Origin of the sequence: Streptomyces sp. NPDC059201 (genome assembly GCF_042754585.1) — a bacterium.
GTDB lineage: Bacteria > Actinomycetota > Actinomycetes > Streptomycetales > Streptomycetaceae > Streptomyces.
The window spans coordinates 1-54,550 of sequence record NZ_JBHZBB010000009.1; the positions used below are offsets into that span (position 1 = coordinate 1).

At 72.0% G+C, this 54,550-nt stretch carries 58 protein-coding genes (1 of these 58 cut by a window edge); 34 read left to right on the top strand and 24 right to left on the bottom strand.

Annotation, left to right across the window (positions count from 1 at the left end):
• Positions 1-115 precede the first annotated feature (115 nt).
• The 8 genes from ACFXMG_RS26330 to ACFXMG_RS26365 all read left to right on the top strand — a co-directional run bounded on the left by ACFXMG_RS26330 (position 116) and on the right by ACFXMG_RS26365 (position 6,951).
• Entirely contained in the window at positions 116-763 is a 648-nt protein-coding gene (locus ACFXMG_RS26330) for an HAD family hydrolase (RefSeq protein ID WP_383817060.1), read from the top strand.
• A 43-nt stretch (positions 764-806) separates the two neighbouring features.
• A complete protein-coding gene (locus ACFXMG_RS26335) occupies positions 807-2,015 on the top strand; it encodes an MFS transporter (protein ID WP_383817063.1) in 1,209 nt (402 codons plus the stop codon).
• Positions 1,984-3,159: an acetoin utilization protein AcuC gene (locus ACFXMG_RS26340; RefSeq protein ID WP_383817066.1), complete on the top strand. Its 1,176-nt coding sequence runs from the start codon at positions 1,984-1,986 to the stop codon at positions 3,157-3,159. Before ACFXMG_RS26335 ends, ACFXMG_RS26340 begins: the two co-directional genes overlap by 32 nt.
• Before the next feature lie 81 nt (positions 3,160-3,240).
• Complete coding sequence (locus ACFXMG_RS26345; RefSeq protein ID WP_383817069.1) at positions 3,241-4,056, top strand: phosphatase; 816 nt, start codon at positions 3,241-3,243, stop codon at positions 4,054-4,056.
• A gap of 127 nt (positions 4,057-4,183) precedes the next feature.
• On the top strand, positions 4,184-4,393 hold the full coding sequence (locus ACFXMG_RS26350; RefSeq protein ID WP_030495139.1) for a helix-turn-helix domain-containing protein: 210 nt from the start codon (positions 4,184-4,186) through the stop codon (positions 4,391-4,393).
• A 152-nt stretch (positions 4,394-4,545) separates the two neighbouring features.
• Entirely contained in the window at positions 4,546-4,644 is a 99-nt protein-coding gene (locus tag ACFXMG_RS26355; protein WP_003948845.1) for a 30S ribosomal protein bS22, read from the top strand.
• A gap of 153 nt (positions 4,645-4,797) precedes the next feature.
• Positions 4,798-5,859 carry an NAD-dependent epimerase/dehydratase family protein gene (locus ACFXMG_RS26360; protein ID WP_383817072.1) on the top strand — a complete coding sequence of 354 codons (1,062 nt, stop codon included), beginning with the start codon at positions 4,798-4,800 and terminating at the stop codon, positions 5,857-5,859.
• A 15-nt stretch (positions 5,860-5,874) separates the two neighbouring features.
• On the top strand, positions 5,875-6,951 hold the full coding sequence (locus ACFXMG_RS26365; RefSeq protein WP_383817074.1) for a lysophospholipid acyltransferase family protein: 1,077 nt from the start codon (positions 5,875-5,877) through the stop codon (positions 6,949-6,951).
• 57 nt (positions 6,952-7,008) lie between these two features.
• On the opposite strand, the gene ACFXMG_RS26370 is transcribed toward ACFXMG_RS26365, so the two are convergent.
• The 3 genes from ACFXMG_RS26370 to ACFXMG_RS26380 all read right to left on the bottom strand — a co-directional run bounded on the left by ACFXMG_RS26370 (position 7,009) and on the right by ACFXMG_RS26380 (position 10,880).
• Positions 7,009-8,280 (bottom strand): DUF5667 domain-containing protein, encoded by a 1,272-nt coding sequence (locus tag ACFXMG_RS26370; RefSeq protein WP_383817077.1) that lies wholly within the window; start codon positions 8,278-8,280, stop codon positions 7,009-7,011.
• Between the two features lie 342 nt (positions 8,281-8,622).
• A complete protein-coding gene (locus tag ACFXMG_RS26375) occupies positions 8,623-9,414 on the bottom strand; it encodes an ECF subfamily RNA polymerase sigma factor, BldN family (protein ID WP_383817080.1) in 792 nt (263 codons plus the stop codon).
• A gap of 497 nt (positions 9,415-9,911) precedes the next feature.
• On the bottom strand, positions 9,912-10,880 hold the full coding sequence (locus ACFXMG_RS26380; RefSeq protein ID WP_383817083.1) for an HAD family hydrolase: 969 nt from the start codon (positions 10,878-10,880) through the stop codon (positions 9,912-9,914).
• Positions 10,881-10,973: 93 nt separating this feature from the next.
• Here ACFXMG_RS26380 and ACFXMG_RS26385 point away from each other — a divergent pair, with 93 nt between their 5' ends.
• From ACFXMG_RS26385 to ACFXMG_RS26415, 7 genes are all read left to right on the top strand, one after another.
• Positions 10,974-11,264 carry a glutaredoxin family protein gene (locus tag ACFXMG_RS26385; RefSeq protein WP_383817086.1) on the top strand — a complete coding sequence of 97 codons (291 nt, stop codon included), beginning with the start codon at positions 10,974-10,976 and terminating at the stop codon, positions 11,262-11,264.
• A 272-nt stretch (positions 11,265-11,536) separates the two neighbouring features.
• Positions 11,537-12,313 carry a redox-sensing transcriptional repressor Rex gene (locus ACFXMG_RS26390; protein ID WP_383817088.1) on the top strand — a complete coding sequence of 259 codons (777 nt, stop codon included), beginning with the start codon at positions 11,537-11,539 and terminating at the stop codon, positions 12,311-12,313.
• Entirely contained in the window at positions 12,310-13,665 is a 1,356-nt protein-coding gene (locus ACFXMG_RS26395; RefSeq protein WP_383817089.1) for a glutamyl-tRNA reductase, read from the top strand. The genes ACFXMG_RS26390 and ACFXMG_RS26395 overlap by 4 nt, the downstream gene beginning before the upstream one ends.
• The gene (gene hemC / locus ACFXMG_RS26400; protein ID WP_383817092.1) at positions 13,662-14,648 is read left to right on the top strand and encodes a hydroxymethylbilane synthase; all 987 of its coding nucleotides are present in this window, start codon (positions 13,662-13,664) and stop codon (positions 14,646-14,648) included. Before ACFXMG_RS26395 ends, hemC begins: the two co-directional genes overlap by 4 nt.
• Positions 14,645-16,315: a uroporphyrinogen-III synthase gene (locus ACFXMG_RS26405; protein ID WP_383817095.1), complete on the top strand. Its 1,671-nt coding sequence runs from the start codon at positions 14,645-14,647 to the stop codon at positions 16,313-16,315. The genes hemC and ACFXMG_RS26405 overlap by 4 nt, the downstream gene beginning before the upstream one ends.
• Positions 16,316-16,476: 161 nt before the next feature.
• Positions 16,477-17,481, top strand: a complete 1,005-nt coding sequence (gene hemB, locus ACFXMG_RS26410) for a porphobilinogen synthase (protein ID WP_383817097.1) — start codon at positions 16,477-16,479, stop codon at positions 17,479-17,481.
• Positions 17,482-17,543: 62 nt separating this feature from the next.
• Positions 17,544-17,816: a DUF1876 domain-containing protein gene (locus tag ACFXMG_RS26415; protein WP_383817379.1), complete on the top strand. Its 273-nt coding sequence runs from the start codon at positions 17,544-17,546 to the stop codon at positions 17,814-17,816.
• A 32-nt stretch (positions 17,817-17,848) separates the two neighbouring features.
• On the opposite strand, the gene ACFXMG_RS26420 is transcribed toward ACFXMG_RS26415, so the two are convergent.
• A complete protein-coding gene (locus ACFXMG_RS26420) occupies positions 17,849-18,544 on the bottom strand; it encodes a DUF4232 domain-containing protein (RefSeq protein WP_383817100.1) in 696 nt (231 codons plus the stop codon).
• A gap of 272 nt (positions 18,545-18,816) precedes the next feature.
• On the opposite strand from ACFXMG_RS26420, the gene ACFXMG_RS26425 reads away from it, so the two are divergent.
• Positions 18,817-19,899 (top strand): helix-turn-helix domain-containing protein, encoded by a 1,083-nt coding sequence (locus tag ACFXMG_RS26425; protein ID WP_383817102.1) that lies wholly within the window; start codon positions 18,817-18,819, stop codon positions 19,897-19,899.
• 18 nt (positions 19,900-19,917) lie between these two features.
• Here the strand turns inward: ACFXMG_RS26425 and argS are convergent, their stop codons facing one another.
• Entirely contained in the window at positions 19,918-21,681 is a 1,764-nt protein-coding gene (gene argS / locus ACFXMG_RS26430) for an arginine--tRNA ligase (protein ID WP_383817104.1), read from the bottom strand.
• Between the two features lie 248 nt (positions 21,682-21,929).
• On the opposite strand from argS, the gene lysS reads away from it, so the two are divergent.
• The gene (gene lysS, locus ACFXMG_RS26435; RefSeq protein WP_383817107.1) at positions 21,930-23,651 is read left to right on the top strand and encodes a lysine--tRNA ligase; all 1,722 of its coding nucleotides are present in this window, start codon (positions 21,930-21,932) and stop codon (positions 23,649-23,651) included.
• Positions 23,652-23,728: 77 nt separating this feature from the next.
• Here lysS and ACFXMG_RS26440 read toward each other — a convergent pair whose 3' ends face one another.
• The 3 genes from ACFXMG_RS26440 to ACFXMG_RS26450 form a co-directional block, all read right to left on the bottom strand.
• The gene (locus ACFXMG_RS26440) at positions 23,729-25,150 is read right to left on the bottom strand and encodes a DUF2637 domain-containing protein (RefSeq protein WP_383817110.1); all 1,422 of its coding nucleotides are present in this window, start codon (positions 25,148-25,150) and stop codon (positions 23,729-23,731) included.
• Positions 25,151-25,336: 186 nt separating this feature from the next.
• Positions 25,337-26,074 (bottom strand): DUF3558 domain-containing protein, encoded by a 738-nt coding sequence (locus ACFXMG_RS26445; RefSeq protein ID WP_383817113.1) that lies wholly within the window; start codon positions 26,072-26,074, stop codon positions 25,337-25,339.
• Between the two features lie 122 nt (positions 26,075-26,196).
• Positions 26,197-27,216 carry a DUF3558 domain-containing protein gene (locus ACFXMG_RS26450; RefSeq protein WP_383817116.1) on the bottom strand — a complete coding sequence of 340 codons (1,020 nt, stop codon included), beginning with the start codon at positions 27,214-27,216 and terminating at the stop codon, positions 26,197-26,199.
• Between the two features lie 174 nt (positions 27,217-27,390).
• Between ACFXMG_RS26450 and ACFXMG_RS26455 the strand changes: the two genes are divergently transcribed.
• The gene (locus tag ACFXMG_RS26455; RefSeq protein WP_383817118.1) at positions 27,391-28,584 is read left to right on the top strand and encodes an RtcB family protein; all 1,194 of its coding nucleotides are present in this window, start codon (positions 27,391-27,393) and stop codon (positions 28,582-28,584) included.
• Between the two features lie 101 nt (positions 28,585-28,685).
• Here the strand turns inward: ACFXMG_RS26455 and ACFXMG_RS26460 are convergent, their stop codons facing one another.
• Complete coding sequence (locus ACFXMG_RS26460) at positions 28,686-29,441, bottom strand: SDR family NAD(P)-dependent oxidoreductase (protein WP_383817121.1); 756 nt, start codon at positions 29,439-29,441, stop codon at positions 28,686-28,688.
• A gap of 139 nt (positions 29,442-29,580) precedes the next feature.
• Between ACFXMG_RS26460 and ACFXMG_RS26465 the strand changes: the two genes are divergently transcribed.
• Positions 29,581-30,087: a hypothetical protein gene (locus ACFXMG_RS26465; RefSeq protein WP_383817124.1), complete on the top strand. Its 507-nt coding sequence runs from the start codon at positions 29,581-29,583 to the stop codon at positions 30,085-30,087.
• 98 nt (positions 30,088-30,185) lie between these two features.
• Here the strand turns inward: ACFXMG_RS26465 and ACFXMG_RS26470 are convergent, their stop codons facing one another.
• Positions 30,186-30,920: a Mut7-C RNAse domain-containing protein gene (locus tag ACFXMG_RS26470; protein WP_383817127.1), complete on the bottom strand. Its 735-nt coding sequence runs from the start codon at positions 30,918-30,920 to the stop codon at positions 30,186-30,188.
• 111 nt (positions 30,921-31,031) lie between these two features.
• On the opposite strand from ACFXMG_RS26470, the gene ACFXMG_RS26475 reads away from it, so the two are divergent.
• Positions 31,032-31,472, top strand: a complete 441-nt coding sequence (locus ACFXMG_RS26475) for a GNAT family N-acetyltransferase (RefSeq protein WP_383817130.1) — start codon at positions 31,032-31,034, stop codon at positions 31,470-31,472.
• Here the strand turns inward: ACFXMG_RS26475 and ACFXMG_RS26480 are convergent.
• Positions 31,456-32,103 (bottom strand): GNAT family N-acetyltransferase, encoded by a 648-nt coding sequence (locus tag ACFXMG_RS26480; RefSeq protein ID WP_383817133.1) that lies wholly within the window; start codon positions 32,101-32,103, stop codon positions 31,456-31,458. The two genes, ACFXMG_RS26475 and ACFXMG_RS26480, sit on opposite strands and share 17 nt — an antisense overlap.
• A gap of 14 nt (positions 32,104-32,117) precedes the next feature.
• On the bottom strand, positions 32,118-33,002 hold the full coding sequence (locus ACFXMG_RS26485; protein WP_383817136.1) for a DUF6597 domain-containing transcriptional factor: 885 nt from the start codon (positions 33,000-33,002) through the stop codon (positions 32,118-32,120).
• A gap of 147 nt (positions 33,003-33,149) precedes the next feature.
• On the opposite strand from ACFXMG_RS26485, the gene ACFXMG_RS26490 reads away from it, so the two are divergent.
• A complete protein-coding gene (locus ACFXMG_RS26490) occupies positions 33,150-33,806 on the top strand; it encodes a TIGR03086 family metal-binding protein (RefSeq protein WP_383817139.1) in 657 nt (218 codons plus the stop codon).
• Between the two features lie 55 nt (positions 33,807-33,861).
• On the opposite strand, the gene ACFXMG_RS26495 is transcribed toward ACFXMG_RS26490, so the two are convergent.
• Positions 33,862-34,104, bottom strand: coding sequence for a hypothetical protein (locus tag ACFXMG_RS26495; protein WP_383817142.1), 243 nt, complete (start codon positions 34,102-34,104; stop codon positions 33,862-33,864).
• 267 nt (positions 34,105-34,371) lie between these two features.
• Here ACFXMG_RS26495 and ACFXMG_RS26500 point away from each other — a divergent pair, with 267 nt between their 5' ends.
• Entirely contained in the window at positions 34,372-35,238 is an 867-nt protein-coding gene (locus ACFXMG_RS26500) for an ABC transporter substrate-binding protein (RefSeq protein WP_383817145.1), read from the top strand.
• Positions 35,239-35,304: 66 nt separating this feature from the next.
• On the opposite strand, the gene ACFXMG_RS26505 is transcribed toward ACFXMG_RS26500, so the two are convergent.
• Positions 35,305-35,730, bottom strand: coding sequence for a MerR family transcriptional regulator (locus ACFXMG_RS26505; protein ID WP_383817382.1), 426 nt, complete (start codon positions 35,728-35,730; stop codon positions 35,305-35,307).
• 140 nt (positions 35,731-35,870) lie between these two features.
• Complete coding sequence (locus ACFXMG_RS26510; protein WP_383817147.1) at positions 35,871-36,470, bottom strand: hypothetical protein; 600 nt, start codon at positions 36,468-36,470, stop codon at positions 35,871-35,873.
• A 159-nt stretch (positions 36,471-36,629) separates the two neighbouring features.
• Between ACFXMG_RS26510 and hemL the strand changes: the two genes are divergently transcribed.
• The 8 genes from hemL to ACFXMG_RS26550 all read left to right on the top strand — a co-directional run bounded on the left by hemL (position 36,630) and on the right by ACFXMG_RS26550 (position 44,983).
• On the top strand, positions 36,630-38,045 hold the full coding sequence (hemL, locus tag ACFXMG_RS26515) for a glutamate-1-semialdehyde 2,1-aminomutase (protein ID WP_383817385.1): 1,416 nt from the start codon (positions 36,630-36,632) through the stop codon (positions 38,043-38,045).
• Positions 38,042-38,737: a histidine phosphatase family protein gene (locus ACFXMG_RS26520; protein ID WP_383817150.1), complete on the top strand. Its 696-nt coding sequence runs from the start codon at positions 38,042-38,044 to the stop codon at positions 38,735-38,737. The genes hemL and ACFXMG_RS26520 overlap by 4 nt, the downstream gene beginning before the upstream one ends.
• Positions 38,738-38,951: 214 nt before the next feature.
• Positions 38,952-40,208 carry a hypothetical protein gene (locus tag ACFXMG_RS26525; protein WP_383817153.1) on the top strand — a complete coding sequence of 419 codons (1,257 nt, stop codon included), beginning with the start codon at positions 38,952-38,954 and terminating at the stop codon, positions 40,206-40,208.
• Between the two features lie 77 nt (positions 40,209-40,285).
• Positions 40,286-40,900 (top strand): TlpA family protein disulfide reductase, encoded by a 615-nt coding sequence (locus ACFXMG_RS26530; protein WP_383817156.1) that lies wholly within the window; start codon positions 40,286-40,288, stop codon positions 40,898-40,900.
• A gap of 4 nt (positions 40,901-40,904) precedes the next feature.
• Positions 40,905-41,642 (top strand): cytochrome c biogenesis CcdA family protein, encoded by a 738-nt coding sequence (locus ACFXMG_RS26535; RefSeq protein ID WP_383817159.1) that lies wholly within the window; start codon positions 40,905-40,907, stop codon positions 41,640-41,642.
• Positions 41,642-43,336 carry a cytochrome c biogenesis protein ResB gene (locus ACFXMG_RS26540; protein WP_383817161.1) on the top strand — a complete coding sequence of 565 codons (1,695 nt, stop codon included), beginning with the start codon at positions 41,642-41,644 and terminating at the stop codon, positions 43,334-43,336. Before ACFXMG_RS26535 ends, ACFXMG_RS26540 begins: the two co-directional genes overlap by 1 nt.
• The gene (gene ccsB, locus ACFXMG_RS26545) at positions 43,333-44,418 is read left to right on the top strand and encodes a c-type cytochrome biogenesis protein CcsB (protein WP_383817164.1); all 1,086 of its coding nucleotides are present in this window, start codon (positions 43,333-43,335) and stop codon (positions 44,416-44,418) included. The genes ACFXMG_RS26540 and ccsB overlap by 4 nt, the downstream gene beginning before the upstream one ends.
• 37 nt (positions 44,419-44,455) lie before the next feature.
• Positions 44,456-44,983 (top strand): SRPBCC family protein, encoded by a 528-nt coding sequence (locus ACFXMG_RS26550; RefSeq protein WP_383817166.1) that lies wholly within the window; start codon positions 44,456-44,458, stop codon positions 44,981-44,983.
• Between the two features lie 25 nt (positions 44,984-45,008).
• On the opposite strand, the gene ACFXMG_RS26555 is transcribed toward ACFXMG_RS26550, so the two are convergent.
• The 5 genes from ACFXMG_RS26555 to ACFXMG_RS26575 all read right to left on the bottom strand — a co-directional run bounded on the left by ACFXMG_RS26555 (position 45,009) and on the right by ACFXMG_RS26575 (position 50,445).
• On the bottom strand, positions 45,009-46,541 hold the full coding sequence (locus tag ACFXMG_RS26555; protein ID WP_383817169.1) for an ABC transporter substrate-binding protein: 1,533 nt from the start codon (positions 46,539-46,541) through the stop codon (positions 45,009-45,011).
• 4 nt (positions 46,542-46,545) lie between these two features.
• The gene (locus ACFXMG_RS26560) at positions 46,546-48,603 is read right to left on the bottom strand and encodes a hypothetical protein (RefSeq protein WP_383817172.1); all 2,058 of its coding nucleotides are present in this window, start codon (positions 48,601-48,603) and stop codon (positions 46,546-46,548) included.
• Positions 48,604-48,751: 148 nt separating this feature from the next.
• Positions 48,752-49,678: an isopenicillin N synthase family dioxygenase gene (locus tag ACFXMG_RS26565; RefSeq protein WP_383817174.1), complete on the bottom strand. Its 927-nt coding sequence runs from the start codon at positions 49,676-49,678 to the stop codon at positions 48,752-48,754.
• Complete coding sequence (locus ACFXMG_RS26570; RefSeq protein ID WP_383817176.1) at positions 49,671-50,123, bottom strand: nucleoside deaminase; 453 nt, start codon at positions 50,121-50,123, stop codon at positions 49,671-49,673. Before ACFXMG_RS26570 ends, ACFXMG_RS26565 begins: the two co-directional genes overlap by 8 nt.
• 31 nt (positions 50,124-50,154) lie before the next feature.
• The gene (locus ACFXMG_RS26575; RefSeq protein ID WP_383817179.1) at positions 50,155-50,445 is read right to left on the bottom strand and encodes a GntR family transcriptional regulator; all 291 of its coding nucleotides are present in this window, start codon (positions 50,443-50,445) and stop codon (positions 50,155-50,157) included.
• A 174-nt stretch (positions 50,446-50,619) separates the two neighbouring features.
• Between ACFXMG_RS26575 and ACFXMG_RS26580 the strand changes: the two genes are divergently transcribed.
• The gene (locus ACFXMG_RS26580) at positions 50,620-50,763 is read left to right on the top strand and encodes a hypothetical protein (protein ID WP_383817182.1); all 144 of its coding nucleotides are present in this window, start codon (positions 50,620-50,622) and stop codon (positions 50,761-50,763) included.
• Positions 50,760-51,110: a hypothetical protein gene (locus tag ACFXMG_RS26585; protein WP_383817185.1), complete on the top strand. Its 351-nt coding sequence runs from the start codon at positions 50,760-50,762 to the stop codon at positions 51,108-51,110. Before ACFXMG_RS26580 ends, ACFXMG_RS26585 begins: the two co-directional genes overlap by 4 nt.
• A gap of 9 nt (positions 51,111-51,119) precedes the next feature.
• On the opposite strand, the gene ACFXMG_RS26590 is transcribed toward ACFXMG_RS26585, so the two are convergent.
• Complete coding sequence (locus ACFXMG_RS26590; protein WP_383817188.1) at positions 51,120-51,791, bottom strand: class I SAM-dependent methyltransferase; 672 nt, start codon at positions 51,789-51,791, stop codon at positions 51,120-51,122.
• A 70-nt stretch (positions 51,792-51,861) separates the two neighbouring features.
• Positions 51,862-52,320: a glycine-rich domain-containing protein gene (locus ACFXMG_RS26595; protein ID WP_383817191.1), complete on the bottom strand. Its 459-nt coding sequence runs from the start codon at positions 52,318-52,320 to the stop codon at positions 51,862-51,864.
• A gap of 185 nt (positions 52,321-52,505) precedes the next feature.
• Between ACFXMG_RS26595 and ACFXMG_RS26600 the strand changes: the two genes are divergently transcribed.
• Positions 52,506-53,270 carry an XRE family transcriptional regulator gene (locus tag ACFXMG_RS26600; RefSeq protein ID WP_383817194.1) on the top strand — a complete coding sequence of 255 codons (765 nt, stop codon included), beginning with the start codon at positions 52,506-52,508 and terminating at the stop codon, positions 53,268-53,270.
• 20 nt (positions 53,271-53,290) lie between these two features.
• Here the strand turns inward: ACFXMG_RS26600 and ACFXMG_RS26605 are convergent, their stop codons facing one another.
• On the bottom strand, positions 53,291-53,644 hold the full coding sequence (locus ACFXMG_RS26605; protein ID WP_383817196.1) for a hypothetical protein: 354 nt from the start codon (positions 53,642-53,644) through the stop codon (positions 53,291-53,293).
• A gap of 66 nt (positions 53,645-53,710) precedes the next feature.
• A complete protein-coding gene (locus tag ACFXMG_RS26610; RefSeq protein ID WP_383817198.1) occupies positions 53,711-54,337 on the bottom strand; it encodes a flavodoxin family protein in 627 nt (208 codons plus the stop codon).
• Between the two features lie 157 nt (positions 54,338-54,494).
• Between ACFXMG_RS26610 and ACFXMG_RS26615 the strand changes: the two genes are divergently transcribed.
• Positions 54,495-54,550, top strand: the 5' end (the start) of a protein-coding gene (locus ACFXMG_RS26615; RefSeq protein WP_383817200.1) for a DMT family transporter. Its footprint extends 877 nt past the window's final position; the window shows 56 of its 933 coding nt (coding positions 1-56); it begins with the start codon at positions 54,495-54,497; the stop codon falls past the right edge of the window.

Here is a 54,550-nt window from a genome sequence, read left to right on the forward strand (position 1 = left end):
GATGGTACTGCAGGGGGGACCCTGTGGGAGAGTAGGACGCCGCCGAACAATCTTTAGCCTCAACCCCCGGACTCTGTCCGGGGGTTGAGGCATTTTTGCGTTCTAGGCTGGGTGCATGCGCTATGACCTGGTCATCTTCGACAACGACGGCGTGCTCGTCGACAGTGAGCCGCTCTCCAACCGGTTGCTCGCCGGCTACCTCACCGAGCTCGGACACCCCACCACATACGAGGACTCCCTCCGCGACTACATGGGAGCCGCCATCCACCGGGTGCACGACCTCGTGGGCGAAAGGACCGGGCAGCGGCTGCCCGAGGACTTCGACGACGTCTTCCACTCGCGGGTCTTCGCCGCCTTCCAGGAGGAACTGGAGCCGGTGGAAGGGGCGGTGGAGGTGCTGAAGCGGCTGGTGGCCGAGCGGACTCCGTACTGCGTGGCCTCTTCCGGGAGCCACGAGCGGATCAGGGTCGGGCACCGGAAGACCGGGCTCGACGCCTGGTTCCCCGAGGAGCTCGTCTACAGCGCCGAGGACGTCGGCCGGGGCAAGCCTGCGCCGGACCTCTTCCTTCACGCGGCCGCGCGGATGGGGGTGGAGCCCGCGCGGTGCGTCGTCGTCGAGGACAGCCGGCTCGGCGTCCAGGCGGCCGTGGCCGCCGGAATGGACGTGTACGGGTTCACCGCGATGACGCCCGAGTCCCGGCTGACCGGGGCGAAGGGCTTCTTCTCGCGGATGGAGGAACTGCCCGGCATTTTGGGTCTGTGATCCATCTACCCATCGGTAGGTGGCGGGCCTACGCTGTGCCGCCATGACCGATGTGCGGCTGCGGCGGGGGCGGGGCTCCCTGGCCCTCAGTTTCCTCGTCCAGGGCGTGGCCTTCGCCCTGCTCGTGACCCGGATACCCGGGATCCAGGACCGGTACGGGATCTCCGACGGGCTGCTGCCCCTCTTCCTGGCCGCCGTGCCGATCCTCGCCGGTGTGGCGAGCGTGGCGACGGAGAAGCTGGTCGCCCGGGTGGCGCCCTCGGTGGTGCTGCGGTGGTCGCAGCCCGTCGTCCTGCTGGCCCTGCTGGGTGTGGGGGCGGGGGACGCGCTGTGGATGGCGGCCGTGGCGCTCGGCGCGTTCGGGCTCGCGGTCGGCGCGCTCGACGCGTCCATGAACATGCTGGGGGTGAGCCTCCAGCGGACGTACGGGCGGAGCATCATGCTCGGCTTCCACGCCGCGTACAGCCTCGGCGGGATCGCCGGCGCCTCGCTGGCCTGGGTGGGGGCGCACTGGCACCTGTCGCTGTTCTGGTCGTACCTGCCGGTGGTCGTCGTCCTTGCGCCGGCCGCCTTCCTCGGCAGCCGGTGGTATGTGGACGCGAAGGCGGACGCCGAGGCGGCGCCGGACGGCGGGGCGGCGGAGAAGGGCGGGGTGCTGTCGTTCCGGCTGCTGCTGCCGCTGTGCCTGGTGATGACGTTCGCGTACATCGGGGACTCGACGGTCTCCAACTGGTCGGCGAAGTACCTCCAGGACGTGCTCGGCAGCTCCGAGGCGGCGGCGACCGTCCCCTACAACGCGTACATGGTGACGACGCTGCTCGGGCGGGCCGTGGGCGACCTCGGGGTGCGGTACTTCGGGGCGGCGGTGGTCGTGCGGGCCGGGGCGGTGCTCGCGGCCTGCGGGTTCGCGCTGGTGGCGGTGGCGCCCTCGGCCTGGGTGGGCATCGCGGCCTTCACCCTGCTGGGGCTCGGGCTGAGCGTGATCGTGCCGCAGACCTTCGCGGCGGCCGGGCGGCTCTTCCCGGAGAACAGCGACGCGGCCGTCGCCCGGCTCAACGTCTTCAACTACGTCGGCTTCCTCGTCGGCTCCCCGCTCGTCGGGGCGCTCGGGGACGCGTGGAGCTACCGGGGGGCCATGGTGGTGCCGATGGTGCTCGTGCTGGTGACGGTGGTGTATGCCACGTCGTTCGGCGCGCGGGAGGCCCGATACGGTGGCGGGCATGAGCGGCCGCGCACTGTTGATGTGGGATGAAGCTGTCACGGGGTACGACTTCGGGCCCCAGCACCCGATGGACCCGGTGCGGCTCGCGCTGACCATGGGGCTGGTCCGGGCCTTCGGGCTCGACCGGGCGGTGGACGTGGTCGCCGCCAAGCCTGCCGGGGAGTCGACGCTGCGGCTCGTGCACCGCGAGGACTACGTGGACGCGGTGAAGGCGGCCTCGGCCGACCCGCGCCACGCCGACCAGGCGTACGGGCTCGGGACGGTCGACGATCCGGCGTTCGAGGGGATGCACGAGGCGTCCGCGCTGATCGCCGGGCAGTCGGTCGCGGCGGCGGAGGCCGTGTGGCGGGGCGAGGCCGAGCACGCCGTGAACTTCGCCGGCGGGCTGCACCACGCCATGCCGGGCGGGGCGGCCGGGTTCTGCATCTACAACGACGCCTCGCTGGCGATCGCCCGGCTCCTCGAACTGGGCGTCGAGCGGGTCGCGTACGTGGACGTCGACGTCCACCACGGGGACGGGGTGCAGGCCGCGTTCTGGGAGGACCCGCGCGTCCTGACCGTCTCGCTGCACGAGCACCCGCGGACGCTGTTCCCGCAGACCGGCTGGCCGGAGGAGACCGGGGCGTCCGGGCCCGGCGAGGGCGGCGCGGTGAACGTGGCGCTGCCGGCCGGGACCGGGGACGCCGGATGGGTGCGGGCCTTCCACGCGGTGGTGCCGGAGCTCCTCGCCGACTTCCGGCCGCAGGTCCTCGTGACCCAGCACGGGGCCGACACGCACTTCGACGATCCGCTCGCGCACCTGGCGGTCTCGCTGGACGCGCAGCGGGCGGTGCAGGAGGCGTGCCACGAGCTGGCGCACACGTACGCGGACGGCCGGTGGGTGGCGCTCGGCGGCGGCGGATACGCGGTCGTCGACGTCGTACCGAGGTCGTGGACGCATCTCGTGGGAATCGCGGCGCACGCGCCCGTGGCGCCGGAGACCGTGATCCCGTCCTCCTGGCGGGACGAGGTGTACGCGCGGACGCGGCAGCTCGGGCCGGGGCGGATGACCGACGGGCGGTGGCCGGTCGACTTCCGTGAGTGGGCGGCGGGATACGACCCCGCGGACCGGCTGGACCAGGCGGTGCTCGCGACCCGGAAGGCGGCCTTCCCGCTGCGGGGACTGCTCGCCTGAGTATCCGCCCTGTTACGCCAACTGTGCGGTGTACAGGGGATTTTGACGTTCCGGCAGGATGGATCCGGCAGCATCGGAAGGGTGTTGAGTACCGGGGCGCTGCGGGCGCATCTGTTGGCGGCGGGGTTGGCGGGGACCGTGGCGACCTCGCGGGAGGAGAGCCTGCGGAGCTATCGGCTCTTCGCGGCGCGGGACCCCCGGGTGACGCTGGGGCTGGTGCCCGCCGGGGGCTGGGGCGAGGCCGAGCTGCTGGGACTGATGGCGGAGAAGTGCGGGGTGTCGGGGGACCCCGCGCACCGCTCGGGGCAGGACGTGATCGATCCGGAGCGGACGCTGCGGGGCCTCGACGCCTTCGCGGGACGGCTCGCGGAGGTGGCGGCGCGGCGGGCCCCGGTGCTCTTCGGGACGGGGCATCCGCACCGGCTGCTCGGTTTCTACGTCGCCCTCGCAGACGCTTTGTCGGCGGCGGGATGTGACGTACTCACCCCGGCGCAGGGGAGATGTGTCGACATAACGACCCGGTTCGGTCTACGCACGTACGCCCTCGACCACGTACGCGGCGTCGCGTTCGTACGGGAGGCGGGGCCGTCGGAGGGCGGGCGCGAGCCGGGGGCGCACTCCCACTCGGCGCTGCCGGTACGGGCCGCGCTGGAGAGCGCGGCGGAGGCCGGCGGGCCGCTTCCCGAGCTGGTCGTGGGGGACCACGGCTGGGTCTGCGGTGCTGGTCAGCTGGGTATCGAGGCGATCGGGCTGGCCGACACGGACGACCCGGCGCTCTTCGTGGGGGAGGCCGAGGGGCAGGTCTCGGTGGCCGTTCCGCTCGATGACGGAGTGCGCTCGGTGTACTACCGTCCCCTCACGCGCTATGTACTCAATCGAGCGTGTCTGTCACGGTAAACGGGCGATAGGGGCTCCTCTTCCCCACTCGTACCACCCGCCCCTACTCTGATTCGTGAGCGTTCGACGACGAAGAGTCACCGGAGGGGAAGCCGGTGGGCGTCGCGGCGGAAGGTACAGGTGGGTCATGGCTGCTGGCGATCGGCCTCTCAACGAGGTCAAGTTCCTGACCGTGGCGGAAGTCGCCGCGGTGATGCGCGTGTCGAAGATGACCGTGTACCGCTTGGTGCACAGCGGTCATCTGCCGGCGATCCGGGTGGGCAGGTCCTTCCGGGTCCCGGAACAGGCGGTTCACGCGTACCTGAGGGAGTCGTACGTGGGGGTGGGGACCGCGTAGCGGGCGCGCGGTCGACCTGCGGCCGAACGGCCGGTGAGCCGGGCACGGCCCTCGGATTACTCGTGCGGTGCCAGGGGCGGTAGGCTAACCCCTCGTAGGTCGTGTGGGCCCAGACGCCCCGCACCAGTGAGAAGAAGTGAGCGAGGGTAGTCGTGGGCTCTGTTATCAAGAAGCGGCGCAAGCGGATGGCCAAGAAGAAGCACCGCAAGCTGCTCAAGCGCACGCGCGTTCAGCGTCGCAACAAGAAGTAAGCGGCGCCGCGCGAGCGGTTTTCCCGTGTGTGAAAAGACGTGGCCCTTCACCGGCATCGGTGAGGGGCCACGTTTTCATTGCGTCGAAATGCTCAGGCGCTACGGTGGCGGCTACGGATAGACGGACGGAAGTTCGGACGGAAGGCGCTGATCTTGGGCAAGGTCGTGCTCGTGACCGGTGCCGCCCGGCATCTGGGGGGCCGCTTCGTGCGGCGGATCCAGCGGGACCCGGAGGTGGAGCGGGTGGTGGCCGTGGACGCGGTCGAGCCCGGGCATCCACTGGGGGCCGCCGAGTTCGTCCGGGCCGACATCCGCCGGCCGGCCATCGCCAAGGTGCTCGCGGAGCACGAGGTGGACACGGTGGTGCACCTCGACGTCACGGGGACGGCGCTGGGCGCGGGCGGCCGGACGTCGGTCAAGGAGACCAACGTCATCGGCACCATGCAGCTGCTGGGAGCCTGCCAGAAGTCGCCGCGGGTCGGACGGCTCGTGGTGAAGTCCAGTACGACCGTGTACGGCTCCGCGCCCCGCGATCCGGCGGTCTTCACCGAGACGACGCCGGCGAAGTCGCTGCCGAGCGGCGGTTTCGCGAAGGACGCGGTCGAGGTCGAGGGGTATGTACGGGGCTTCGCCCGGCGGCGGCCGGACGTGGCGGTGTGCGTGCTGCGGTTCGCGAACATCCTGGGGCCCCGGGTGCAGTCGCCGCTGACCGAGTACCTGTCGCTGCCGGTGATGCCGACGGTCCTGGGCTACGACCCGCGGTTGCAGTTCGTCCACGAGGACGACGTGATCGACGTGCTGCGGCTCGTGGCGCAGGAGCCGCGCCGGGCGTCGCTGAACAGCGGGACCTTCAACGTGGCGGGCGACGGGGTGCTGCTGCTCTCGCAGTGCGCGCGGCGGCTCGGGCGCCCGACGGTGCCGGTGCTGCTGCCGGCGGTGACCTGGGTGGGTTCGGCGCTGCGGACGGTGGGGCTGACCGACTTCGCGCCCGAGCAGATCCGGCTCCTCACGCACGGGCGGGTCGTCTCGACCGCGCAGCTGCGGGAGGTCCTGGGCTTCCGGCCGCGGTATTCGACGGCGGAGACGTTCGCGGACTTCGCGGCGAGCCGGGGGCCCGGCCTCCTGCCGCCGGAGACGCTCGCGGGGGCGGTGGACCGGCTGGCCGTCCGGGTCGCCCCGGACGCGTACCCGATCCCTTCTCACGACGGTGCCTGAGGAGCAGCGACAGCGATGGCGGACGCCCAGGTGATTCCTTTCGACGACGACCGTTCGCGGGCCCGGCGGCGGCCGCCGCGGCCCGGGGAGCCGTCCGGTGCCGAGACCGCCCCGGCGGCGGTACGGGCGCTGCCGGGCGCGCGGGAGGTGCCCGAGGAGCCGCGCGAGGCGGCGTCGGCGGAGGCGCCTGCCCCGGAGGCCGTAACGGAGGCTGTTACGGACGTGACGGAGGGGGCTGGTGGGGCCGGTCGGGCGGGGTGGGAGCGGAGGCTCGCGGGGGGCCTCGCGTTTCTGCGGCGACGGGTCACGGGGGAGTACGAGGTCGACGAGTTCGGGTACGACGCCGAGCTGACCGACCAGGTGCTGATGTCGCTGCTGCGCCCGCTGTACGAGAAGTACTTCCGGGTGGAGGTGAAGGGCGTCGAGAACATCCCGGAGAAGGGCGGGGCGCTGATCGTCGCGAACCATTCCGGGACGCTGCCGCTGGACGGGCTGATGATGCAGGTCGCGGTGCACGACCACCATCCGGCGGGCCGGCATCTGCGGCTGCTCGCCGCGGACCTGGTCTTCGTGCTGCCGGTGGTCAACGAGCTGGCCCGGAAGGCGGGGCACACCCTGGCGTGCGCGGAGGACGCGGAGCGGCTGCTGCGGGCCGGTGAGGTCGTCGGGGTGATGCCGGAGGGCTTCAAGGGGATCGGGAAGCCGTTCTCGGAGCGGTACAAGCTCCAGCGGTTCGGGCGGGGCGGTTTCGTCTCGACGGCGCTGCGGGCGGGGGTGCCGATCGTGCCCTGCTCGATCGTGGGCGCCGAGGAGATCTACCCGATGATCGGGAACGCGAAGACGCTGGCGCGGCTGCTGGGTCTGCCGTACGTGCCGGTCACGCCGACCTTTCCGTGGCTGGGGCCGCTGGGGATGCTGCCGCTGCCGACGAAGTGGACGATCCAGTTCGGGGAGCCGATCCCGACGGACTCGTATCCGCCGGAGGCGGCGGAGGATCCGATGCTGATGTTCAACCTGACGGACCAGGTGCGGGAGCAGATCCAGCACACCCTCTACAAGCTGCTGGTGCAGCGGCGGTCGGTCTTCTTCTAGCCGCTCGGGCATGGAAGAAGGGGCGCCCCCCGTCCGTGGGGGCGCCCCTTCTCCTTGTCAGCGAGCGTCCTCGCTGTCGATGCCGAGGCCCGGAAGGAGGCCCGGCAGGAGTGGCGGGATGGTGACGTCCGGGGGTGTGGGGGTCGCCACCTGGCTCTCCTCGGGGGTGGTGGGGGTGCCCGTGCCCGTCGGGGACGGCAGGAGGCCGCCGGTGTTGCCGCCGAGGAGGCCGTCCTCCTCGGGGGAGGTGGTGCTGGGGTCGGCGCCCGGGCTCGGGGTGGTGCCGGTGCCGGTGTTGCCTCCGGTGCCCGCTCCCTGGGTGGTGCCGGAGGGGTGGGGCGTGGTGACGGTGTGGCTGCCCTGGGTGGGGGTGTCCTGGGCGGCCGGGGGCTGCTGCGGTTCGGTGCCCTGCCCGGTCTGCCGGGTGGTGGGGCTGCTGCTGGAGCCGCCGGGTGCGACCGCGCCCTTCTCGAGGGTGCGGGGCAGCATCGACTGGAGCGGCTCGACCTCCTGGTCTATGGCGTCGAAGACGCCGCTGACCTCTTCGCCGACGTCCGTGAGCTGGACGGGGAGGCGGTCGCGCAGCCCCTTCCAGGTGTCGCGGTGGGCCTGCGCGAAGGAGTTCAGCCGGGCCATGGGACCGATCTCGCCGTCCCGGTCGTACGCCTGGCGGAGCAGCCGGTGGCCTTCCTCGGCGTCGTGCTTCATGCCGCCGAGGGCGCGGCGGATCTCGCTGAGGGACTCGTGGTCGAGGTCGCCGGAGCGGGCGCGCTCCATGAGCCGGCGGGCCTCGCTGAGCCGGGTGGACGCCTGGTCGAGGTAGATGCCCCCGCGGTCGGCGTCGTCGTCGGCCATGCCCAGCTTGAGGTCTTCCATGCCCCGCTTGAGCCCGTAGAGCGAGTCGCCGGGGAGGGCGTCGGAGCTGGCGGCGGCGACGCCGCCGAAGGCTCCGGCGGCCACACCGACCGTGAGGCCGCCGGCGGCGAGCCCCTTGGTCCAGCGGGAGCGTGGGCGGAGCTTGCGCAGAGGGGAGGCCCGATGGGCGCCCCGGGTGCTCCGCTGCTCCGGGACGGTGGGGCCTGCGGCGGCCGTCCCCTGGGCGAACATCGCCTCCATGGCGGCGACGAGCTGGGCTCGCTGCACCACCTTGACCTCGGGATCGAGCTTCGGCTTCGGCAGGTCGCCGAGTCCGCTCGCCAAGGCCAACTGCCGTCCCTGGTCGCCGGTGTCGGCCGGGGTGTCGGGCCGGTCGGCCGCCTCACCCTCGGGCGTCCGGTCCTCCAGGGCCTGGGCGAAGGCGTTCGCCCGCCGGTGCACGTTCGCGATCACTGGCGGCACCTCCTCTCGTCATGACGGTCGACTCCCCGGGGGATCCGGAAGGTTGCCCGCCTTGAGCAGATCCACACGAACGAGTGAGGATCTGTGGGCAGGGCGGGACCACAGGGAGCCTGCATTTCGCACAACGAGCGGCGCGGCACTTGGGTTACGCGCGAAAGATGATCGGACCAGTGCGTCATCGATGCGTCACCAACTGTGATGTGGGACGGGCAGTGGTGGCGTGGGGGGAGATGTATGGATGAGGGGGACAAGTGACTTCACGGGGGGAGGGGACAGGGGGGTAGGGGATGAGGGGGTTCGGGGAGGGAGGGTGGCGGCGGTCGGCGGCCCGCGCTAGCGGGCGTCCTCGGGCAGCAGGCGGGCCAGGGTGCGGACGGCCCGGTACTGGAGCGTCTTGATGGCGCCCTCGTTCTTCCCCATGACCCGCGCGGTCTCGGCGACCGAGAGGCCCTGGAGGAAGCGGAGGGTGACGCACTCCTGCTGCTGGGGATTGAGGCGGCGGACGGCGTCGAGCAGCGCGGCGTTGGAGAGGGACTCGAGGACGGAGTCCTCCGGGCTGCGCTCGACCTCGTTGGCGTCGAGCATCTCGCCGGTGGTGACCTCCAGCCGGAAGCGGCTGGACTTGAAGTGGTCGGCGACCAGGTTGCGGGCGATGGTGACGAGCCAGGCGCCGAAGTCGCGGCCCTGCCAGGTGAAGGTGGAGATGCGGCGGAGGGCGCGGAGGAAGGTCTCGCTGGTGAGGTCCTCCGCCGTGGCCTTCCCGCCGACGCGGTAGTAGATGTAGCGGTAGACGGTGTCGCTGTACTGGTCGTACAGCCGGCCGAATGCCTCGGCCTCACCGGCCTGGGCGCGCTCGACCAGATCCATCATGCGGGCGCTGTCGCTGTCGGCGGTGGGGCGTCGGGCGGCGGTCGGGCTTCCGGCGCCGCCGCGCGCGCCCCGTCTGCCGACGGCGGCACCGCCGTCGGCCAGGGCATAGCAAGGACCGGCCGGTGCCGGTGCGGCGAAGGCGAAGGCGGGCGCAGGACCGACGTACGCGGTGGGGACGAAGCCACGCAAGTGGTCGAGGACCGTTGCGCGCAGCGTAGCCAGGCCCGAGGCGTCAACCCCGACGTGTGGGTACACGGGACTCCCAGAGGCAGAGCTTCCATCACGTGCAGTGCGGATCCGTTCACTCGTGGTAGCGATGTGAGGGTTCCGCTGTGCGTCTGAGGAGAATAACGCTTCGTACAGGCAGCGCTACACCCAGTTGCTCAAATCATCGATTACGTCGCTTCTGTTACCGCTTGCGGGCGGATCAAGTCGCAGTTCGTGACCGGTTATTGATCGAGTGGCTTCCGAGTGTGATTGCGTCGGCGTTGCGTTGTGCTCATGTGCGGTAGAGGGGAGTGATCGGGGCCGCTCCTGGGTAAGGGCGCGGGAATGCCCGGGAGTCGAGGTGTGCGGGGCTGTTCGACCACGGACGGGTGAGTCGCTTTGGTCCGCGGTTGTCGCAGATGATCGCAGCCGAAACGTATCGGCACGGGCGTGGCGCGCCGGAAACGTCCGGGAGTTCGGGTACGGGAGCGGTGATCCGCCGTGCCGCGGGCCGGGGTTCGGGGCGGGCCGGGGTTCCGGGTGGGTCAGCGGCGGCGGCGGTGCAGGGCGACCGCGGCGGCGGTGCCGCCGGCGACGGCGCCGAGGCCCGCGGCGGCCGGGATGCCGATCTTGGCGGCCTTGCGGCCGGTCCGGTAGTCGCGCAGCCGCCACTCGCGGTCCCGGGCGTGCCTGCGCAGCTTGGTGTCGGGGTTGATCGCGTACGGGTGGCCGACGAGCGAGAGCATCGGGATGTCGTTGTGCGAGTCGCTGTACGCGGCGCAGCGGGCGAGGTCCAGGCCCTCGGCGGCGGCCAGGGCCCGTACCGCCTCCGCCTTGGCCGGGCCGTGCAGCAGCTCGCCGACCAGCCGGCCCGTATAGACGCCGTCGACGGACTCGGCGACCGTGCCGAGGGCGCCGGTGAGGCCGAGGCGGCGGGCGATGATCGTGGCCGTCTCGACCGGGGCGGCCGTGACCAGCCAGACCTTCTGGCCCGCGTCGAGGTGGGCCTGGGCCAGGGCGCGGGTGCCCGGCCAGATCCGGTCGGCCATGTACTCGTCGTAGATCTCCTCGCCGATCGACATCAGTTCGGAGACGCGGTGGCCCTGCACGATGGAGAGCGCGCTGTCGCGGGCCTCCTGCATGTGGGCCGGGTCCTCGACGCCGGCCAGCCGGAACCAGATCTGGGCCCAGGCGAAGCGGGCGAGTTCGCGGCGCTGGAAGAACTTCCGCTTGTACAGGCCGCGGCCGAAGTGGAAGATCGCGGCGCCCTGCATCACGGTGTTGTCGAGATCGAAGAAGGCGGCGGCCCGCACGTCCCCGGCGACCGGGAACTCGGGCTCCTCGGGGGCGGTTTCGGAGGCCCGGGCCGCCTCGATGGCGGCGGCCTCCTCCTCCCTCTCCAGCTCCAGCTGGAGCGAGGTCTTGCGGGCCGCCTCCGCGGCGGCCTCGCCTGCGAGGACGCTGCGCGCGGTGGCGGAGCGCCTACGGGGGGTGAGCCATCCCAGAGCGGCCATGTCTGGAGCATAGCCAGTCTGTTCGGTACTTCCCGACTTGTGGGGATGCCGTCGTGTGAACAGTGCGGGTCCCCGCTGTGGCCGGGCGGGACAATGGACGGCATGTTCGGACGTACGAAGAAGAAGGACGCGGCGAAGGACCCGGCCGCGCGGACCGTGACGCTCATCGGGAAGCCGGGGTGCCACCTCTGCGACGATGCCCGGGCGGTGATCGAGGCCGTCTGCGCCGAGACGGGTGCACGCTGGGAGGAGAAGGACATCCTCCAGGACGAGGCGCTGTACAAGGAGTACTGGGAGCAGATTCCGGTCGTCCTGGTCGACGGCGAGCAGCACACCTTCTGGCGGGTGGACGCCGGGCGGCTCCGGCGCGAACTGGGTGCGTGACCGAAAGCCGGTTACCATCATGGACGTTTTGTTGGCATTCGGGGGCCACGTCGTGAGGAGTGTGTGCGGCTTTGCCCCCTTCGGGATCTCAACGCGTCGCACCGTGCGACGGTTCCACGGCGGCGAGAACCGGTCGCGTGACCCCGGTCACTTTGGCCGGACAAAACGGACACCATCTTTGTGCACGCGTTCACAAAGACATAGCCTGCATTCGACGGGGCGGTCCTGGGACATATGGCCGCCTGCAGCCCCGCTCATCCCGCAGGAGCACCGTGGCAACTGGCCGAACTCACCGACCGGCGACCCGTAGCCGAGGAATTCCCGAGGCCACCGTCGCCCGCCTTCCGCTGTATCTGCGCGCCCTGACCGCGCTGTCGGAGCGCTCCGTACCCACGGTCTCCTCGGAGGAGCTCGCGGCCGCGGCCGGCGTCAACTCCGCGAAGCTGCGCAAGGACTTCAGCTACCTCGGCTCGTACGGCACCCGCGGTGTCGGCTACGACGTCGAGTACCTCGTCTACCAGATCTCCCGCGAGCTCGGCCTGACGCAGGACTGGCCCGTCGTGATCGTCGGCATCGGTAACCTCGGCGCCGCGCTCGCCGGCTACGGCGGCTTCGCCTCCCGCGGCTTCCGCGTCGCCGCGCTGATCGACGCCGACCCCGCCATGACCGGCAAGCCGGTCGCCGGGATCCCCGTCCAGCACAGCGACGACCTGGAGAAGATCATCGCCGAGGACGGCGTCTCCATCGGCGTCATCGCGACCCCGGCGGGCGTCGCCCAGGCGGTCTGCGACCGCCTCGTCGCCGCCGGTGTCACCTCCATCCTCAACTTCGCCCCGACCGTGCTCTCCGTGCCCGACGGCGTCGACGTGCGCAAGGTGGACCTCTCCATCGAGTTGCAGATCCTCGCCTTCCACGAGCAGCGGAAGGCGGGCGAGGACACCGGCGAGGAGACCGCCGCGCCCGCCGCGCCGCCGGCCGCCACCCGTACCACCGCCGCGAGCGGCCGCAAGGGACCCGACGGGGGCGCCCCCGCGGTGATGCCGGCATGAGCCTCCTCGTCGTCGGTCTGAGCCACCGCAGCGCTCCCGTCTCCATCCTGGAGCGGGCCTCGCTGCCCTCGGACACCCAGGCCAAGCTCCTCCAGGACACCCTCGCCGCCGAACCGGCCGCCGAGGCCACCGTCCTCGCCACCTGCAACCGCATCGAGCTCTACGCCGACGTGGACAAGTTCCACGCGGGCGTCGCCGAGCTCTCCACGCTGCTCGCCCAGCACAGCGGCGTCGGCCTGGAGGAACTCACCCCCTACCTCTACGTGCACTACGAGGACCGGGCCGTCCACCACCTCTTCTCGGTGGCCTGCGGCCTGGACTCCATGGTCGTCGGCGAGGGCCAGATCCTCGGCCAGATCAAGGACGCCCTCGCCCTCGGCCAGGACCTGCACACCGCGGGCCGGCTCCTGAACGACCTCTTCCAGCAGGCCCTGCGGGTCGGCAAGCGCGCCCACAGCGAGACCGGCATCGACCGGGCCGGGCAGTCGCTCGTCACCTTCGGCCTGGAGCAGCTGGCCCAGGGCACCGACGTCGCCACCTGGGCGCGGGGCAAGCGCGCCCTCGTCATCGGCGCCGGATCCATGTCGTCGCTGGCCGCCGCGACCCTCGCCCGCGTGGGCGTCGCCGAGGTCGTCATCGCCAACCGCACCCTCGCCCGCGCCGAGCGGCTCGCCGAGATCCTCGCCGAGTCCGGTGGTACGGGCGTGGCCGCGCGCGCGGCCACGATGGTTGCCGTCGGCGACGAACTCGGCCGGGCCGACGTCGTCGTCTCCTGCACCGGCGCCACCGGACTCGTCCTCGGCGGCGACGCCGTCGAGGCCGCCGCCGCGGGCCGCGACGAGCCCCTGTACCTGCTCGACCTCGCCATGCCCCGCGACATCGACGCCGCCGCCCACCGGATCCCCGGTGTCCGGCTCGTCGACATCGAGTCGCTGGCCGACGCCTCCGCCGACGCCCCCATGGCCGCCGACGTCGACCAGGTCCGCGGTCTCGTCTCCGACGAGGTCGCCGCCTTCGGCGCCGCCCAGCGCGCCGCCCACATCACCCCCACCGTGGTCGCCCTGCGCACCATGGCCGCCGACGTGGTGGCCAGCGAGGTCGCCCGCCTCGAAGGCCGCCTCCCCGGCCTCGACGACAAGCAGCGCGCCGAGATCACCCAGACCGTGCGCCGCGTCGTCGACAAGCTCCTGCACGCGCCGACCGTGCGGGTCAAGCAGCTCGCCAGCGAGCCCGGCGGCGCCGGGTACGCGGACGCGCTGCGGACACTCTTCGACCTCGACCCGGAGACGGTGGCTTCCGTCTCCCGGGCCGACCTGAATGACGCCGACGTCAAGAACCGAGGGCGAGTATGACCGAGAGGGCACTGAGGCTCGGGACCAGGCGCAGCAAGCTCGCCATGGCCCAGTCCGGCCACGTGGCCGACGCGGTCCGGCAGCTGACCGGCCGGTCCGTCGAGCTCGTGGAGATCACCACGTACGGGGACACCTCCCGTGAGCACCTCGCGCAGATCGGCGGCACCGGCGTCTTCGTCGCCGCCCTCCGCGACGCGCTGCTCGACGGCGAGGTCGACTTCGCCGTCCACTCCCTGAAGGACCTGCCGACCGCCCAGCACCCCGGGCTGACGCTGGCCGCGATCCCGAAGCGCGAGGACCCGCGCGACGTCCTCATCGCGGGCGAGGGCCTCTCCCTCGACCGCCTCCCCAAGGGCGCCCGCGTCGGCACCGGCTCGCCGCGCCGCATGGCCCAGCTGAACGCGTACGCCCGCAGCCACGGCCTCGACCTGACCTGCGTCCCGATCCGCGGCAACGTCGACACCCGCGTCGGCTACGTCCGCAAGGGCGAGCTCGACGCCGTCGTCCTCGCCGCGGCCGGACTCAACCGCATCGGCGGCACCGAGGAACTCCTCGGCGGCCTGTCGGCCCAGCACCTGCCGGTCGACTCCGTCCTGCCCGCCCCCGGCCAGGGTGCCCTGGCCGTCGAATGCCTGGCGTCGAACACCGACCTCGTCGCCACGCTCTCCGCTCTCGACGACCCGCGGACGCGGGCCGCCGTGACCGCTGAGCGATCCCTGCTCGCCGCCCTTGAGGCCGGCTGTAGCGCACCCGTGGGCGCGCTCGCCGACATCCTCGCCGACGGTCCCGGTCACGGGCAGGTTGTCACCGAAATGCGCCTGCGCGGCGTCGTCGGCACCACCGACGGCTCGACGCTGGTGCAGCTGTCCACCACCGGTTCCGTCCCCACCTCGCACGACGAGGCGGCGGCGCTCGGACGCGAACTCGCGGCCGAGATGCTCGCCAAGGGTGCGGCCGGTCTTATGGGGGAGCGAGCACTTTGAACCCCACCCGCCCGACCACCAGCCCCGTGTCCCCCGTCTTCGCGGGCCACGGCCACGTCACCTTCCTCGGCGCAGGACCAGGCGACCCCGGACTCCTGACCCTCCGGGCCGTCGAGGCCCTGGCGGGAGCGGACGTCCTGATCGCCGAGCCGGAGGTCCTCGACGTCGTCCGCGGCCATGCGCGCGCGGGCGTGAGCACGCCTGAGCTGACGGTTGTTGACGAAGCGTCAACAGCCGCCGGTGTCCCCGTGTTGAGGGATGCGGCCAATCTTGTCATGGAGGCGGCACGCGGCGGCAGGCGGGTCGTCCGTGCGGTGACCGGCGACCCCGGCCTCGACGGCAACGCGGGCGCCGAGATGCTCGCCTGCGCCGCCGAGGGCATCCCCTTCGAGGTCGTCCCCGGCGTCGCGAACGTGGTCGGCGTTCCCGCGTACGCCGGTGTGCCGCTCCGCGACGAGCAGGGCACCGACGTCCGCTTCGTCGACGCCCGGACCGCCGACGACCGCTGCTGGGCCGAGGTCGGCGCCTCCGACGGCACCGTCGTCGTGTCGACCTCGCTCGACTCGGTGGCCGCGGCCGCCGGTGAGCTGGTGGCGGCCGGCCGCAAGCCGGACACCCCGCTCACCGTCACCGTCGGCGGCACGACCACGCGCCAGCGGACCTGGACCGCGACCCTCGGGACGATCGCCCAGGTCTTCAAGCAGGGCAAGGTGCTCCCCTCCCCCGAGGGCCACCGGCCGGTGATAGCCGTGGTCGGCGAGCGCAGCGCCCCGGCGCAGCGCGACCAGCTCTCGTGGTTCGAGTCCAAGCCGCTCTTCGGCTGGCGGGTGCTCGTGCCGCGCACCAAGGAGCAGGCCGCGTCGCTCTCCGACCAGCTGCGCTCGTACGGAGCCGTGCCGCACGAGGTGCCGACCATCGCGGTCGAGCCGCCCCGGACCCCGCAGCAGATGGAGCGGGCCGTCAAGGGACTCGTGACCGGACGGTACGAGTGGATCGCCTTCACGTCGGTCAACGCGGTCAAGGCCGTACGCGAGAAGTTCGAGGAGTACGGGCTCGACGCCCGCGCCTTCGCCGGGATCAAGGTCGCGGCGGTGGGCGAGCAGACGGCCGCCGCGCTGGTCGACTTCGGCGTGAAGCCGGATCTGGTGCCGAGCGGTGAGCAGAGCGCCGCCGGGCTGCTTGAGGACTGGCCGCCGTACGACCCGGTCTTCGACCCGATCGACCGCGTCTTCCTGCCGCGCGCCGACATCGCGACCGAGACGCTGGTCGCCGGGCTCATCGAGCTGGGCTGGGAGGTCGACGACGTCACGGCCTACCGGACCGTGCGCGCGTCGCCGCCGCCGGCGGACACGCGCGAGGCGATCAAGGGCGGCGGTTTCGACGCCGTGCTCTTCACCTCCTCGTCGACCGTGCGGAACCTGGTCGGCATCGCCGGCAAGCCGCACAACGTGACCGTCATCGCCTGTATCGGGCCGGCGACGGCCAAGACGGCGGAGGAGCACGGGCTGCGGGTGGACGTGCTGTCGCCCGAGCCGTCCGTGCACAAGCTGGCCGAGGCGCTGGCGGAGTTCGGCATGCGGCGTCGCGAGGCGGCGCTGGAGGCGGGCGACCCCGTCACGCGGCCGAGCGAGCGGCGGCCGGGGGCGCGGAGGCGGCGGACCACGTAGTAGGGCGGCCTTCGAGGCGTTCTTGTGGTGTGTTCTGGCGCGGGTCCTCTTCGAGGGCCCGCGCCTTCTTGGTGGGCTTGGTTGCTGTGCTTGGTTGCTGTGACCGGGCGGCAACAGGGTGTCGGTAAGTGGGGGTGCGGGGCGGGCGTAGCCTCGCACGTATGAACTCGTATGGAAGCTTTCCGGGGGCGCGGCCGCGGCGGCTGCGGACGACGCCTGCCATGCGGCGGATGGTGGCCGAGACCCGCCTGGACCCTGCCGACCTGATCCTGCCCGCGTTCGTACGCGAGGGTGTGAGCGAGCCCGTGCCGATCGGGGCGATGCCCGGTGTCGTCCAGCACACGCGCGACACCCTGCGGAAGGCCGCGGTGGAGGCGGTGGAGGCCGGAGTCTCCGGGATCATGCTCTTCGGCGTGCCCGAGGAGGCCAAGAAGGACGGGCTCGGCACGGCCGGGACCGACCCGGACGGGATCCTCCAGGTCGCCATCCGCGACGTGCGGGCCGAGGTCGGCGACGAGCTCGTGATCATGTCGGACCTCTGCCTCGACGAGTACACCGATCACGGTCACTGCGGTGTCCTCGCCGAGGACGGGCGCGTCGACAACGACGCCACCCTGGAGCGGTACGCCGAGATGGCGCAGGTCCAGGCCGACGCCGGCGTCCACGTCGTCGGGCCCTCCGGGATGATGGACGGCCAGGTCGGGGTGATCCGCGACGCGCTGGACACCATCGGCAAGGAGGACGTGGCGATCCTCGCGTACACCGCGAAGTACTCCTCCGCCTTCTACGGCCCCTTCCGCGAGGCCGTCGGCTCGTCCCTCCAGGGCGACCGCAAGACCTACCAGCAGGACCCGGCCAACCTCCGCGAGTCGATGCGCGAGCTGGCGCTGGACCTGGAGGAGGGCGCGGACATGGTGATGGTGAAGCCCGCCGGGCCCTACCTGGACGTGCTCGCGAAGGTCGCCGAGTCCGTGGACGTGCCCGTCGCCGCGTACCAGATCAGCGGCGAGTACGCGATGGTCGAGGCCGCCGCCGAGAAGGGCTGGATCGACCGCGACAAGGCGATCATGGAGACCCTCACCGGCATCCGCCGCGCCGGCGCGCAGATGATCCTCACCTACTGGGCCACCGAGGTCGCGCAGAAGCTCGGGTCGGCTCGCCGCTGACCGCCGGGCGGCGCACTCTGGAGAGGTACCCGACAGGTACCTCCCCGGAGGTGGTCCTCATGATGAACACGCTCGTCGGATGGCACGTCGACATGGAGTTCCAGGAGGAGGGCGACCGGACGAGGGCGGCGGCCATGGTCCGGCTCTCGGACGGCTCCGAGTTCCGGGCCCACGGCTCCGCCCACCGTCACCCCTCCGATCCGGAACAGCTGCGGGTCGGCGAGGAGATCGCCGGGGCCCGCGCCCTGATGGACCTGGCCTCGCAGCTCCTCCAGAAGGCGCACGCGGAGATCGACGAGGCGTCGGGGCGGACGTCGTATCCGATCAACCGCTAGCGGCTGGCAGACAGGCTGGGCCGCCGGCCGGGCTAGTACTGGAGGGCGTCCTCCAGTTCGCGCTGCCAGTACGAGACGGCGGCGCCGTCGTCCACGTACGTACCCTCCGGCGCCGCCAGCTTCACCATGCTGTCCACGGTCAGGTTGACCTTGATCGTGCGGATCGTCATGCCGTGGGTGTCCCCGCCCGGCTCTCCCGTGAGGATCAGGGACGCGTAGGCCGACTCGCCGGGCGCCAGCGTCACCACGGCCTGCGGCTTGCTCTCCTCCACGACCCTGATCGGCGCCTGGCTGTCGTCGAACCCGACGAGGGGCGCGCCCACGGCGTCGCAGGGGCGGCCGCCGATGTTCGTGACGGTCAGCGCCAGGTGGTTGATCGGGCGGCTGACCTTGCTCGCGACGACCTTCACGTCCTGCGCGGTGCAGGTGCGGCGCACGGGGCCGTCGTCGGTGGGCTGGGCCGTGGGGGTGGGGGTGGGGGCCTTGGTCGTCGGCTGGGCGGTCGGGGTGGGGGTGTGAGTGGTGGGTGCGGGCTTCTTCGGGGTGGTCGTGGTGGTGGTCGTCGCCGGTGCCGGTGCCGGTGCGCTGGTGGACTGTTGCGGCTTGTCCTGGGTCGGGGCTGGGGTCGGGGCCGCCGCGTCCTGGTCGGACGGCTGGCAGGCGGTGAGGGCGAGCGCCGCGGCGAGAGCTGCGGCGGGGAGGGCGAGGCGTCGGACGGTTGTGCGCATGGTGGTTCCCCCGTGGGTGGTGCGGTCGGTTGATCAGCGGCCGTCGAGCAGGGTGATCACGATCGCGGTGCAGATGATCAGCACCGTCAGTGCCAGGGCGTCGGTGACGCGGCTGTTCGGCATGACTCCATGCTGCGAGCCGGTGTGACCCGCTGTCGATCGGCGCGGGACAATGAGGGACGCTGGAACGCTTCCACCCCCTGTGACCTGGGGAGACGTACGTCGCCCGGAACGCGTTCCTGGGACGCCGGCCAGCGATGGGGGAGCGACGGATGAACACGGGGGACCGGCTCGCCGGGCGGCTACGGGAGCTGAAGGACCGGTCGGGACTGAGTTACGGGGCGCTGGCCAAGCGACTCCACGTCAGCACCTCCACCCTCCACCGGTACTGCAACGGCGACGCCGTCCCGACCGACTTCGCCCCCGTGGAACGGCTCGGGCGGCTGTGCGGCGCCTCGCGCGAGGAGCTCGTCGAGCTCCACCGCGCCTGGATCGTCGCGGACGAGACCCGGGGCCGGAGCGCCGAGCCGGTCGAGTCCGTGGTGGAGCCTGTCGTTGAGCCTGTCCTCGTCGTTACGGGGGACGGCGACGCGCCCTCCCCCAGGCGAGGGCGGTTCAAGTGGGTCCTCGCCGCCGTGGCCGTCGTCGCGCTCGCCGTGCCCGGCACCTACCTCGTGGCGCGCAACGGGGACGGGGAGCCGGGCGGGGGAGGGAAGGGCGGCTCCGGCGCGGTCGCGGCGCCCGCTCCGCTGAACGCCGGCATCAGCTCGTACAACTGGGCCGAACCCTGCGGCCAGTACTACGTCCTCGACCAGAAGCCGCAGCACGTGCCGCCCCCGCCCCCGCCGCAGGACACCCGGGGGTGGGCCCGGGCGCTCGGCGGGATCGACGGCGGGCACATGCAGCTCCAGGTCACCGTCACCGGCCGCACCCAGGAACCGGTCGTGCTGTCGCGGCTCCGCGTCCGGGTCGTCGGGCGGGACAGTCCGCCGGAGCGGACCGCGTACTCGATGGGCGACGGCTGCGGCAGCGGGATCACCCCGCAGACCTTCGACGTCGACCTCGACGCGCCCCGGCCGTACGTGAAGGCGGTCGCCGGGCAGGACGGGGACCGGGTCGTGCCGGCGAAGGACTTCCCGTACCAGGTCGCCACCGGCGACGCGGAGGTCCTCAACCTCGACGTCCACACCGAGGAGTACGCCGTCGCCTGGTACCTGGAGCTGGAGTGGAGCACCGGCGCCAGGAAGGGGACCGTACGGATCGACGACGGCGGGCAGCCGTTCCGCACCCACGCGATCGAGGGCCGTACGGTCTACGGCTACTGGCCCGACAAGGGCGAGTGGGTCGCACAGTGACCCACCCGCCCGGCGGCGTCAGAGGCGCTCGGGCGTCCGGATGCCGAGCAGGGCCATGCCCTGGTGGAGCGTGCGGGCCGTCAGGGCGCACAGGAAGAGGCGGTTCTCCACCTGCGCCGGGGTGTCCGCCTTGAGGACGGGGCACTCCGAGTAGAACGTCGTGTACAGCGAGGCCACCTGGTAGAGGTACGCGGCCAGCTTGTGCGGCGCGTACTCCGAGGCGGTCTCCGAGATCGCCTCGCCGAAGCCGTCCAGGTGCAGGCCGAGGGCCCGCTCCGACGGCGCCAGCTCCAGCTCCGCGTGGGCGGCCGGCTTCGCGTCCCCGGCCTTCCGCAGGATCGACTGGATACGGGCGTACGCGTACTGGAGGTACACGGACGTGTCGCCATTGAGCGAGACCATCTGGTCCAGGTCGAACTTGTAGTCACGGGCCGCCGAGGTCGACAGGTCCGCGTACTTCACCGCGCCGATGCCCACCTGGGCACCCCGCTCGGTGATCTCCTCTTCGGTGAGGTCCTGGGCCTTCTCGCGGACCACGGCCGAGGCGCGGTCGATCGCCTCGTCCAGCAGGTCCACCAGCCGGACCGTCTCGCCCTCACGCGTCTTGAACGGCTTGCCGTCCTTGCCGAGGACCGTGCCGAAGGCCAGCTGGACGGCCTTCACGCCGTCGTTCAGCCAGCCGGCCCGGCGGGCCGTCTCGAAGACCATCTTGAAGTGCAGCGACTGGCGGGCGTCCACCACGTACAGCAGCGTCGACGCCTTCAGGTGCTCCACCCGGTCGCGGATGGCGGACAGGTCCGTCGCCGCGTAACCGAAACCGCCGTCGGACTTCTGGACGATCAGCGGGACCAGGTTGCCGTCCGGGCCCTTGATGTCGTCGAAGAAGACGCACAGCGCGCCCTCGGAGCGGACCGCGACGCCCGACTCCTCCAGGATCCGGCACGTCTCCTGGAGCATGTCGTTGTAGCCGGACTCGCCGACGATGTCGGGGTCGCGGATGTCCATGTCGAGCTTCTCGAAGACCGAGTAGAAGTAGATCTTCGACTCGTCCACGAACCGCTGCCACAGGGCGAGGGTCTGCTCGTCCCCGGCCTGGAGGTCCACCACGCGGGCGCGTGCCCGGGTCTTGAACTCCTCGTCCGAGTCGAAGAGCACCCGGGACGCCTTGTAGAGCCGGTTCAGGTTCGACATGGCCTCCTCGCCGGAGACCTCCACGCCCTCGGCCTTGTGGTCCAGCTCGTGCGGGTGCTCGATCAGGTACTGGATGAGCATGCCGAACTGGGTGCCCCAGTCGCCGATGTGGTGCCTGCGGACCACGCTCTCGCCCGTGAACTCCAGGATCTCCACCATCGCCGCGCCGATCACTGCCGACCGGAGGTGGCCGACGTGCATCTCCTTCGCCACGTTCGGCTGCGCGTAGTCGATGACCGTCGTGCCCGCCGACTCGTTCAGCGGAACGCCGAGGCGCGCGTCGGCGGCTCGGGCCGCGAGGGTCTCCACGATCGCCGCGTCCGACACCGTGATGTTGAGGAAGCCGGGGCCCGAGACCTCGATCTCCTTCAGCACGTCGTTCGCCGGGATCGCCTCGACGACCTTCGTCGCCAGCTCACGGGGATTGCCCTTGAACCGCTTGGCCAGCGCCAGGATGCCGTTGGCCTGGAAGTCGGCCCGGTCGCTTCGTCGCAGCAGCGGGTCGGCGGCACCGGCCTCCGGCAGGGCTGCCGAGAGACCTTCCGCGAGGCGCTGCTGCACGGTCGAAGCGAGGGAAGGGACCGAGGCCATGAGCTTCCGTTCCTGTTGTGTCGTGTCCGGGTGTCCCGGTGGTCTATATCGCTTGTCAAGTGTCCCATGGGTGGGCAACGTGTTTTCCCCGCCTGTGGACAAGCCGTGCCCACGTCGTCACCGCGTCGCGCCCGAGGAGAATCCTGCCTGTGGACAACCTCGGAGTGCCCGGTTCCGTCTGGGACAATGGCTGTCGTAAGGCTTCGTGTGCATTCCCGCAAGGATCCGGAAAGAAGGACGTACCGACCGTGGCTCAGAGCAGCACCGAGACCGACTGGGTCTCCCGTTTCGCGGACGAGGTCATCACCGAGTCGGAGCGACGTGCGCCTGGCAAACCGGTCGTCGTCGCCTCCGGCCTCTCCCCCTCCGGCCCGATCCACCTCGGCAACCTCCGCGAGGTCATGACCCCGCACCTGGTCGCCGACGAGATCCGCCGCCGCGGGTACACCGTCCGCCACCTCATCTCGTGGGACGACTACGACCGCTACCGCAAGGTGCCCAACGGCATCGAGGGCATCGACGAGTCCTGGGCCGAGCACATCGGCAAGCCCCTGACCTCCGTCCCCGCCCCCGCCGGCTCGCCCCACGCCAACTGGGCCGAGCACTTCAAGGCCGCCATGGTCGAGGCCCTGGCCGAGCTCGGCGTCGAGTACGACCCGATCAGCCAGACCGAGCAGTACACGGCCGGCGTCTACCGCGAGCAGATCCTGCACGCCATGCGCCGCCGCGGCGACATCGACGCCATCCTCGACCAGTACCGGACGAAGAAGGCCCCCAAGAAGCAGTCCCAGAAGCCGGTCGACGAGGCCGAGCTGGAGGCCGCCGAGGGCTCTGGCGCGGCCGGCGAGGACGACGGCTCCGGCGGCGGCACCGGTTACTTCCCGTACAAGCCCTACTGCGGGCAGTGCGAGAAGGACTTCACCACCGTCACCGCCTACGACGACGAGACCACCGAGCTGAGCTACACCTGCTCGACCTGCGGCTTCGCCGAGACCGTCAAGCTCAGCGAGTTCAACCGCGGCAAGCTGGTGTGGAAGGTCGACTGGCCCATGCGCTGGGCCTTCGAAGGCGTCATCTTCGAGCCCTCCGGCGTCGACCACTCCTCGCCCGGCTCGTCCTTCCAGGTCGGCGGCCAGATCGTCACGATCTTCGACGGCGTCCAGCCGATCGGCCCCATGTACGCCTTCGTCGGCATCAGCGGCATGGCCAAGATGTCCTCCTCGAAGGGCGGCGTGCCCACCGCGGCCGACGCCCTGGAGATCATGGAGCCGCAGCTGCTCCGCTGGCTCTACGCCCGCCGCAAGCCCAACCAGTCCTTCAAGATCGCCTTCGACCAGGAGATCCAGCGGCTCTACGACGAGTGGGACAAGCTGGAGGCCAAGGTCGCCGACGGCACCGTCCTGCCCGCCGACGCCGCAGCACACGCGCGTGCCGCCCGCACCGCGGCCGGCGAGCTTCCGCGCACCCCGCGCCCGCTCCCGTACCGCACGCTGGCGTCCGTCGCGGACATCACCGCCGGCCACGACGAGCAGACCCTCCGGATCCTCACCGACCTGGACCCGGAGTCCCCGGTCACCTCGCTCGACGAGGTCCGGCCGCGCCTCGACCGCGCCGAGAACTGGATCACCACCCAGGTCCCGGCCGACCAGCGCACCATCGTCCGCGAGGAGCCCGACACCGAGCTCCTCGGCTCCCTGGACGACGAGGGCCGCGAGTCCCTGCGCCGCCTCCTGGAGGGCCTGGACAGCCACTGGTCCCTCGACGGCCTGACGACCCTGGTCTACGGCGTTCCGAAGGTCATGGCCGGCCTCACCCCCGAGGCCAAGCCCACCCCGGAGCTGAAGGTCGCCCAGCGCGCCTTCTTCGCCCTCCTCTACAAGCTCCTCGTGAGCCGCGAGACGGGCCCCCGTCTGCCCACCCTGCTCCTCGCCGTCGGCGCGGACCGGGTGCGCAAGCTGCTCGGCGCGTGAGCTGACCGACGTACGCCGAAGGGCCGCTCCCGTTGGACGGGGGCGGCCCTTCGACGTACGCGCGTGGTGCGGGCGGGTCAGGAGGGGTCGAACTCCTGCATCTCCTCCTGGACGCGCTTCTGCACCTCCGGGGTGACCAGCTGGAGCAGGTCGGACTGGGGCGCCGGGAGCTGCTGGAAGCCGTACGCCTCCGCCACCATCTGATCCAGCTCGAACGGGGTCGGGAAGCGCTCGTACTCCTGCACGAAGCCGTACGTCACCTTGTAGGCGATCTCCCGGAACTCCTCCATCTGCGGGTCGGGCGGCTGGAGCGGGTCGGGCTGCTGGAGCACCCCGAACAGCTCCGGGCGTGCCGTCTCGGGCTCCGGCGTAAGGGTGTTCCCGGGGATGTCCTCGGGGATGTTCGAGATATCCGGGATATCCGGGATGTCCGCGGGAGCGTTCTCCGCGATCTGCTCCTGTGCCTGATCCAGGACCTGCTCCGAGGTCTGCTCCGCCGCCTGTGCGGTGTACGCGCCCTCGTACCCCTCCGGGGTGACCTGCGGAGCGTCGAACCACGGGCTCTCGTGGTTCGGGTGCGGAGGCTCCTGAGTCCGCTGGGGCTGGGGTTGCGGCTGGGGCTGCTCGGGAGTCGGGACCGGGGCCGGAGCCGGTACGGGAGTGGGCGCGGGGGCCGGAGCGGCTGCCATGGCCACCGCCACCGGCTGGGGCTGCGGCTGCGGCTGCGTGGCCTGTGCCGGGAGGGCGGCGACCGGAGTCGGCACCGGAGCCGGCATCGGGGTCGGCACCGGGCTCGGCGGGAGGAGGACGGGTTCCACGCCCGCCGCCGCCAGGCCCGCCGGGGCCGTCTCCGAGAGCGGGACGCCGTACCGGGCGAGACGCAGCGGCATCAGCGCCTCCACGGGCGCCTTGCGCCGCCAGCCGCGCCCGAAACGGGCCTGGAGCCGGGCCTGGTAGATCAGCCGCTCCTGCTCCAGCTTGATCACCTGGTCGTACGAGCGCAGCTCCCACAGCTTCATCCGCCGCCACAGCCGGAACGTCGGCACCGGCGACAGCAGCCAGCGGGTCAGTCGCACGCCCTCCATGTGCTTGTCGGCGGTGATGTCCGCGATCCGGCCCACCGCGTGCCGCGCCGCCTCGACGGCGACCACGAAGAGCACCGGGATGACCGCGTGCATGCCGACGCCCAGCGGGTCGGGCCACGCGGCCGCGCCGTTGAACGCGATCGTCGCCGCCGTCAGGATCCACGCCGTCTGCCGCAGCAGCGGGAACGGGATCCGCAGCCACGTCAGCAGCAGGTCCAGCGCGAGCAGCACACAGATGCCCGCGTCGATGCCGATCGGGAAGAAGTACGAGAACGTACCGAAGCCCTTGAGTACGGCAAGCTCGCGCACGGCCGCGTACGAACCCGCGAAACCGATCCCCGCGATGATCACCGCGCCGCCGATGACGAGGCCGATGAGTATGCGGTGTGTGCGTGTCAGCTCCATCGCGGCCACCCGCGATCCCCTCCCGTGATTCGACGTCTCGCGGGCCCCAGAGTGGCACACGCGAGCGGAGCCCGGCCCCCTGGGGAGGGACGGGCTCCGCTCGCGCATGCCTGTCTGTGTTGATTTGTGTCACTACCCGTGCGGCAGAACGGGGTTGACCGATGCCGGAGAGGGGTACGACGACCCGTCCCGCGCCTACTTGTTCGCGGTGGCCACCGCGACGACCGCTTCCTTCGCCGCCTTCGTCGCGCCCTCGACGATCTTCTTCACCGACGGCTCCGGCGCGCCCGCGTACCCGGCGCCGTTGTACGACAGCAGCACCAGCACATTGCCCGTGCGCGCGACGACCGACGCGTAGACGAAGTCCTCGCCGGTCTTCTTGACGGTGTACGTCACCGTCTTCGCCTCGTCGCCGATACCCGCCGACGCCACGGTGCTCATCTTCTTCGCACCCGTGGTGGCCTGGATCTTCCCGAGCTCCTTCACGAAGTTCTCCTGGGCCCGCTCCTGGCCGCTGCCGAGGGAGAGCTCGGAGTCGTACCGGTAGAACGAGACGTCGAGCCAGCGGTAGTGCGAGCCCTTCACGCCCTTGTCCTCCAGGCCGTTCCACGAGCAGCCGCCGCGGTGGGACAGGTCCGTGGAGGCCGCCGCCGTCCCCTTCGCGCTCTTCGCCTTCGGCACGAGGGAGGCGGTCGTCTTCGCCGTGATCGCCTTGCAGGCCAGCGGCAGCTTCGCGAACTTCGCCGGCGCGACCGTCGGCGTCGGGGTCGGGGTGGGGGTCGGCGACGCGCTCACGGGCGCCTTCCCCTGCTCACCGGCTCCGCTTCCGCCGCTTCCGCTGCCCGAGTCCGAGGAGCAGCCGGCGACGACGAGCATCACCGGGACGGCTGCGGCGGCGAGAATGCGGGTGAGTCGCGGAGCTGATCGCTGCATGGTTCCTTCAGTCGCTTGTCGTACGGCCGGCGCCGGTCGGCGGCCCTGGCGGCCCTGGGTACGCCGACACGTTACGTGGTCCCCCCGCCGCCCGGGGCCCTCGCGGGGGACCGGGCGGGCGGCTACTCCTCCAGCCGGTCGGCCAGCAGCCTGGCCAGATTCTGCGCTCTGTCCTGCAATTCCTTGCTGTCTGGGGCCGTCGCCGCGCCGGCCGTGCGCTGCCGGTACTCGACGGTCACGATGACGTTCGATGTGCGGAACACCACGCTCACGACCCGCTGGTGACCGTCCCCGGCGGTCGGCGTGAGGGTGTCGCCGACGAAGGCGATGTCACCGAGTCCGCTCAGCAGCCGAGGCTCCAGCCCGGTCGTCGTCGGCGCGGGGGGTGTGGTGGGTGAGGTGGGCGGGGTGGGTGAGGTGGGTGTGCCGGTGCCGGTGCCGGTGGGCGACGGCGGGGCGCCGGAGGCCGCGAAGGCGGCGGTGCCGGCCGCGGTGCCGGCCGCGGCGTCGGCGGGGGGCGTACCGGTGGCGCCTGTGCCGGTGGTGGTGCCGGTCGGTGAGGGCGTCGTGGCGGTGCCGGAGGTGGCGGGGGCGGTGGTCGGGCCCGTGGGGGTGGCAGGGGTGGCGGGAGTGGCAGGAGTGGTCGGTGTGGGCGTCGGTGTCACCGGTACGGCGATCCCGGCCGCGAGCTGCTTGCGGGTGTAGACCTCCTGCGCCCGCGCGGCGTCGCTCACCGTCGGGTCGTACGAGACCACCCGCTCCACGTCGAGCACCAGCCGGTGCGCGCCGTCCTCGGTGTCCGCGTTCCAGGAGCAGCCGACGCGGCGGTCGGTGTCGTACGTGACGGCGACCGTGCCGCGGAGGGCCTTGGCCCGATCGGGGTCGGTCATGGCCGCGGTGCCGGGGAGCAGGTCGCGCAGGGTGGCCTGGGGGACGGCGCCGCAGGGCTCGAAGAGGGTGCGGTAGCGGCCGGGGGGCGCGACGGGCACGGCGGCCGCGCCCGCCTTCGCGTCGATGGCGATGTCCTCGGCGGGGTCGGCGGCCGAGCAGCCGGTCAGGGCGCCGACCGCGACGGCGAGACCGGCGCCGAGGCCGAGGAGAGTGCCGGGGACGCGGCCGGGTGAGTACCTCTTTCGCTGCACCGTCCCAGGCTCCCTTCTCCCGAAGTCTTTCCCGAAAACTGTTTGCCGCCTCCTGAAGGCGGATGGACACAATGTCTATCGCACGCACAGCCGTTGATGCCGGTCCGCCGTCACCTGTAGGGGCTTTGGCTCCGGTTTTTGCGTTATCAGACTTTTCGGGGGAATCGAGGGAGTATGTCGTACGTAGAGGTACCGGGTGCGCAGGTGCCCATCCGGATGTGGGCCGATCCTTCCACGGTGGAGGGCGGCGCGATGCAGCAGCTGCGGAACGTGGCGACGCTTCCGTGGATCAAGGGCCTCGCGGTCATGCCGGACGTGCATTACGGCAAGGGCGCGACGGTCGGCTCGGTGATCGCCATGAAGGACGCGGTGTGTCCGGCGGCGGTCGGCGTGGACATCGGCTGTGGCATGTCCGCGGTGAAGACCTCCCTCATGGCCGGCGACCTCCCCGCCGACCTCTCCCGCCTCCGCTCGAAGATCGAGCAGGCCATCCCGGTCGGCCGCGGCATGCACCGGGAAGAGGTCGACCCGAAGCGGCTCTACCAGTTCCCGACCTCGGGCTGGAACGACTTCTGGTCGCGCTTCGACGGCGTGGCGGACGCGGTGAAGTTCCGGCGGGACCGGGCGGCGTTGCAGATGGGGACGCTCGGCGCGGGCAACCACTTCGTCGAGGTCTGCATCGACACGTCGGGTTCGGTGTGGCTCATGCTGCACTCGGGCTCGCGGAACATCGGCAAGGAGCTCGCCGAGCACCACATCGGCGTGGCGCAGAAGCTGCCGCACAACCAGGGCCTCGTCGACCGGGACCTCGCGGTCTTCGTCGCGGAGACCCCGCAGATGGCGGCCTACCGGCACGACCTCTTCTGGGCGCAGGAGTACGCGAAGTACAACCGCGCGATCATGATGGCGCTCTTCCAGGAGGTCGTCCGCAGGGAGTTCCGTAAGGCGAAGGTGTCCTTCGATCCGGTGATCTCCTGCCACCACAACTACGTGGCGGAGGAGCGGTACGAGGGGATGGACCTGCTCGTGACCCGTAAGGGCGCGATCCGGGCCGGCTCCGGGGAGTTCGGGATCATCCCCGGCTCGATGGGCACGGGCTCGTACATCGTGAAGGGTCTGGGGAACGAGGCGTCGTTCAACTCGGCCTCGCACGGCGCGGGCCGGAAGATGAGCCGGAGCGCGGCGAAGCGGCGCTTCTCGACGCGTGACCTGGAGGAGCAGACGCGGGGCGTGGAGTGCCGCAAGGACTCCGGCGTCGTGGACGAGATCCCGGGCGCGTACAAGCCGATCGAGAAGGTCATCGAGCGGCAGACGGACCTCGTCGAGGTCGTCGCCAAGCTCAAGCAGGTCATCTGTGTGAAGGGCTGAGGCTGTGAAGGGCTGAGGCTGTGAGGGGCTGAGGCCGTGCACGGCTGACGCTCGCGTGGACCCTGTGGCCCCCGGCTTCCGCCGGGGGCCACAGGTCGTGGTCACGGCTCGCGGTGGAGCTTGGTGTTGGATGCCTGGGCTCGGGGGCGGACCACCAGGAGGTCGATGTTGACGTGCGGGGGGCGGGTGCAGGCCCAGGTGATGGTGTCGGCGACGTCGTCGGCGGTGAGGGGGGCGGCCACGCCGTCGTAGACCTTGGCGGCGCGGTCGGTGTCGCCGCGGAAGCGGGTGGTGGCGAACTCCTCGGTCTTGACCAGGCCGGGGGCGATCTCGATGACGCGGACCGGGGTGCCGACGATCTCCAGGCGGAGGGTCTCGGCGAGGACGCGGGCACCGTTCTTGGCGGCGACGTAGCCCGCGCCGCCCTCGTAGGTGGAGTGGCCGGCGGTGGAGGAGAGGACGACGACCGTGCCGTCGCCGCTCGCGGTGAGCGCGGGCAGGAGTGCCTGGGTCATGTGGAGGGTGCCGAGGACGTTGACGTCGTACATGCGGCGCCAGTCCTCGGGGTCGCCGGTGGCGACGGGGTCCAGGCCGAGGGCGCCACCGGCGTTGTTGACGAGGACGGCGAGGGTGCGGAAGGCGGTCGCGAACTCGTCGACGGCGGCGCGGTCGGTGACGTCGAGGGCGTACGCGGTGGCCTGGTGCCCGGCCTCGGTGATCTCGGCGGCGAGGGCCTCGATGCGGTCCTTGCGGCGGGCGGTGAGGACCACGCGGTAGCCGGCGGCGGCCAGCTGCCGGGCCGTGGCGGCGCCGATGCCGCTGCTCGCTCCGGTGATGACGGCGATGGGGGCGGACATGGCGGAGGCTCCTCGCACAGGTGGTCGGTCGATCTGGTGGCCAGGATAGGCGGCGGTTCGGCGACCGCGCGGTGGCGTGGAGGACACGCGGGCTGACGGATTGTCAGAAAGTGGGATGTTATCTGGGTATTTTTGGCTTATGCGTGTGATGTCTGAGGGTGTGCTGGGGGCCGCGCTCGCGGCGCTCGTGGTGCTGGGTGCCGGGACGGCCGCCGGGGCGGTCGGCGACGCGACGGGCGAGGTGGCCGGCGAGGCGGTCGGGGCCGAGGTGGATCTGGCCCATCACGGCCATGTGTCCCTGTGGGACGGACGGGTCGGGGTGTGGCTGGTGTCGGAGAACCACGGCCCGTCCGACGTGGCGGACGCCACCGTCCGGCTGGCCTTCTCCGCGCCCATGGCGGGCGGCCAGGAGCTGCCGCCGGGCTGTCTGTGGAGCAGCGCCCAGGTGGTGTCCTGCCGGACGGGCGCCCTGCCGGGCGGCGGCGCGGCGGGTGAGCTGGCGCTGGACCTGAAGACCCTCGGGCGGCCGCAGGAGCTGACGGTGGACGTGAGCACGGCCTGGCGGGCCGGCGGCGTCGACCGGAACTCCCTCAACGACCGACACCGCGTGCTGGTGCTCGCGACAGGGGACCCGTACGTCTTCTGAGGGCGCGGTTCCGGCCTGGGCCGGGCTCGTCGCCTCTCAGATCCTCGGCATGGCGCGCTCGTCCGTTACGTGCTCCGGCTGCCGCCTGGGCCCGGGCCCTACGAGGCTGCGGCGCCGAACTCGCGTACCGCCTCGTCGACGATCGCCTCCAGGCGGGCGTGGTGCGCGCCCCGCCAGTAGACCCGCTCGCACTCCTCGCAGCGCGCGAAGACGTCGTACGTCTTCTCGGTGCCCCGCTCCAGGCGCTCGCGCACCTCTTCCTTGCCGGTGTCCGTGAGGAGGCCGTTGCAGGCGGTGCAGCGGGTCCAGGGCGCCAGCGGCGGCGCGAAGCGCTCCAGGACGTCGCGGAGCTGGTCGTCGGGCCGGTCGCTGTACACGTACGCGCCGGCCCACAGCTCGCGGCGGCGCAGCAGCCCGCGGTCGCGGGAGAGCATGACCCGCCGCTCCCGGGCGGAGAGCGTGGCGAGCGCCGGGTCGCCGATGTCCTCGTTCTCGTACGCGGCGTCGACGCCCAGCAGCCGCAGGCGCCGGGCCAGGGTGCCCAGGTGCACGTCGAGCAGGAACCGGAGGGGCGCGCCGGGCACCGGCTGCGGGCGGACGACGTCCTCGACCTCGACGGTCTCGCCGGCGGACGGCACGTGCGCGGGGGCCACCGGGCGGCCGTCGACCAGGAGCCGTCCCGCCTCGGTCAGCGGGACGCCGAGCGATTCCACGACGTGCCCCAGCGAGGAGACGCCGTCGGTGGCCACGGCCGTGCGCCCCGAGCGCCGCTCGGCGGCGACGAAGACGGCGAGGCCGGGGGCGAAACTGATCTGGATCTCCGGTCCGTTCACGGGGACAGGATCGCACCGGGCCGGGACGGCGGGCCAGGCATTTCCCGGTCCCGGCGCGCTGCGGGCGGACCACCCGGCGGTCCCGGTGCCTGGCTGGGCTACCGTCTCCGCATGAAGATCATCGACCTCGAGCCCGGCGACCCCCGTCTGGAGAGCGACCTCCTGCCGGTCCTCGTCGAGCTCCGCCCGCACCTCACCCCCGCCCTCTTCGAGGAGGTGTACGCGCGCGGCCACGCGCAGGGCCTGCGCTTCTCGGCCGCCTACGGCGACGACGGCCGGTGCGTCGGAGCGGCCGGCTGGCGGCTCGTCTTCAACACCAGCTCGCTCAGCAAGCTGTACGTCGACGACCTGGTGACCGCCTCCTCCGTCCGCTCCACCGGCGTCGGCCACGCGCTCATCGCCCACCTGGAGGACCACGCCCGCGCGGCCGGCTGCCACGAGCTCAACCTCGACTCCGGCACCCACCGCACCGGCGCCCACCGCTTCTACCTGCGCGAGCGCTTCGACATCGCCGCCTTCCACTTCATCCGGCCGCTCACCGATCCCCGGTAGCCGACAGGTCGAGCCGCCAGTCGTTGCAGCGCGTCTGGCGACCCGGCGGGTACTCGAAGTCCTGCTCCCCGAGCAGCTCGAACCCCGCCTTGCGGCACACCGCGTTCGACGCGGCGTTCTCCACCGACGGGAAGGCGTGGAGGTGGCGGTGGAGGCCCGCGGCCCGGGCCCGCTCCGCCACCGCGCGCGTGGCCAGGGTCGCGACGCCGCGGCCCTGGAAGCCCGGCAGGACCGTCCAGCCCGTCTCGTACACCGGCTCGCCGTGCCACGCGCTCGCCCAGAAGCCGATGCTGCCCGCGATCCGCTCCTCCGGGAGCAGCACGATCCGGAACATCCGACCCGCGCCCGTGGTGTCGGCGCTCAGATCCACGTACCGCCGGTGGCGGCGGTCCAGCTGCTCCTCGGTCTCCGGTCCGCCCAGGTGCTCCATCAGCTGGGGCGCGTTCAGCGCCCGCAGCAGTCCGGCGTCCTCCTCGGACCAGGCTTCGAGACGGACGGACGCCGTGGCGGACTCGGCGGACACGGTGGTCTGGGCGGTCTGGGCGGTCTGGGCGGTCTGGGCGGTCTGGGCGGTCTGGGCGGACACGGCGGACACGGTGGTCGCCGTGGTGCTGTCGGGCTGCTCGCTCATGCGCGCACCGTATGTCACGGCACCGACAGTCCCCGGGCGTACGCGGTCGGGGAGAGGCCGACGGTCGCGGTGAAGTCCCGGACGAGGTGGGCCTGGTCGCTGTAGCCGAGCTCGGCCGCCAGGCCCGCCCAGTCCGGGGCGGCGCCCGCCTCGGCCCGCTCCAGCGCCTCGTGCAGGCGGTAGCGGAGGATGACCCACTTCGGCCCGACGCCGACGTGGGAGGCGAAGAGCCGCTGGAGGGAGCGGGCCGAGAGCCCCGACAGGCGGGCGAGCCGGGCCACCCGCCGGACCGTGCGGTCGACGCGGACCAGCTCCACCAGCTCCATCGCCTGGTCGGCGGCGGGGTCCGGGACCGGCCCGTGGGCGAGGAGGAAGGCGTCCAGCGCCGCCACGCGCGCGTGGTCGTCGTCGGGGGAGAGGACGGCCGACAGGACGGCGGGGCCGGTGGTCCCGCCAGCGAGACCCCCGCCGGGCCGTGCCTCCGCGTCCGGGAAGGCGTCGTGCAGCGGGACCCGGCGGCCGGTCCAGGCCGAGACCGGCCACGCGGGGGCGAAGGGGCGGAAGCCGCCGGGCCGGAACTGCGCCCCGCAGACCCGCCCCTCGCCCTCCAGCCGCTTGGTGAAGAGCCCCAGCCCGATCCCGGAGACCTCGCCCGCAGGGCGGGCGAGGCGGGAGGGGGCGCCGAGCGGGCCGTACCGCTGGAAGACGACGTTCACCGACGGGTGTGGGACGACATGGGTGACGTACGGCTCCGGCAGCGCCCAGTCGATCAGCCAGTAGTGCTCCAGATACGGGCGCAGCTCGGGCGCCGGGACGTGCCGGCGGAAGCGGACCCGGGACAGCAGCTCGGCGGGGGCGACGATCCCCCGGGTGTCCCGGCGAGGGGCGGGGTCGGCCATGGCTCCGATCCTAGGCACCGGGACGCTTCCGGGCAGCCGGACGACCTTTGGCCCGGGCTGCCCCTAGGGGCCGGGATCCGGGACCGGTCGGGGGTCGTGGCGCGTTTCTTCAAGACCGGGCCGGGGAGTTCTTCTAGCGTCGGAGCCATGACGTACGACGACACGCACACCGGCACCGACGGCACTCACGCTCGCATCGACGACACGCACCTTGATCTCGAGAATAGGGAATCCCGCATCAGCGATCTGCTCCGCGCCGCGGCCGACCGGGCCGTGCCCCTGATCGCGGGCACGGAGGACGACGCGCTCGGCGTGCCCACGCCCTGCGCCGAGTACGACGTCCGCGAGCTGCTCAACCACCTGTTCTCGGTCGTCGTGAACTTCCAGGCGCTGGCGGCGAAGGAGGTGCCCGACTTCTCCGAGACCCCGGACCGGCTCGCGGGGCCCGGTTGGCGGGAGGGCTTCGCGGCGGAGACCGGGAAGCTGGTGGAGGCGTGGGCGGCGCCGGGGGCCGAGGAGGGGACCTCGGGGGCGATGGGGCTGCCGGCCCGGACGGTCGGGGTGATGGTGCTGCTCGACCTCACCGTGCACGCCTGGGACCTGGCACGGGCGACCGGCCGGGCGTTCGAGCCCGCTCCGGAGGTGGTGGCCGGGCTGGCGGACGAGGTGGAGCAGATGGCGCCGATGGCCCGGAAGATGAACGTCTTCGGGGACGCGGTCGAGCTTCCGGCGGGGGCGAGCGCCTTCGAGCGGCTGCTCGCGACGACGGGCCGGGACCCGCGCGCCTGGCCGACGGCGGCCTGACAGAGCCAGGGAGAAGGGCCGGGGGGTAAGGGGCGCCGTCCGGTGGGGCCGGGCGTCAGCGCAGGCGGCCGGTGGAGGTGAGGGAGAGCCGGGAGACGACCTGGCCGAAGGCGAGCTCCTCCGCCGGGGTCAGCGGCACCGACTCCTGCGGGTGCCAGACGCGGTCCATCGGCGTGAGGGAGCGGATACGGCGGGCGCGGGCGCGCAGGCCCGTCGCGAGCCACACGCCCGTCGCGACCGCGAGCACGGCGAAGAGGGTGAGGACACGGGGGTCGGAGAACTGGCCGGGCACGGACATGACGTTCACTCCAGGGCGCAAGGGCCGGTGCACGGCGCACGCACCGGCAGGGGGCGGGCGGGCACGGCGGCACAGACGATTCCTACTGCTTCCTCCCGACCCGTTCAGTTAACACCACCGTGGGGGACTTTCGGCAGGGGGGTCCGGGACCAAAGTCCCGGACGGCGAGGGGCGGGCGGCGCGGACCGGGAGGCCCTCTTGTGCCGGACGGGGAACCGTTCGAAGGTGGCGGCGGAGGCAGATTCCGGCCGGGGAGGGAGCAGCCACATGTCCGGAACGGGTGCGCACGGATGGGGTTTCACGGACGACAGAGGGGTGGAGCTGGAGGCGCCGGCGAGACCGGTGCGGGTGCTCGCCTACGTGCGGGCGGGGGCCGCCCTGCTCGATCTGGGGGTGACGCCGGTCGCGGTGTACGGCTCCGGGCACGACGGGGCGGAGCCGGACCCGGCGAAGGACGGCGGGTTGGCGGCGGCCGGGGTCGCCTACCTGGGGCCGGGGCGGGCGCTGGACGAGGAGCGGCTGCGGGAGTTGCGGCCGGAGCTGGTGGTGGATGTCACGTACGACGGGAAGAGCCCGTACGCCGTGGACCAGGAGCTGGTGGGGCGGCTGGGGGTGCCGGTGGTGGCGCTCTCGGTCGGCAACGAGCTGAGTCTGGCCGCGATCATCGGACGGTTCGGGGAGCTGGGGGCGGCGCTCGGGGCGCCGGAGCGGGGGCCGGGCGCCGGGGTGCCGGCGGAGGCGGAGGAGGCGGTGCGGGCGGCGGCCGGGGCGGCCGGGGCCGGGCGCGGGGTGCTGGCGCTCTCCGGCGGCGGTGCCGAGCAGGTGCACCTGGCGCGTCCTGAGGCGTGGCCGGAGCTGGCGCGCCTCGCCGAGCTGGGGGTCCGGCTGCTCGACCCGGGGCCGGGGCCCGGCGCGAACTGGCTGACCACCGGCTGGGAGCGGGCCGTCGACCTCGCCCCGGCGCTGGTCCTGTACGACAGCAGGGCCCACGCGAGCCTGCCCGAAGGCCCGGAGCGACTGCCGGCCGGTGCGCGGCTGGTGCCGTGGAACCCCGAGATCCCCCCGAGCCCGGCCGCCTACGCCCGCTTGTTCCACGCCCTGGCCGAGGCCCTGGACGAAGCCCTGCCCGGCTGACCGCCCAGGCCCGGGCGGAGCCCCCCGTCTCAGTCCTGAACCCCGCCACGCCCCGGCGCGGGTGCCTCAGATCGTGAGGCGGGAGCGGAGGGAGGTGGCGAATTCCTCGGCTCGGGTGAGTTGGAGGCGGAGGTCGGCGACGCGGGCGGCGGCGGCCTCCTCGTACCGGCGGACGCGGGTGAGCAGGATCTCGCGTTCGGCCGGTTCGAGCTCGCCGTCCGTGCCGGGGAGGTCGGCGGCGAGGAGGTCGACCGAGGTGAGGAGCTCGCGGGTCTCGTCGAGGCCGAAGCCGAGGGGCTGCATGCGGCGGATCACCATCAGCCGGGACACGTCGGCGTCCGTGTAGAGCGGGAAGCCGCCCGGCGAGGCGGCCGAGGGCACGACGAGGCCGCAGTCCTCGTACTGCCGGATGGTGCGCAGGGGGAGTTCGGTGCGGGCGGCGACCTCGGAGATCTGCATGGGCTCGCCGGTGGCGGCGCGGGCTCCGGGCATGCGGGTCGCTGACGTTCGTACTCCGGTCACGACAGGGTCCTCCTCGTACGGCGCCTCTGTGAACCAACCTCCATGCATTACATCCGATTCGTCCTAATTTCATGCGCTATGACGTTCGGAAACGCGGAGAGAGCCAGCCGTCAGGGCCAGACCAGGCAGTACGGCTGGTGGCCGGCCTCGTGGAGGCGGACGGAGAAGTCCTGCCACTCGTGGAGCAGCTGGTAGACGTCGAAGGCGTCGCGCGGGCCGCCCCGGTCGGGCACGGTGGACCAGATGAAGGCGGCGGCGCCGACCGACTCCTCGCCGATCGCGCGCAGCGGGTCGACCACGGTCGTGGGGAGCTTCACCACCGCGTAGTCGGGGTGGAGGACGACCAGTTCCAGCGGGGGGACCTTGTGCAGCGGCAGGCCCTGGATGCCGGTGAGGACCATCGCCGCTATCGTCTCGGGCTTGATCTTGGAGAACATGCCGCCCATGCCGAGCTCGTCGCCGCCCAGCTCCTCCGGGCGCATCGAGATCGGGACGCGGGCCGCCGTGGCGCCGTCGGGCGCGCCGAAGTACTTGTAGGTCACCGCCAAGCTGCGGCTCCCGAGGGGCGGATCCGCCGGGGGCTGCTCGGGGGACGCGCGATTGTCCGGCGCGGACGGATCCTCGGCCCGTCGCCGCCGGTGCCTCCCCCGCCGGACAGGCTCCGGACCCAGGTCGTCCGTCCCCTCGCCCGGTCCGCCACCGCGATGCATATCTCCACCCGACTGCTTTTTCTCGGCAACACGACCCCGCCGCGCAACCCGATCATCGTGTCAGTGACCTCCCCCGCGTTCCTGCGGTGAAACACCTGTCCGCAAGAATCGCCGCGGCCTCTGACACCATGGATCGCGTGAGCCAACCCCATGAGGTCCCTGCCGCCACAGTTTCGCAGACGCGGAGGCAGGCTTCCCCGGCGTGATGCACAGGGTGCCCACACCGTCCCTCCGTACCAGACGTCGTACTCGCAGGTCAGGATCACTGTGTCGTATTCATACGAAGCCCCAGTCTCACAGACGCTTTTCGACCGCGCTTCCCTTGTGACGCCCGGCGGCGTGAACTCACCGGTGCGGGCCTTCCGGGCCGTGGGCGGTACGCCCCGGTTCATGGTGTCCGGTACCGGTCCGTACCTCACGGATGCGGATGGTCGCGAGTACGTCGACCTCGTCTGCTCCTGGGGGCCGATGATTCTCGGCCACGCCCACCCCGAGGTGACCGCCGCCGTGCAGGCCGCGGTGGCCCGCGGCACCTCCTTCGGCACGCCCGGTGAGGGCGAGGTCGCGCTCGCCGAGGAGATCGTGGCCCGGATCGAGCCGGTCGAGCAGGTGCGCCTCGTCTCCTCCGGCACCGAGGCGACGATGTCCGCGATCCGGCTGGCCCGCGGGTTCACCGGTCGCGCCAAGGTCGTCAAGTTCGCCGGCTGCTACCACGGGCACGTGGACGCGCTGCTGGCCGCCGCCGGCTCCGGGGTCGCCACCCTCGGGCTGCCCGACACGCCCGGCGTGACCGGCGCGCAGGCGGGCGACACGATCGTGCTGCCGTACAACGACCTGGAGGCCGTGCGGGCCGCGTTCGCCGCGCACCCGGGCGAGATCGCCTGTGTGATCACCGAGGCGTCGCCGGGCAACATGGGCGTCGTCCCGCCGATGCCGGGCTTCAACCAGGGGCTCGCGGACCTGTGCCGGGAGAACGGCGCGCTGTACATCTCCGACGAGGTCATGACCGGTTTCCGTACCAGCCGCGCGGGCTGGTACGGCGTGGACGGCGTCAAGGCCGACCTGCTGACCTTCGGCAAGGTCATGGGCGGCGGCTTCCCGGCCGCGGCCTTCGGCGGCCGTGCCGACGTCATGGGCCACCTCGCCCCGGCCGGCCCGGTCTACCAGGCGGGCACCCTCTCCGGTAACCCGATCGCCACCGCCGCCGGGCTCGCGCAGCTACGGCTGCTCGACGACGCCGCGTACGAGAAGGTGAACGCGGTCTCGAAGGAGATCCAGGGGCTGGTCAGCGGCGCGCTCGCCAAGGAGGGCGTGGCGCACCGGCTCCAGACCGCGTCCAACATGTTCTCGGTCTTCTTCACCGCCGACGAGGTGCGGAACTACGACGAGGCGAAGACGCAGGAAGCCTTCCGCTTCAACGCCTTCTTCCACTCGATGCTGGCGGACGGGGTCTACCTGCCGCCGTCGGCCTTCGAGTCGTGGTTCGTGTCCGCCTCGCACGACGAGCGCGCCGTCGAGCGGATCGCCGCCGCGCTGCCGGCCGCCGCCCGCGCCGCCGCGGAGGCCACCGCATGAGCGGGGACGTGAGGGGCGACCAGGACATCACCGTCGTCCACCTCATGCGCCACGGCGAGGTGCACAACCCGGACGGCGTGCTCTACGGGCGCCGGGCCGGCTACCACCTGTCCGAGCTGGGCCGGAAGATGGCCGACCGGGTGGCCGAGGCGCTGGCCGAGCGGGACGTCACCCACGTCGTCGCCTCCCCGCTGGAGCGGGCGCAGGAGACGGCCACCCCGATCGCCAAGTCGCACGGCGTGGACCTGGCCACCGACGAGCGGCTGATCGAGGCGGCGAACGTCTTCGAGGGCAAGACCTTCGGCGTCGGCGACGGGGCGCTGCGCCGCCCGGCGAACTGGAAGCACCTCACCAACCCGTTCCAGCCGTCCTGGGGCGAGCCGTACATCGAGCAGGTCGTACGGATGATGGGGGCGCTGGACGCGGCGAAGGACGCGGCGCGCGGGCACGAGGCGGTGCTGGTCAGCCACCAGCTGCCGATCTGGATCGTCCGGTCCTTCGTGGAGCGGCGCCGGCTGTGGCACGACCCGCGGCGGCGCCAGTGCACGCTGGCCTCGCTGACCTCGTTCACGTACAAGGGCGACAAGATCGTCTCGGTCGGATACAGCGAGCCGGCGATCGATCTGGTGCCGGTGCACCTGCGGGCCGGCGCCAAGCCGGTGAAGGGCAAGCAGAAGGCGTTCGGGGCGTAGCCCCCGGGCCCGGGGTACGGCCCCGGCCCGTCGCACGCGCCCACTGGACAAGGGGCGCTTGACGGGACATCGTCAGGGCGGTCGGAGGCGGTTCTTCCGGCCGCCCTGAAATTTTTGTGCGAGTGACCGGAACCTCCGTGTTCCTCCCCGCATCTCACTCATTGTCGGTTTGGATGACGTTTCGGGTCATAACAAGAGCGCGAATGGGGATGACATGCGCGGGATCAGTCGAAGGGGCCTTCTCGGGGCGGGTGTCGGAGCGGCGGCGGCGCTCGGGATCGCCGGGTGCAGCGACAAGGGGCAGGGCGACCAGGGCAGTTCCGGGCCCGACAAGGGAGGCGCTCCCTCCACCGGCACCGAGCCCACCACCCCGGCTCCGACCAAGGACGACGTCCGGCTCATCGGCGACGGTTCCACCGCCGACACCGGCAAGCAGCCGCACCAGCCCGACACCCCCGTCCCGCTCGAACCGGGCCAGACCCCGCCGCAGTTCGTGGTCTTCTCCTGGGACGGCGCCGGCGAGGTCGGCAACGGCCTCTTCCCGCGCTTCCTCGAACTGGCCCGCAACCACGACGCGGCCATGACGTTCTTCCTCTCCGGCATCTACCTCCTGCCCGAGTCCAAGAAGAACCTCTACCGGCCGCCGAACAACCGCGTCGGCGCCTCCGACATCGGCTACCTCACCGACGAGCACATCAAGGACACCCTGAAGCACGTCCGCCAGGCGTGGCTCGACGGGCACGAGATCGGCACCCACTTCAACGGGCACTTCTGCGGCGGCTCCGGCTCGGTCGGCAACTGGACCCCGGCCCAGTGGCAGAGCGAGATCGACCAGGCCGTGAAGTTCGTCACCGAGTGGAAGACCAACAGCGGCTGGACCGACCTCGATCCGCTGCCCTTCGACTACTCCAAGGAGCTCGTCGGCGGCCGTACCCCCTGCCTCCTCGGCCAGGACAACCTGCTGCCCACCGCCAAGCGCCTCGGCTGGCGCTACGACGCCAGCTCGCCCGGCGGCCGCCAGACCTGGCCCGTCAAGCGCAAGGGGATCTGGGACTTCCCGCTCCAGGCCGTGCCCTTCCCCGGGCACTCCTTCGAGGTCCTGTCCATGGACTACAACATGCTCGCCAACCAGTCGAAGAACTCGACCAAGGGCATGCCCTCCCGCTATCCCGGCTGGCGCAAGCAGGCCACCGACGCGCTGATCGGCGGCTTCACGCGCGCGTACGAGTCGAACCGCGCGCCCTTCTTCGTCGGCAACCACTTCGAGCAGTGGAACGGCGGCATCTACATGGACGCCGTCGAGGACGCGCTCAAGGCGATGGCCGGGAAGAAGGACGTCCGGCTCGTGTCGTTCCGCCAGTTCACGGACTGGATGGACGTCCAGGACCCCCGTATCCTCGACCGTCTCCGCGGGCTCGACGTCGGCCAGAAGCCGGCCGGCGGCTGGGCCGGCTATCTCAAAGCCGCTTAGGCGATCTTGACAAGGGGCGTTACGGGCACGTAGGGGGGCGCCCAAGATCCCCCAAACGCCCATGCGAAACTTTTCACATGAGCCTTAGCCGTGGCCTCCGTCCTGCCCCGCGACGCGCCCTCGTCGCCGTCGGCGTGCTGTCCGCCGCCCTCGCGCTCTCCGCCTGCGGCGGCGACGGCGACGACGTCTCCGGTGGAGGCGCCAACAACTTCGTCACCAGCAAGGGCGGCATCTCCACCGTCCCCAAGGGCGAGCGCGCCGACATCAACACGATCGCGGGCGAGACGCTGGAGGGCGAGAAGCTCGACGTCGCCGACCTCAAGGGCAAGGTCGTCGTCCTCAACGTCTGGGGCTCCTGGTGCGGCCCCTGCCGCGCCGAGGCCCCCCACTTCGTGAAGGCCGCCAACGACCTCAAGGGCCAGGACGTCGCCTTCGTCGGCCTCAACACCCGCGACGCCAACAAGCAGCAGGCGCTCGCCTTCGAGGCCGACTACAAGGTCCCGTACCCGAGCCTCTACGACCCGCAGGGCGAGGCCATCCTCTTCGGCTTCCCCAAGGGCACCCTCAGCCCCAAGGGCATCCCCTCCACCGTCGTCCTCGACAAGGAGGGCAAGATCGCCGCCCGCGCACTCATGGCCATCGACGAGACCAAGCTGCGCTCCATGATCGACCCGCTTCTCAAGGAGAAGTGAGCCGGTGAACGAGACCGTCACCAGCGGAGCCCTCCTGCTCGCGTTCCCCGTCGCCCTCCTGGCCGGCCTGGTCTCCTTCTTCTCGCCCTGCGTGCTCCCGCTCGTCCCCGGCTACCTCAGCTACGTCACCGGCGTCTCCGGCACCGACCTCGCCGAGAGCCGCCGCGGCCGGATGACCGCCGGCGCCCTCCTCTTCGTCGCCGGCTTCACCGCCGTCTTCGTCTCCGGCGGCGCCCTCTTCGGCTACTTCGGCGCCACGCTCCAGCAGTACAGCTCCACGCTGAGCACGATCCTCGGCGTCTTCATGATCCTCATGGGGCTCTTCTTCGCCGGGCTGATGCCCTGGTTCACCCAGCGCGAGTTCCGCTTCCACCGGAAGCCCGTCGCCGGCCTCCTCGGCGCGCCCGTCCTCGGCGCGCTCTTCGGCATCGGCTGGACCCCGTGCATCGGCCCGACCCTCGCCTCGGTCAACGCGCTCGCCCTCGAACAGGCCAGCGCCGGACGCGGGGCCATACTGGCCCTCGCGTACTGCCTCGGCCTCGGCGTCCCCTTCGTCCTCGCCGCCATCGCCTTCCGCAAGGCCCTCGGAGCGTTCGGCTGGGTCAAGAAGCACTACGTGTGGGTCATGCGGATCGGCGGCGGCATGATGATCGTCACCGGTGTCCTGCTCCTCACAGGCGTCTGGGACGGCATGGTCTCCACGATGCAGGGCTGGTCCAGCGGTTTCACGGTGGGAATCTGATGAGCAAGACCGACACGACGGAAACGAGCCACGCGGCCGGTGACGAGGCCGCGGGCGCGGACCTCTCCACCGCGCCCCAGGAGGAGTCCGGCACCCTCGGCGGCCCCACCCTCGGGGTCGTCGGCTGGATCCGCTGGTTCTGGCGCCAGCTCACCTCGATGCGGGTGGCGCTGATCCTGCTCTTCCTGCTCTCCCTCGGCGCCGTCCCCGGCTCCCTCATCCCGCAGACCAGCGCGGACGAGATGAAGGTCGCCGACTTCAAGCAGGCGCACGAGACCCTCACCCCGCTCTACGAGAAGCTCCAGCTCTTCGACGTCTACAGCTCGGTGTGGTTCTCCGCGATCTACATCCTGCTCTTCGTCTCCCTCATCGGCTGCATCGTGCCGCGCACCTGGCAGTTCGTCGGCCAGCTCCGCGGCCTGCCGCCCGGCGCGCCCAAGCGGCTCACCCGCCTCCCCGCGTACACGACGTGGCGCACCGAGGCCGACCCCGAGGAGGTCCGCGAGGCGGCCCTCGCCGTCCTCAAGGGCCGCCGCTTCCGGGCCCGTACCGCGGACGACGCCGTCGCCGCCGAGAAGGGCTACCTCCGCGAGGCCGGCAACCTGCTCTTCCACATCGCGCTCATCGTGATGCTGGTGGCCTTCGCCTGGGGCCAGCTCTTCAAGTCCGAGGGCGGCAAGCTGATCGTCGAGGGCGACGGCTTCTCCAACACCCTCACCCAGTACGACGACTTCAAGTCCGGCTCCCAGTTCGGCGTCGACGAGCTGGAACCGTTCAGCTTCAAGCTGGACACCTTCACCGGTACGTACGAGAAGAGCGGCCCGCAGCGCGGCACCCCCCGCACCTTCGAGGCGGGCGTCACGTACACGCGGGGCGGCGGCGAGAAGGAGAAGGCCGTCATCCGGGTCAACGAGCCGCTGAAGATCGGCGACTCCAAGATCTACCTGATCGCCCACGGCTACGCGCCGGTCGTCACCGTCAGGGACGGCAAGGGGAACGTCGTCTTCAACGGCGCCGTCCCGCTGCTGCCCATCGACAACAACATCACCTCCACCGGCGCGATCAAGGTGATGGACGGCTACCGCGACAAGAACGGCAAGCGGGAACAGCTCGGCTTCAAGGCGTTCTTCGTGCCGACCTTCGCGGGCGCGGGGAAGGGCGACATGTTCTCCCAGTTCCCCGCCCTCGACTTCCCCGTCATGGCCCTCACCGGCTACTACGGCAGCCTGGGCGTCGACTCCGGCCTGCCGCAGAACGTGTACCAGCTCGACACCACCAAGATGGTCCAGTTCAAGGTCGAGGGAGGCACCGGCGTCGCCTCCCGCCTGGTGCCCGGCGAGACGATGAAGCTGCCCGACGGCGCCGGCTCGATCACCTTCGAGAAGGACATCAAGGAATGGGCGAGCTTCCAGGTCTCCCAGCAGCCGGGCAACGGCCTCGCCCTCGGCGGCGCGGTCGCCGCGATCGCCGGACTCACCGGCTCGCTCTTCATCCAGCGGCGCCGGATCTGGGTCCGCGCCGTCCGCGGTGAGGACGGCGTGACCGTCGTCGAGATGGCGGGCCTCGGCCGCAGCGAGTCCGCCAAGCTGCCCGAGGAGCTGGCCGAACTCGCGGTCGAGCTCACCGCCCAGGCGCCCCAGGCGCCGGAACCTGCCGAAGCCGAAGCAGAAGCATCAGAAGGGGTCGAGAAGTGATCCTCGCCGCCGAGACCAACGAGAGCCTGGCGCAGATGAGCAACACGCTCGTCTACTCCTCGATGGCCGTCTACACCCTGGCCTTCCTCGCCCACATCGCCGAATGGGTGTTCGGCAGCCGCAGCAAGGTCGGCCGCACCGCCGCCGCGCTGACGGGCCGGAAGGACGCGGCCGCGCCCGCCGCGGTGACGGTCCAGGTCAAGGGGGCCGGCGGCACCGCCGTCCTCGACCGTCCGAAGGTCGTCACCCGGTCCGCCGCCGGCGCCCGCGACGTCCCCGACGGCCCCGGCGCGGCCGGCGGCACCGTCAAGGGCGACCTCTACGGCCGGATCGCCGTCTCGCTCACGGTCCTCGCCTTCGCCGTCGAGGCGGCGGGCGTGATCTCCCGCGCCATCGCCGTGCAGCGCGCCCCCTGGGGCAACATGTACGAGTTCTCCACCACCTTCTCCACGGTGGCGGTCGGCACCTACCTCGGCTTCCTGCTCGCCAAGAAGAACGTCCGCTGGATCGGCCTCCCGCTGGTGACCACGGTCCTGCTCGACCTGGGCCTCGCCACCACCTGGCTGTACACCGAGAGCGACCAGCTCGTCCCGGCGCTCGACTCGTACTGGCTGTGGATCCACGTCTCCACCGCGATCTTCTGCGGCGCCGTCTTCTACCTCGGCGCCGTCGCGACCCTGCTCTACCTCTTCCGCGACTCGTACGAGAACAAGCTCGCGAGCGGCGGACAGCCGGGCGCCTTCGCCCGCTCCGTCCTGGAGCGGCTGCCCTCCGCCGCCTCCCTCGACAAGTTCTCGTACCGGGTCAACGCGGCGGTCTTCCCGCTCTGGACCTTCACGATCATCGCGGGCGCCATCTGGGCCGGCGACGCGTGGGGCCGCTACTGGGGCTGGGACGCCAAGGAGGTCTGGTCCTTCATCACGTGGGTCGGCTACGCCGCCTACCTGCACGCCCGCGCCACGGCCGGCTGGAAGGGCCGCAAGGCCGCCTACATCGCGCTCATCGCCTTCGGCTGCTTCCTCTTCAACTACTACGGCGTGAACATCTTCGTCAGCAGCAAGCACTCCTACGCCGGCGTCTGAGCTGGCACGGCCCCCCTCGGGGGGCCACGCTGGAGGTATGACCGAGATACCCCGGGGCAGGAGCGAGACCCACGGCGGCGACACGCACCTGCTGCGGTACGCGATCGACCTGCCGCACGCGCAGGCGGTGGTCTGGGAGCGGGTCGCCTCCCCCGAGGGGCTCCCGTCCTGGCTCTGCGCGGCGGACCCGCTGGAGCCGAGGCTCGATGGACGGGTCACCCTCCGCTGGCTGAACGGCGACACGGAGGTCTCCGGGCGGGTGACCGCCTGGGACCCCGACCACGTGGCCGAGTACACGGTCGGTGCCCCGCACGGACGGATCCGGTTCCATCTGGAACCGGCCGCCGGCGGGGCGTCGACCGTGCTGCGTTTCACCAACGAGTTCCGGGGCGACCAGGAACTGCTCCTCGACTGCCTGGCCGGCTGGCACGACCACTTCGAGCGGCTCCGGGACGCGCTGGACGGCCGGCCGACGGACTGGCGCGACTGGACACCCGATCGCTGGCGCGAGCTGCGGGAGCTGTACGAGCGGGACGCCGCGCCCTGGCCGAAGTGGGTGCCGTAGGCGGGGCGCGCCCACGGCACCCGGCTCAGCCGCGCTTCGGCGGCAGGCAGCTCGTCGCCGGGGGTGAGCCCTCGGGCCAGGCCATCTCGACGAAGCGCTGGGTGCCGTCGGGGGCCAGTTCCACGATGGGGACGGCCTTGTTGTACGGGTTCCCGTGGTTGTCGAGGCAGATCCAGCCGCTCGCGCCCTGGACCCGCAGCGAGCCCTTGACCTGCGGCCACTGGGTGCCGACGTCGGCCAGCGCCGGGTAGGGGGCGTCGGCGGGAGTGGCCTGGCGGATCGCGTGGACGGCCGTCGCCATCGCGTCGTACGCGACGATCGCCTGCCCGTCCCGGAGCGGTATCGGCTTCGGGTCGGCGCGGGCGATGTCCGTCAGGAAGGTCTGGAAGGCGACGACCGAGCCGCCGGTCGTCGGCACCGGCCGGCCCGGCGCGGGCTTCCAGGCGTCCGGGTGGGCGAGGGCCGCGTACCGGACGGTCAGTTTCTTGCCGAGGGCCGCGCGGTTCAGCTTGGTGTCGGCGCCGAGGTACGAGCCCTCGTCGCCGGTCAGGACGGTGAAGGCGCGGTCGGCGCAGCCTCGGGAGCCGAGCGCGTTGATGAACTGGCGCAGCTGGGTGTGGCGGCCGGCGAAGAAGACGGTCTCGGCGCGGGTGTCGCAGATCAGGTGGGTGATCTGGCGGAAGGTGTTGGCGGTGGTGCCCTCTTCGGTGTTGTTCTTCGGCGAGGTGTAGAGCTGAGGCTCGTAGGGCGCGCCCTTGAGAGAGGCGGCGAAGGCCGTCCGCAGGGTGTCGATGTAGTGGTCGCCGGTGCGGGAGTCCTGGACGAGGATCGCGCGGGCGGCGTCGACCTCGCCGAAGTGGGCGAGGGCCTTCGCCTCGTCGCTGTTGGTGGGGGAGACCCGGGCGAGGCCGGGGAAGCGGTCGCGGCCGGGCCCGTTGGCGAGGTCGTCGGCGGTGATGGTGGTGCCGACGACGGCGATCCCGGCGCCCGTGAGGGCGGTGACCGCCTCCCGTACCTCGGCGGAGGAGGTGGCGACGCCGGAGACGGCGCGGAGCCGGTCGGGGGCGCCGGTCATGGTGAGAAGCCGGTCGACGGCGGTGCGCCAGTGGGCGTTGCGGTTGCCGGTGTTGGCGAGGACGAGCCGGATCTTGGGGGTCTCGCTGTTGGACTCGTGGTTCGCCCGGTACTGGTAGGCGTACGCGCCCTGGAGTTCGCGGAGGATCTTCTCGCGGGTGCCGGAGTCGGTGGCGGTGATCGGGAGCAGGACGGCGACGGTGGCGTACTCGCCGGCCTTGAGGGTCGCGTTCTCGCGCCCGATGGCGCCGGTGATCGCGGTGAGCGAGGCGACGCGGAAGTCGTGTCCGGTCCCGTTGACGCCGACGCACTCGTCGCTGTTCGCGGGCTTGGTGACTCCGGTGGCGCAGGAACGGTCCTCCGGCTCGAAGAGCTTGTAGAGGCCCCAGCCGCCGAGGCCGAGGACGAGGGAGGTGGCGACGAGGGTGCTGAGGAGCTTCTGCCGGGGTGTCCAGAAGAAGCGGCGGCGCAGCCGGTCGAACATGGCGTCAGACTCCGTCCTCGCGTCCGGGCGGCAGCGACAGCTCCCGCCAGGCGCGGATGTCGCGCGGCCAGTGGCCTGCCGCGTCCCACAGTGGACCGCTGCCGGTGAGGTGGCGGCCGGAGAGCCGGCGCAGTTCGTGCGCCAGCCGGTCGGCGACCTCCTCGTCGGGCAGCGCGAGCGGATCGGTGAGCAGCCATACGGCGTGCAGCAGCCGCCGTAGGGAGAGGTGGAGTTCGGCGGCGTCGGGGCCGAGCCCGTCGGGGAGCGCCGGGTCGGGCTCCTGCCCGAGGGCGACGGCCCGGCGCGGGTCGGGCCCGGTGCGGCCCCGCTCGCGCGGGTGGGGCGCGGAGGCGACGAACCGCAGCAGGCCGAGCCAGCCGAGGACGTCGGGGCCGGGGAAGGTGAGCCGGAGGTGGGCGACGGCCTCGGCGGTGTCGCCGAGCGCCAGGTCGTGGTGGAGCCGGTACGGGCCCGGCTGCGGCCCGTAGTGGCGGCGGAGGGTCTCGTGGACGGCCCGCCAGGCGGAGTAGCCGGGGTCGTCGTCCTCGAAGCGGAGCCGGTGCAGCAGCAGGGCGCGCAGCAGCGGGTCGCCGACGAAGTGGCCGGGGTGGTCGGACCAGTGCTCGGCGCGGAGCCGGTCGCGGACGCGGAGCGCGACGTCGCCCTCGACGGATTCGCCGGGCAGCCGGGCCTGGGCGAGGCGCCGGGCGGACTCCTCGTCGTGGGCGGCGGCGAGGACCGCGTACGGGCCGGGTCTGGGGACCGGCAGGAGGGCGCCGAGCAGGGCGGGGGCGACCGGCACGGGCGCGGAGTCCTCGCGGAGCTCGACGGTGAGGTCGAGGAGGCGGCCGGGGGTGAGCGCGGCGCGCTCGGCGGGCGGGGTCTCGCCGGCGGCGCGGGCGAGCAGGTCGACGCCGAGCGGGCGGCCGCCGGTGAGCCGGTGGACGGCCCGCGAGAGCGCGGCGGGGGTGCGGCCGCCGGGGTCGTTCTGGTCGAAGGCGGCGCGGGTCTGGGTGGGCGTGAGCGGGGTGAGGTCGACGGCGAGGAGACCGGAGCCGACCCGGCTGGTGCGGGGGCACGGGGCCTGGTGGGCGGTCTCGGGCAGCCGGATGCGGGTGGCGTGGCGGAGGACCTCGTGCTCGCGGAGCCGGGAGGCGGCGAGGACGACGGTGTGGTCCCTGCGCCCGTCGGCGCGGGCGCGCAGAATCGGTTCGGCGAGGGCGCGGCCGACCGGTTCGTGGGCGTTGTCGAGGAGCAGCAGGGGCCGGCCGACGCGGCTGCCGCGCCGCAGTCCGGTGTAGGCGCGGAGCAGGTCCTCGGTGAGGGTGACGGCGAGGAACGCCTCGGCCTCCTCGCGGCGCGGCCCGCCCTGCGCGAAGTCGACGGCGAGCTGCTGGAGTCCGGCGAGACCGCGCCCGCCGGCGTTGCGGTAGCCGCCGAACCAGTCGTCGGGGGCCTGCCGGAAGCGGTTGAAGAACACCTCGACGACGGTCTCGACGGTCGCCTCCGCGACCAGCCCGGCGAACGGCGCGCCGGTGTCGGCGGCGGTGCCCGCGAGCTTGGCGAGCACCCTGCCGACCCAGGCGGCGGCGGCGGTCCGGCCGGAGTCCACGGTGGCGAGCAGCGGCCCGAGCCGCAGCAGGTCGCGGCGGGCCCGCTCGTCGTCGTCCCGCGTCCAGCCGACCGAGGTGACGGCGACGAGCCCGAGCGAGAGCCGGGGGAAGGGCACGGGCCTGACCGCGTCGCCGCGCCGGCCGAGCTGCACGGCGAGCTCGGCGAGGGCGCCGGTGACCGGGGACCAGCCGGCCCCGTGGTCGGCCGGCTCCTCGATCGCGGCGCAGTCGAGGAGGGCGAGCGGGGTCAGGCCGAGGTAGCGGTTGCGGATCTCCTTGAGCAGCACGGTCTTGCCCATGCCGCGCCCGCCGGTGAAGACGGTCACCGGCGGGTCCTCGCCGTGTTCGAAGGGCACCCGCCCCTGGCCGTACGGTCCGAGCCCGATGAGGCGCGCGGCGAGCCCCCGTGGATCGAGGACCGCCTCGCGGCCGTACAGCTCTCTTCGCACCCGCCACCCCCGTCGCAGTCAACTCAAGGATATCGACGGCGTGTTGGGAACTGGAGAGGAAATTCGAGTCTGTTGCCGAGGTGTTGTCAGGCTGTGGTGTCGTCGGGCTGATTGGTTGTCGGGCTGTGGGGATTCGGTCCGTGGCGATTCAGTCCGTGGCGATGGCGTCGAGCTGTGCCCGCAGGTACGCGTGCGACTCGATGCCGTGGATCGTGGTGCCGGGCGCGCACTCGTAGAAGTACACGAGCGACATCAGCTCCTCGGTGGGTACGTCGGCGGGCGGCGGGAGCACCCGGTGGCGGCCCGACCGCCACCGGCCGCCCGTCCAACCCGCCATCAGATCCCCGATGTTGACGGTGAACGCGGCCGGGTCGTACGGCGCGTCCCGCCAGCCGTCGGTGTCCGTGAAGACCTGGAGCCCGCCCTTCCCCGCCTCCCGGTCGAGGACGGTGACCGTGCCGAAGTCCGTGTGCGGGCCGATCCGGAACTGGCCCGGCTCCGGCACGCCGGTCCGCTCGCGCCCCGGGTACCAGTTGATGTTGAAGCCGAAGGTGGGGTGGCCGGTGTGCCGCGTGAAGAAGTCCCGCTCCTCGCCGAGCGCCACCCCGAGGAGGTCCAGCACCCGGTCCGACAGCGCCTTCATCTGTGCCAGGTACGTCTCCACCAGCGGGCGCAGTCCGGGCACCTCGGCGGGCCAGGTGTTCGGCAGGAACCATTCGGCGTCCACCGCCGGGTCGCCGGTGGGCTCCTCCGCCGCGAAGGACAGCGACTCCTTCAGGTCGGGCGGCGTCGCGGTGCCCTCCGCGTACCCGTTGGCCTCCGCGCCGGGCCCGAGCCACCCCCGCCCGCCGACCCGCACGGCGTACGGCTCCTTGAGGGCGGCCGGCAGGTGGAAGAAGGCGCGCGCGGTCTCGCGGATGGCGGCGCGCAGTCCGGGGTCGACGCCGTGCCCGCGCACGAGCAGGAACCCGGCCTCGCGCAGGGCGCGGTCGACGGCGGGCAGTTGCGGGCCCGGGTCGCGGGCCAGGTCGATGGTCGGGAGCCGCGCCTCGTCACGCATCGCCTCGTCACGCATCGCCGATGTCCTCGTTCCACAGGGCCGGGTTCTCGGCGATGAAGCCGCGCATGAGGTCGACGCAGGCGGGGTCGTCGAGCACGACGACCTCGACGCCGTGTTGCTCCAGCCAGTCGTGCCCGCCGTGGAAGGTCCGCGCCTCGCCGACGACCACCCGCGAGATCCCGAACTGCCTTACGAGGCCGGAGCAGTACCAGCACGGCGAGAGCGTCGTGACCATCGTCGTCCCCCGGTACGAGCGCTGCCGCCCGGCCGCGCGGAAGGCGTCGGTCTCCGCGTGCGCCGAAGGGTCCCCGTCCTGCACCCGCCGGTTCCGCCCCCGCCCGAGCAGCCCCCCGTCCGCGCCGTAGAGGGCGGCCCCGATGGGGACACCGCCCTCGGCGAGCCCGGCCCGAGCCTCGGCGAGGGCGGTGCGGAGCCACCGGCGTGCTTGTTCCTGGTCCATGCGGGGACTCTTCCCCGCCGGACAGGGAGGGTCACACCTGGTGCCGGTTCCCGTCCGCCGGAAGGGGGTCGGCGACGAAGGTGCCCTTGCCGTGAACGGTCAGGATCAGCCCCCGCTCCCGCAGAACCTGTGCCGCGCGGCGGACGGTGAGGTACGCGACCCCGTACTCCGTGGCGAGCTCCCGCTCGGCCGGCAGCCGCGCACCGGGCGCCAGCTCACCGGCCGCAATGCGCGCGGCGACGTGATCGGCCACCGCGACGTAGACCAGCTGGGGGCCCTGCGGGTTGAACTCGGGGATGGGGATCTGGCTGTGGTCGGTCACACGACCAACGTAAGCATCGAAGACCTGTGCGAACCATTGATGAGCTATGCAGAGCTATACATGCCTTATAGGGTCGTGTGACGCGAAGACCCCGGCGAGGTGGCTAGACCTCCCGGGGCATGGCCACCAACTATCAACGGAGTTGATGACGTGCGGAACCCTATCGTGCCTGCCTTGATCCCGTTCCTCCCCTTCCTCCCTCTCCTGCTCTGGCAGCTCGTGCCCGGGGTGCAGCGGCGCCGTCGCTGGACGTTGTGGCTGGCCACGGTCGGCGTGGACCTCGACCGCCGGAACATCCACGCCGGGGCCACCCGATGAGTCGCTGCGGGGCCCGGCGCTCCGTCCTCGCCGTCTCGGAGGTGGTCCGCCCGGTGTGGGGCGGCTCGGTCTGCGTCCTGGGCGTGGGCCACGACGGCCTGCACCGCGACCGCGCGGGCGACGGCTGGTGGGTGACACCGGAGATCGCGGACGCGGTGAGCCTGACCCTCCTGACCCACGCCCTGAAGACGCGGCCGCACCCCGAGCCGGAGTTCCGCTCACCCCGCTGCGTCGTCGGCCGCCACACCCACTGCCGCGACCACACCCCCCGCGACAGCGGCGTACCGGGCGTCCGCTACCTCGTGTGCGACTGCCCATGCCATACGACGGCCGGCGGCCTGCCGTGAGGGGGCGGTTCACGCGGGTCTGACTCCTCGGACGAGGAGGGTTCCCGTTCGTTTGCCCGTCGGGGGTGCGATCACCTCGGACGATACGTCGGTGAAGCCGTGTCGGCGGAGGAGGGTTGCCCAGGCATCGGCCTCGTAGTCCCACCGCTTCACGAACAGGGGCTCCGAGCCCTTCTCCGGTGGCTGCATCTGGGACGCCTGCGGGCCGTAGCAGCCTTCCAGGGCTGGCGGGTTGTGGGAGAACGCGTAGATTCCGCCCGGCGCCAGGCGTGCGTGGACCAGGGGCAGCAGGACGGCGGGATCGGTGAACCAGGCGGCTCCGAAGACCGAGCAGACGGCCGCGAACTCGTACGTGTCCGCCGCGAGGAACTCCTCGGCCGGCCGCTGCCTCACATCGAGGTGCGGCCATCGGTCGCGCGCCTTAGCCACCTGGACGGGCGAGACGTCCACGCCGACCGCTTCGGCACCCAGCGCGACCAGGTGAGCGAGGTTGCCGCCGCTGCCGCAGCCGAGGTCGAGGACCCGGGCGGCGGAGAGGTCGCCGAGGATCCTCTCGTCGGGGCCGTGGTCGGGCCACTGCGTCCAGTTGAACCACGTAGCGGCCCCGACCGCGTTCGTCTCCTGGCGCCCTGGCCTGGCCGCGCCCCACACATCCCACGCACCGGCGTCCTGCTCGCGCACCCTTGTCCTTTCCCATGCTGAGAGCCCGCCCGCCGACCCGAGGGCCGAGGGGCGGGCGACATCGGCGTGACTACTTCTTGCCGCCCACCGGGCTGTCCGTGCAGCCAGCGTGGCACTGCGTGCAGTCGGCGGCGGTCGGCCACAGCTCCTGGTCCACGGCGAAGCCTGCCGCACGGATGGCGGCCACGGTGCGATTCCGGGCCGCCTCGGGGCCGCCCGCCTCGGTCGCGCCGGGAACGCCGGGGTGATGGTGGATGAACCGGCCCGCGTGGCGGTCGCAGAACTCCTGGTACGCCCGGGTGCGCAGCAGGAAGGCGTGCCAGCCCCGGTCCACCTGCTCGGAGGGCGCCAGAGGCGCGTCCGTCGTCGTCCCCGCGATCAGGAACGCGATGATCCGCTCGGCCAGGACGCGGCTGGTGCCGGGATGCGCCTTGATCACGTCGGCGGTCAGGGCCTGCCACACCTCGCGGGGCAGGAGCGTGCGGGGCTCGGTGCGGTGAAGCGGGGGATGCTCAAGCGCGATGGTCACCTGGATGTCCCTTTCCTCTCGGCGGAGAGCCGCGGGCCGCAGCGTAGGCAATCTGCGGATCGGCATGGCATCCATCGTCCCCACGGGGCCAGGTCATCGCGGCGGCGGACAGGGCGTCATCCCGGCGTCACTCCTGGGCGTCAAATCGGTGTCATTCGACTGCCGTTGGGGCTACCGTCGAAGCCATGACGACCGCCGCGACGAACGATGTCCTGCGGGCCGTGCGGATCGGCCTTCGCATGAGTCAGGACGACTTGGCGAAGGCGCTCCGTGCTGCCGGCGAGCAGCTGGGCGAACCGAACGAAGCGAGCAAGCGTCTCGTCCAGCGCTGGGAATCCGGTACCAGCCGCGCTCCGCGCCCCGTGTACGCCCGCGCTCTGGAGCACGTGACGGGGCGCCCCGTCGAAGCCTTGGGCTTCACCCTGCCCGTACCGCGGGCACGCGTCCATCCCGATTCCGCAGGAGGCCACGACATGGACCTCGGCCCCGAAGGCATTCGGCCGGCCTCGGCCGCACAGCAACCACCGGACGGCATGAACTACTCGGGCATCTGGCTGTCGCGGTACGAGTTCTTCAGCTCATCGCGGGACGAGACGTTCGAGGCCCAGCACTACGTCGTACTGCTCCAGCACGGTGTCCGGCTGACCGGCCAGAGCCTGCCCGGAGCGTCCAGCAACCCGGACAGCCCGCTCACCCTGGACCTGACCGTCGACCGCAGCGTGGTCACCGGCTCATGGACCGAGCAGACCGCCGCGGAAGGCTACTACCAGGGCGCTCGCTACCACGGTGCGATCCAGATGCTCGTGGAGCCCACCGGCCGTCGCATGGCAGGGAAATGGGTCGGCTTCGGCAAGGACTTCGACGTCAACACAGGCCCGTGGGAGCTGAGGCTCGTCGACACCTCCACGTCGAAGGCAGCGCTCCAGAAGTACGCCCGGGCCCCCGAGTAGGCCGTGAGGGACGCCGCGTCTCAGTACCGGATCGTTCCGACTCTGTAGCGGAGCTTGTAGTGGGAGTCCGGGCCTATGAGGTCGCGGGTGTGGGGGCCTGTGCCGGCTTCTGTGGCGGGGATTTTTATGGTGGCCAGGTCGTCGTCGGTGGCGAGTTCGTCGTGGTCGCGGAGGGTGAGGGGGAGTTCGGCGAAGTCGTGGAAGAGGAGTTCTCGGGACATGGCCAGTTCTTCGCCGGTCGACAGGACGTAGGTGCGGTCGTCGGTGTCGGGCCAGACCTGGCGGCCGTGGGAGTGGAGGGTTATCTCGTCGCCCGTGGCCTCGCTGGAGCGTTCGCAGAGGAGGCTGTCGATTCTCAGGATCGCTTCGCTCATCACGAGCCTCCTTCGGGGCGGGGGAGACCCCTTCGTCATTGTCTCCCCCGCGGCGGCGCCGCGCGCTCATACGGCGACGGCGGGCTCCTCGTAGGGGAAGCGGGCGAAGGGGGTCTCGCGGGTGAAGAAGGTTCGGGCTTCGGTGAGCGCGCGGGCGTCGGCGCGGACGCGGCCGGGGCGGGAGCCCGTACCCGTCAGGACGCCGCCGAAGCGCATGCGGAGGTAGGCCGCCGACAGGCTCAGGCCGGTGACCAGGCCGTCCGCGACGGCGTGGTCGTCGTCGGCCATCGCCGTGACGCCCCAGAGGGTGCCGCCGGCCATGCGCTCCTTGAAGTCGGAGTCCGGCAGGTTCAGCCAGCCCGACCAGTAGTCGAGGTAGCGCTTGGTCTGCGCGGAGAGGCTGTACCAGTAGAGGGGGGAGACGATGACTATGTCTGTGGCCTCTGTCGTGGCCCGTCGCAGGTTCTCTTCCGTCTCGCCTCGCGCGTGGCCCGCCGTCTCGTGCCTGCCGTCCTGGAAGTCCGGGAGCGCGAGGTTGTTCAGGTCTACCCAGCGCTGCGGGATGCCCGCGGGCAGGTGGGCGGCGGCCTCGCGGGCCAGGATCTCGGAGTTGCCGTCGGCGCGGGAGCTGCCGAGGACGAAGAGGAACGAGCGGTCCGAGCGGTCCGAGCCGGGGGTCGTGTCGAGGGACATGGGTGCTCCTGGTTCGTGGGGCCTGTCTTCCTCCGGCAACTAGCCGTCGTGCGCGGGTATTCCGCTCTCGCCGATCGGTTTTCGTGATGGGGGGCATCGGCAGGACGCCCCAGTGGGGCGTGGACCCGCCCCCGGTCCCGTTCGTAGCGTCGGCGGCATGAGAAACGAGAGTGGGAACGACGCCAGGGGAACCCTCGAACTGACCCTCGCCAT

Bases quoted from the DNA above. Each gene is read 5' to 3' on its own strand.
- ACFXMG_RS26330 (WP_383817060.1), top strand. From the start codon at position 116: ATGCGCTATGACCTGGTCATCTTCGACAACGACGGCGTGCTCGTCGAC.
- ACFXMG_RS26335 (WP_383817063.1), top strand. From the start codon at position 807: ATGACCGATGTGCGGCTGCGGCGGGGGCGGGGCTCCCTGGCCCTCAGT.
- ACFXMG_RS26340 (WP_383817066.1), top strand. From the start codon at position 1,984: ATGAGCGGCCGCGCACTGTTGATGTGGGATGAAGCTGTCACGGGGTAC.
- ACFXMG_RS26350 (WP_030495139.1), top strand. From the start codon at position 4,184: ATGGCTGCTGGCGATCGGCCTCTCAACGAGGTCAAGTTCCTGACCGTG.
- ACFXMG_RS26365 (WP_383817074.1), top strand. From the start codon at position 5,875: ATGGCGGACGCCCAGGTGATTCCTTTCGACGACGACCGTTCGCGGGCC.
- ACFXMG_RS26380 (WP_383817083.1), bottom strand. From the start codon at position 10,880: ATGGCCGCTCTGGGATGGCTCACCCCCCGTAGGCGCTCCGCCACCGCG.
- ACFXMG_RS26385 (WP_383817086.1), top strand. From the start codon at position 10,974: ATGGACGGCATGTTCGGACGTACGAAGAAGAAGGACGCGGCGAAGGAC.
- ACFXMG_RS26395 (WP_383817089.1), top strand. From the start codon at position 12,310: ATGAGCCTCCTCGTCGTCGGTCTGAGCCACCGCAGCGCTCCCGTCTCC.
- hemC (WP_383817092.1), top strand. From the start codon at position 13,662: ATGACCGAGAGGGCACTGAGGCTCGGGACCAGGCGCAGCAAGCTCGCC.
- hemB (WP_383817097.1), top strand. From the start codon at position 16,477: ATGAACTCGTATGGAAGCTTTCCGGGGGCGCGGCCGCGGCGGCTGCGG.
- ACFXMG_RS26415 (WP_383817379.1), top strand. From the start codon at position 17,544: ATGAACACGCTCGTCGGATGGCACGTCGACATGGAGTTCCAGGAGGAG.
- ACFXMG_RS26420 (WP_383817100.1), bottom strand. From the start codon at position 18,544: ATGCGCACAACCGTCCGACGCCTCGCCCTCCCCGCCGCAGCTCTCGCC.
- ACFXMG_RS26425 (WP_383817102.1), top strand. From the start codon at position 18,817: ATGAACACGGGGGACCGGCTCGCCGGGCGGCTACGGGAGCTGAAGGAC.
- argS (WP_383817104.1), bottom strand. From the start codon at position 21,681: ATGGCCTCGGTCCCTTCCCTCGCTTCGACCGTGCAGCAGCGCCTCGCG.
- ACFXMG_RS26445 (WP_383817113.1), bottom strand. From the start codon at position 26,074: ATGCAGCGATCAGCTCCGCGACTCACCCGCATTCTCGCCGCCGCAGCC.
- ACFXMG_RS26455 (WP_383817118.1), top strand. From the start codon at position 27,391: ATGTCGTACGTAGAGGTACCGGGTGCGCAGGTGCCCATCCGGATGTGG.
- ACFXMG_RS26460 (WP_383817121.1), bottom strand. From the start codon at position 29,441: ATGTCCGCCCCCATCGCCGTCATCACCGGAGCGAGCAGCGGCATCGGC.
- ACFXMG_RS26465 (WP_383817124.1), top strand. From the start codon at position 29,581: ATGCGTGTGATGTCTGAGGGTGTGCTGGGGGCCGCGCTCGCGGCGCTC.
- ACFXMG_RS26475 (WP_383817130.1), top strand. From the start codon at position 31,032: ATGAAGATCATCGACCTCGAGCCCGGCGACCCCCGTCTGGAGAGCGAC.
- ACFXMG_RS26480 (WP_383817133.1), bottom strand. From the start codon at position 32,103: ATGAGCGAGCAGCCCGACAGCACCACGGCGACCACCGTGTCCGCCGTG.
- ACFXMG_RS26485 (WP_383817136.1), bottom strand. From the start codon at position 33,002: ATGGCCGACCCCGCCCCTCGCCGGGACACCCGGGGGATCGTCGCCCCC.
- ACFXMG_RS26490 (WP_383817139.1), top strand. From the start codon at position 33,150: ATGACGTACGACGACACGCACACCGGCACCGACGGCACTCACGCTCGC.
- ACFXMG_RS26495 (WP_383817142.1), bottom strand. From the start codon at position 34,104: ATGTCCGTGCCCGGCCAGTTCTCCGACCCCCGTGTCCTCACCCTCTTC.
- ACFXMG_RS26500 (WP_383817145.1), top strand. From the start codon at position 34,372: ATGTCCGGAACGGGTGCGCACGGATGGGGTTTCACGGACGACAGAGGG.
- ACFXMG_RS26505 (WP_383817382.1), bottom strand. From the start codon at position 35,730: ATGCCCGGAGCCCGCGCCGCCACCGGCGAGCCCATGCAGATCTCCGAG.
- ACFXMG_RS26510 (WP_383817147.1), bottom strand. From the start codon at position 36,470: ATGCATCGCGGTGGCGGACCGGGCGAGGGGACGGACGACCTGGGTCCG.
- ACFXMG_RS26520 (WP_383817150.1), top strand. From the start codon at position 38,042: ATGAGCGGGGACGTGAGGGGCGACCAGGACATCACCGTCGTCCACCTC.
- ACFXMG_RS26525 (WP_383817153.1), top strand. From the start codon at position 38,952: ATGCGCGGGATCAGTCGAAGGGGCCTTCTCGGGGCGGGTGTCGGAGCG.
- ACFXMG_RS26530 (WP_383817156.1), top strand. From the start codon at position 40,286: ATGAGCCTTAGCCGTGGCCTCCGTCCTGCCCCGCGACGCGCCCTCGTC.
- ACFXMG_RS26540 (WP_383817161.1), top strand. From the start codon at position 41,642: ATGAGCAAGACCGACACGACGGAAACGAGCCACGCGGCCGGTGACGAG.
- ACFXMG_RS26550 (WP_383817166.1), top strand. From the start codon at position 44,456: ATGACCGAGATACCCCGGGGCAGGAGCGAGACCCACGGCGGCGACACG.
- ACFXMG_RS26555 (WP_383817169.1), bottom strand. From the start codon at position 46,541: ATGTTCGACCGGCTGCGCCGCCGCTTCTTCTGGACACCCCGGCAGAAG.
- ACFXMG_RS26565 (WP_383817174.1), bottom strand. From the start codon at position 49,678: ATGCGTGACGAGGCGATGCGTGACGAGGCGCGGCTCCCGACCATCGAC.
- ACFXMG_RS26570 (WP_383817176.1), bottom strand. From the start codon at position 50,123: ATGGACCAGGAACAAGCACGCCGGTGGCTCCGCACCGCCCTCGCCGAG.
- ACFXMG_RS26585 (WP_383817185.1), top strand. From the start codon at position 50,760: ATGAGTCGCTGCGGGGCCCGGCGCTCCGTCCTCGCCGTCTCGGAGGTG.
- ACFXMG_RS26600 (WP_383817194.1), top strand. From the start codon at position 52,506: ATGACGACCGCCGCGACGAACGATGTCCTGCGGGCCGTGCGGATCGGC.
- ACFXMG_RS26605 (WP_383817196.1), bottom strand. From the start codon at position 53,644: ATGAGCGAAGCGATCCTGAGAATCGACAGCCTCCTCTGCGAACGCTCC.
- ACFXMG_RS26610 (WP_383817198.1), bottom strand. From the start codon at position 54,337: ATGTCCCTCGACACGACCCCCGGCTCGGACCGCTCGGACCGCTCGTTC.